The organism is Paramagnetospirillum caucaseum, from assembly GCF_000342045.1.
Lineage (GTDB): Bacteria > Pseudomonadota > Alphaproteobacteria > Rhodospirillales > Magnetospirillaceae > Phaeospirillum > Phaeospirillum caucaseum.
This window is the reverse complement of the sequence record NZ_AONQ01000029.1, coordinates 1-54,195: the sequence shown is the minus strand read 5'-3', so window position 1 is coordinate 54,195 and position 54,195 is coordinate 1. Positions and strand designations below refer to the sequence as shown.

Annotated in this window: 46 protein-coding genes and 1 pseudogene; 38 read left to right on the top strand and 9 right to left on the bottom strand. The window is 67.5% G+C overall.

Going from position 1 to position 54,195, the window contains the following annotated elements; translation table 11 throughout:
* Nucleotides 1-444: 444 nt before the first annotated feature.
* Both H261_RS12170 and bcrB read right to left on the bottom strand, forming a co-directional pair.
* On the bottom strand, nt 445-843 hold the full coding sequence (locus tag H261_RS12170) for a RidA family protein (protein ID WP_008617887.1): 399 nt from the start codon (nt 841-843) through the stop codon (nt 445-447).
* Between the two features lie 11 nt (nt 844-854).
* A complete protein-coding gene (gene bcrB / locus H261_RS12165) occupies nt 855-2,156 on the bottom strand; it encodes a benzoyl-CoA reductase subunit B (RefSeq protein ID WP_008617886.1) in 1,302 nt (433 codons plus the stop codon).
* 220 nt (nt 2,157-2,376) lie between these two features.
* On the opposite strand from bcrB, the gene H261_RS12160 reads away from it, so the two are divergent.
* A complete protein-coding gene (locus H261_RS12160; RefSeq protein WP_008617885.1) occupies nt 2,377-2,889 on the top strand; it encodes a MarR family winged helix-turn-helix transcriptional regulator in 513 nt (170 codons plus the stop codon).
* Here the strand turns inward: H261_RS12160 and H261_RS12155 are convergent, their stop codons facing one another.
* Complete coding sequence (locus H261_RS12155) at nt 2,890-4,524, bottom strand: AMP-binding protein (RefSeq protein ID WP_008617871.1); 1,635 nt, start codon at nt 4,522-4,524, stop codon at nt 2,890-2,892.
* 193 nt (nt 4,525-4,717) lie between these two features.
* Here H261_RS12155 and H261_RS12150 point away from each other — a divergent pair, with 193 nt between their 5' ends.
* Both H261_RS12150 and H261_RS12145 read left to right on the top strand, forming a co-directional pair.
* On the top strand, nt 4,718-5,911 hold the full coding sequence (locus tag H261_RS12150) for an NnrS family protein (protein WP_008617865.1): 1,194 nt from the start codon (nt 4,718-4,720) through the stop codon (nt 5,909-5,911).
* A complete protein-coding gene (locus tag H261_RS12145) occupies nt 5,908-6,879 on the top strand; it encodes a molybdopterin-binding protein (RefSeq protein WP_008617864.1) in 972 nt (323 codons plus the stop codon). The genes H261_RS12150 and H261_RS12145 overlap by 4 nt, the downstream gene beginning before the upstream one ends.
* A 160-nt stretch (nt 6,880-7,039) precedes the next feature.
* Here H261_RS12145 and H261_RS12140 read toward each other — a convergent pair whose 3' ends face one another.
* Together H261_RS12140 and H261_RS12135 are read right to left on the bottom strand one after the other, a co-directional pair.
* The gene (locus H261_RS12140; RefSeq protein WP_008617863.1) at nt 7,040-9,292 is read right to left on the bottom strand and encodes a bifunctional salicylyl-CoA 5-hydroxylase/oxidoreductase; all 2,253 of its coding nucleotides are present in this window, start codon (nt 9,290-9,292) and stop codon (nt 7,040-7,042) included.
* A 106-nt stretch (nt 9,293-9,398) separates the two neighbouring features.
* Nucleotides 9,399-10,040, bottom strand: coding sequence for a TetR family transcriptional regulator (locus H261_RS12135; protein WP_081608921.1), 642 nt, complete (start codon nt 10,038-10,040; stop codon nt 9,399-9,401).
* Between the two features lie 221 nt (nt 10,041-10,261).
* Here H261_RS12135 and H261_RS12130 point away from each other — a divergent pair, with 221 nt between their 5' ends.
* From H261_RS12130 to H261_RS12035, 21 genes and pseudogenes are all read left to right on the top strand, one after another.
* On the top strand, nt 10,262-10,705 hold the full coding sequence (locus tag H261_RS12130) for a MaoC family dehydratase N-terminal domain-containing protein (RefSeq protein ID WP_008617861.1): 444 nt from the start codon (nt 10,262-10,264) through the stop codon (nt 10,703-10,705).
* A gap of 9 nt (nt 10,706-10,714) precedes the next feature.
* Nucleotides 10,715-11,134 carry a MaoC family dehydratase gene (locus tag H261_RS12125; RefSeq protein WP_008617859.1) on the top strand — a complete coding sequence of 140 codons (420 nt, stop codon included), beginning with the start codon at nt 10,715-10,717 and terminating at the stop codon, nt 11,132-11,134.
* Between the two features lie 10 nt (nt 11,135-11,144).
* A pseudogene (locus tag H261_RS26725) lies at nt 11,145-11,879 on the top strand (thiolase family protein); the annotation flags it as partial.
* A 111-nt stretch (nt 11,880-11,990) separates the two neighbouring features.
* Nucleotides 11,991-12,356 carry a beta-ketoacyl-[acyl-carrier-protein] synthase family protein gene (locus tag H261_RS26720; protein WP_407636091.1) on the top strand — a complete coding sequence of 122 codons (366 nt, stop codon included), beginning with the start codon at nt 11,991-11,993 and terminating at the stop codon, nt 12,354-12,356.
* 21 nt (nt 12,357-12,377) lie between these two features.
* On the top strand, nt 12,378-13,904 hold the full coding sequence (locus H261_RS12115; RefSeq protein ID WP_008617855.1) for a class I adenylate-forming enzyme family protein: 1,527 nt from the start codon (nt 12,378-12,380) through the stop codon (nt 13,902-13,904).
* Nucleotides 13,905-13,922: 18 nt separating this feature from the next.
* On the top strand, nt 13,923-16,034 hold the full coding sequence (locus H261_RS12110; protein WP_008617854.1) for a hydantoinase/oxoprolinase family protein: 2,112 nt from the start codon (nt 13,923-13,925) through the stop codon (nt 16,032-16,034).
* Nucleotides 16,035-16,039: 5 nt separating this feature from the next.
* Nucleotides 16,040-17,716 (top strand): hydantoinase B/oxoprolinase family protein, encoded by a 1,677-nt coding sequence (locus H261_RS12105; protein ID WP_008617853.1) that lies wholly within the window; start codon nt 16,040-16,042, stop codon nt 17,714-17,716.
* Nucleotides 17,717-17,721: 5 nt separating this feature from the next.
* Nucleotides 17,722-18,855 carry a benzylmalonyl-CoA dehydrogenase gene (gene iaaF / locus H261_RS12100; RefSeq protein ID WP_008617852.1) on the top strand — a complete coding sequence of 378 codons (1,134 nt, stop codon included), beginning with the start codon at nt 17,722-17,724 and terminating at the stop codon, nt 18,853-18,855.
* A complete protein-coding gene (locus H261_RS12095; protein ID WP_008617851.1) occupies nt 18,852-19,247 on the top strand; it encodes a cobalamin B12-binding domain-containing protein in 396 nt (131 codons plus the stop codon). The genes iaaF and H261_RS12095 overlap by 4 nt, the downstream gene beginning before the upstream one ends.
* Complete coding sequence (locus H261_RS12090; RefSeq protein WP_008617848.1) at nt 19,244-20,851, top strand: acyl-CoA mutase large subunit family protein; 1,608 nt, start codon at nt 19,244-19,246, stop codon at nt 20,849-20,851. The genes H261_RS12095 and H261_RS12090 overlap by 4 nt, the downstream gene beginning before the upstream one ends.
* A gap of 27 nt (nt 20,852-20,878) precedes the next feature.
* On the top strand, nt 20,879-21,733 hold the full coding sequence (locus tag H261_RS12085; protein ID WP_008617847.1) for an FAD binding domain-containing protein: 855 nt from the start codon (nt 20,879-20,881) through the stop codon (nt 21,731-21,733).
* Nucleotides 21,717-22,199, top strand: coding sequence for a (2Fe-2S)-binding protein (locus H261_RS12080; RefSeq protein WP_008617846.1), 483 nt, complete (start codon nt 21,717-21,719; stop codon nt 22,197-22,199). Before H261_RS12085 ends, H261_RS12080 begins: the two co-directional genes overlap by 17 nt.
* Nucleotides 22,200-22,210: 11 nt before the next feature.
* Nucleotides 22,211-24,508, top strand: a complete 2,298-nt coding sequence (locus tag H261_RS12075) for a xanthine dehydrogenase family protein molybdopterin-binding subunit (RefSeq protein ID WP_008617845.1) — start codon at nt 22,211-22,213, stop codon at nt 24,506-24,508.
* Nucleotides 24,505-25,704 carry a CaiB/BaiF CoA transferase family protein gene (locus H261_RS12070; RefSeq protein ID WP_008617844.1) on the top strand — a complete coding sequence of 400 codons (1,200 nt, stop codon included), beginning with the start codon at nt 24,505-24,507 and terminating at the stop codon, nt 25,702-25,704. Before H261_RS12075 ends, H261_RS12070 begins: the two co-directional genes overlap by 4 nt.
* A 26-nt stretch (nt 25,705-25,730) precedes the next feature.
* The gene (locus tag H261_RS12065; protein WP_008617843.1) at nt 25,731-26,561 is read left to right on the top strand and encodes an SDR family NAD(P)-dependent oxidoreductase; all 831 of its coding nucleotides are present in this window, start codon (nt 25,731-25,733) and stop codon (nt 26,559-26,561) included.
* Nucleotides 26,562-26,686: 125 nt separating this feature from the next.
* The gene (locus H261_RS12060; RefSeq protein WP_008617840.1) at nt 26,687-27,796 is read left to right on the top strand and encodes an ABC transporter substrate-binding protein; all 1,110 of its coding nucleotides are present in this window, start codon (nt 26,687-26,689) and stop codon (nt 27,794-27,796) included.
* Nucleotides 27,797-27,934: 138 nt separating this feature from the next.
* Entirely contained in the window at nt 27,935-28,336 is a 402-nt protein-coding gene (locus H261_RS12055; RefSeq protein ID WP_008617830.1) for a RidA family protein, read from the top strand.
* Nucleotides 28,337-28,725: 389 nt separating this feature from the next.
* The gene (locus H261_RS12050; protein WP_008617829.1) at nt 28,726-29,700 is read left to right on the top strand and encodes a class I SAM-dependent methyltransferase; all 975 of its coding nucleotides are present in this window, start codon (nt 28,726-28,728) and stop codon (nt 29,698-29,700) included.
* A gap of 114 nt (nt 29,701-29,814) precedes the next feature.
* Complete coding sequence (locus H261_RS12045; RefSeq protein WP_008617828.1) at nt 29,815-31,023, top strand: hypothetical protein; 1,209 nt, start codon at nt 29,815-29,817, stop codon at nt 31,021-31,023.
* Nucleotides 31,020-31,904, top strand: a complete 885-nt coding sequence (locus tag H261_RS12040) for an ROK family protein (protein ID WP_008617827.1) — start codon at nt 31,020-31,022, stop codon at nt 31,902-31,904. Before H261_RS12045 ends, H261_RS12040 begins: the two co-directional genes overlap by 4 nt.
* Before the next feature lie 176 nt (nt 31,905-32,080).
* Nucleotides 32,081-32,815 carry a cyclic nucleotide-binding domain-containing protein gene (locus H261_RS12035; protein WP_235062916.1) on the top strand — a complete coding sequence of 245 codons (735 nt, stop codon included), beginning with the start codon at nt 32,081-32,083 and terminating at the stop codon, nt 32,813-32,815.
* A 34-nt stretch (nt 32,816-32,849) separates the two neighbouring features.
* Here H261_RS12035 and sodC read toward each other — a convergent pair whose 3' ends face one another.
* On the bottom strand, nt 32,850-33,380 hold the full coding sequence (gene sodC, locus H261_RS12030; protein WP_152426839.1) for a superoxide dismutase family protein: 531 nt from the start codon (nt 33,378-33,380) through the stop codon (nt 32,850-32,852).
* Nucleotides 33,381-33,605: 225 nt separating this feature from the next.
* Here sodC and H261_RS12025 point away from each other — a divergent pair, with 225 nt between their 5' ends.
* Together H261_RS12025 and H261_RS12020 are read left to right on the top strand one after the other, a co-directional pair.
* Nucleotides 33,606-34,052 (top strand): response regulator, encoded by a 447-nt coding sequence (locus H261_RS12025; RefSeq protein WP_008617824.1) that lies wholly within the window; start codon nt 33,606-33,608, stop codon nt 34,050-34,052.
* Between the two features lie 10 nt (nt 34,053-34,062).
* Nucleotides 34,063-36,555 (top strand): EAL domain-containing protein, encoded by a 2,493-nt coding sequence (locus H261_RS12020; protein WP_008617823.1) that lies wholly within the window; start codon nt 34,063-34,065, stop codon nt 36,553-36,555.
* A 32-nt stretch (nt 36,556-36,587) separates the two neighbouring features.
* Here the strand turns inward: H261_RS12020 and H261_RS12015 are convergent, their stop codons facing one another.
* The gene (locus H261_RS12015) at nt 36,588-36,962 is read right to left on the bottom strand and encodes a hypothetical protein (RefSeq protein WP_152426838.1); all 375 of its coding nucleotides are present in this window, start codon (nt 36,960-36,962) and stop codon (nt 36,588-36,590) included.
* Nucleotides 36,963-37,127: 165 nt separating this feature from the next.
* On the opposite strand from H261_RS12015, the gene H261_RS12010 reads away from it, so the two are divergent.
* The 5 genes from H261_RS12010 (at nt 37,128) to H261_RS11990 (ending at nt 41,626) form a co-directional block, all read left to right on the top strand.
* On the top strand, nt 37,128-38,228 hold the full coding sequence (locus H261_RS12010) for a branched-chain amino acid ABC transporter substrate-binding protein (protein WP_008617814.1): 1,101 nt from the start codon (nt 37,128-37,130) through the stop codon (nt 38,226-38,228).
* A 72-nt stretch (nt 38,229-38,300) separates the two neighbouring features.
* Nucleotides 38,301-38,630 carry a four-helix bundle copper-binding protein gene (locus H261_RS12005; protein WP_008617813.1) on the top strand — a complete coding sequence of 110 codons (330 nt, stop codon included), beginning with the start codon at nt 38,301-38,303 and terminating at the stop codon, nt 38,628-38,630.
* Nucleotides 38,631-38,746: 116 nt separating this feature from the next.
* Nucleotides 38,747-39,037 (top strand): hypothetical protein, encoded by a 291-nt coding sequence (locus H261_RS12000; protein WP_008617812.1) that lies wholly within the window; start codon nt 38,747-38,749, stop codon nt 39,035-39,037.
* Complete coding sequence (locus H261_RS11995) at nt 39,038-40,219, top strand: MFS transporter (protein WP_040476336.1); 1,182 nt, start codon at nt 39,038-39,040, stop codon at nt 40,217-40,219.
* Between the two features lie 33 nt (nt 40,220-40,252).
* The gene (locus H261_RS11990) at nt 40,253-41,626 is read left to right on the top strand and encodes an FAD-binding oxidoreductase (RefSeq protein ID WP_008617810.1); all 1,374 of its coding nucleotides are present in this window, start codon (nt 40,253-40,255) and stop codon (nt 41,624-41,626) included.
* A 7-nt stretch (nt 41,627-41,633) separates the two neighbouring features.
* Here the strand turns inward: H261_RS11990 and H261_RS11985 are convergent, their stop codons facing one another.
* Nucleotides 41,634-41,828, bottom strand: coding sequence for a hypothetical protein (locus tag H261_RS11985; protein ID WP_008617809.1), 195 nt, complete (start codon nt 41,826-41,828; stop codon nt 41,634-41,636).
* A gap of 112 nt (nt 41,829-41,940) precedes the next feature.
* A complete protein-coding gene (locus tag H261_RS11980; RefSeq protein WP_008617807.1) occupies nt 41,941-42,717 on the bottom strand; it encodes a DUF2189 domain-containing protein in 777 nt (258 codons plus the stop codon).
* A gap of 172 nt (nt 42,718-42,889) precedes the next feature.
* On the opposite strand from H261_RS11980, the gene H261_RS11975 reads away from it, so the two are divergent.
* From H261_RS11975 to H261_RS11945, 7 genes are all read left to right on the top strand, one after another.
* A complete protein-coding gene (locus H261_RS11975) occupies nt 42,890-43,399 on the top strand; it encodes a MarR family winged helix-turn-helix transcriptional regulator (protein WP_152426837.1) in 510 nt (169 codons plus the stop codon).
* A gap of 187 nt (nt 43,400-43,586) precedes the next feature.
* Nucleotides 43,587-44,792, top strand: coding sequence for a thiolase family protein (locus H261_RS11970; protein ID WP_008617805.1), 1,206 nt, complete (start codon nt 43,587-43,589; stop codon nt 44,790-44,792).
* Nucleotides 44,793-44,845: 53 nt separating this feature from the next.
* Nucleotides 44,846-46,957, top strand: a complete 2,112-nt coding sequence (locus tag H261_RS11965; protein ID WP_008617804.1) for a 3-hydroxyacyl-CoA dehydrogenase NAD-binding domain-containing protein — start codon at nt 44,846-44,848, stop codon at nt 46,955-46,957.
* 192 nt (nt 46,958-47,149) lie between these two features.
* On the top strand, nt 47,150-50,494 hold the full coding sequence (locus H261_RS23375) for a bifunctional diguanylate cyclase/phosphodiesterase (RefSeq protein ID WP_008617802.1): 3,345 nt from the start codon (nt 47,150-47,152) through the stop codon (nt 50,492-50,494).
* A 158-nt stretch (nt 50,495-50,652) separates the two neighbouring features.
* Nucleotides 50,653-51,921: a Glu/Leu/Phe/Val family dehydrogenase gene (locus tag H261_RS11955; RefSeq protein WP_008617801.1), complete on the top strand. Its 1,269-nt coding sequence runs from the start codon at nt 50,653-50,655 to the stop codon at nt 51,919-51,921.
* Between the two features lie 69 nt (nt 51,922-51,990).
* Nucleotides 51,991-53,586 carry a sensor histidine kinase gene (locus tag H261_RS11950; protein WP_008617799.1) on the top strand — a complete coding sequence of 532 codons (1,596 nt, stop codon included), beginning with the start codon at nt 51,991-51,993 and terminating at the stop codon, nt 53,584-53,586.
* A complete protein-coding gene (locus tag H261_RS11945) occupies nt 53,579-54,193 on the top strand; it encodes a response regulator transcription factor (RefSeq protein ID WP_008617796.1) in 615 nt (204 codons plus the stop codon). The genes H261_RS11950 and H261_RS11945 overlap by 8 nt, the downstream gene beginning before the upstream one ends.
* Nucleotides 54,194-54,195: the final 2 nt, after the last annotated feature.

Genomic DNA, 54,195 nt, shown 5'->3' with positions numbered 1-54,195 from the left:
GAACCGGAATGGACGGTGGACAGCGAAGACAGATTGTTGCTCAGGGCGTCCTCATTGCCGCCCTCGCCCTCGCGGGAGATGGGAGACGGGCCGGTCGAACGCCCCGCCGGACGGCGCCGACTGGGCCAGAACCGTCAAGTCGTCAAACAGCGTACGCTCGCCACCCGAGCCGTTATTCTGACCGTCCGTTCCAGCCGACATATCGCTCCGCCTTCCCAATTCCCGGCCACCGCGGCCCCAGCCGCGCGGCGGGAATCCCTAAAGCCATACGACAGTGTAGCATACGTAACTCTACCAATTACTAAATATGAAGGCCGATCCGTATGCGGCGAGACCGATTTTTGAACAGCCGGCGGAGGCATCCCAGAGCGTGACGAGACGGAACGGGGCCGGCCTGAAACAGGCCGGCCCCTTAGGTTCTTGTCCTGCCGCCCCGGGGCGGCGTCACGAATCCGGGATTACCGCCGTGGCCTCGATTTCCACCAGGGCGTCCTGGACCATCAGGGCGACCACCTGGACCGCCGTCATGGCCGGATAGTGCTTGCCCATCACCGAGCGGTAGGCCTCGCCCAGGCCTTCGCGGTCGGCGAGATAGGCCGACTTGCTGGTGACGAACCAGGTCATGCGGATGATGTGCTCGGGCTTGCCGCCCGCCTCGGCCAGGACGGTGCGGATGTTGTCCAGCGCCTGGGCGGCCTGGGACACGAAATCCGGCCCGGCGAGGCGGCGCTCCGGCGTCCACCCCACCTGCCCGGCGATAGCCACCACGGTGCCTCTGGCCGCCATGCCGTCGGAATAGCCGCGCGGCTTCGGCCAATGGCCGGGAGCGAGAATGCGTATCATCGTCCGATCTCCTACTGGGCGGCGGCCAGCGGGACGGAACCGCCGCCGCGCCGCTTCTGCTCGATCATCTGGAAATAGCTTTCCAGACGGTTCTTGACGTTGGCCGCCGAGAAATAGCGGGGATCGACCAGATCGGTCTCGACGAAGGCGCCGGGCTTGCCGGTGCGCTTCTCCACTTCCTTCATGATCATCAACTGGCCGGCGGCGAAGCTGTTGCAGCTCTTGATGGAGTTGATCAGCAGGCCGTCGGCCTCGTAATCCTGCACGTACTTGGACAGCATGTCGATGCGCTCGGGCAGGTTGCGGTTGGTGTAGCAGCCCAGGCAGTAATCGGCCAGACTCTCCAGGGGATGGTCGGGGTCGTGGCGGAAGCCGTCGTAATCATAGACGCCGCCGACCTTGGTGTAGGAACTGGCCACCGCCACCGCGCCCTCGTCATAGAGCATCTTCCAGAACTCGCGGAAATGGGTCCAGTTGGGCGGGCCTTCGGTGACGAGGCGATAACGCTCCGGCCCCATCTCGCCCTCCGGGGTGACCGGCCCCTTGCCCAGGCGGATGCGTTCCTCGATCTCGGCCCGCAGGATCTGGTAGAACTCCACCGCGTCCTGGGTGCCGCGGAAGGCGGTGAAGATCGGGCCGACGTAGTAGACGGCGCCGAAATAGGCGTCGATGGGCGACGGCTTGTTCTTGGCGCTTTGCAGCACCCAGACCAGATCCTCCTCGGCCTTGGCCGACAGCTTCAGGCATTCGCGCAGGCGGTCGATGTCGAACTTGACCCCCGACACCTGCTCCATGGTGGGGATGACCACCTCTTTCAGCTGCTTGACGATGTAGTCGCGCATATTCTTGGTCGAATGCCCGTCCCCCTCGTAGGGGACATGCAGCATGGCGGTCGGGCACCTGTACTCCTCGCGCAGCAGTTCGAACCACTTCATGAAGGTGTAGCAGCCGGTATAGCTGAGCAGCAGCATGTCGGGCGCCGGGAACGGCTGGCCGTTGGGCGCCAGGTTGCCGCGCCCCATCATGCCGATATCGGCCTTCACATAGGTGCAGACGTCCTCGGAATGCCCGTTCTTTTCGGCATCCATGATGTAGGCGCCCGACTGCTTGCGCAGGCCGCCCTGGATGGCGTTGATCTCCGGCAGGTTGTTGAGCATGCCGAACGACATGATCAGCTCGTTGAGATTGCCGGGAACGAAGGTCGAGACCACCTTGCGGCCGTGGTCCCGCGTGCTGGTCAGCAGGTCGTAGTTTCGGGCGATCATCGCCTTCTGCTTGACCATGGACATTTCCTTGATGACTTCGGCGCTCATGGCTTCGGCTCCACACCGTGAAGGGATTCGGATAGGGCGTCGGCGCCCCGCGAGATAGTTTATACATAAAATATAATGCCGGATCAACCCGTCACGCCGCCCCCGGCGCCGGTCGGGGAGCATGGGCGGAACGGTGGTATTGCCAGGAGTATGAAAATTGACCTTGATCAGGCGGGCACGGAGCTTTATGTCTCAATCACCCTCAGAGCGAGTGAGCGCCATGCATGATCCCGCCACCATCGAGGCCGGCATCCCGGACGACCAGCTTCTGCCCTTGCGGGTGTGGCTGGCCCTGTTCAGCTCGGTCAAGCAGATCGAGGCGGTGGTGCGCACCAACCTGCGCGAATCCTTCGCCTCGACCCTGCCGCGCTTCGACCTGCTGTCGCAGCTCTACCGCTCGCCGGGGGGGCTGACCATGGGGGAGATCTCCGCCCGGCTGATGGTGACCAACGGCAACGTCACCGGCCTGATCACCCGGCTGGTGGACGAGGGGCTGGTGGACCGGCTGCAGGACGAGGACGACCGCCGCGTCCAGTGGGTCCGCCTCACCCCCAAGGGCAACAAGATGTTTTCCAGCATGGCCCCGGCCAACCAGACCTGGGTCACCCAAGCCATGGCCGGGCTGAGCGACGCCGAGCTGCGGCAATTGCAGACGCTGCTCGGCAAGCTGAAATCCTCGGTGGCCGCGGCGCCGAAGCATCCCCGCGGCGACGAAGACCCTTCCGCCGGGTGATCACAGATCCCGAAGCGCGAAGCGCTGCAGCTTGCCGGTGGGCGTGCGCGGCAGGACGTGGACGAACTTCACCCGGCGCGGATACTTGTAAGGCGCGATCCGCCCCTTGACGAAGGCTTGCAGTTCCTGGACCAGGGCGTCGCCCCCGTCGGCGGGGTCCTTCAGCACCACGAAGGCGGAGACCACCTGGCCGCGTTCCTCGTCGGCGAGGCCGACCACGGCGCATTCGGCCACCTTGGGATGCTCCATCAGCACGCCCTCCACCTCGGGGCCCGAGATGTTGTAGCCGGCCGAGACGATCATGTCGTCGGAGCGGGCCTGGTACCAGAAATAGCCGTCCTCATCCATGGTGTAGACGTCGCCGGTGATGTTCCAGCCGTCGGCCACGTATTTGCGCTGGCGTTCGGGATCGCCGAGATAGCGGCAGCCGGTCGGCCCGCGCACCGCCAGACGGCCCGGCGTGCCCGGCGGCACCGGGTTGCCCTCGGCGTCGATGATCCGCGCCTCGTAGCCGAAGATCGCCTTGCCGGTCGAACCGGGCCGGATGTCGTCGCCCGCCGCCGAGATGAAGATGTGCAGCAACTCGGTGCTGCCGATGCCGTCGATGATCCGCAGGCCGGTGGCCTGATGCCAGCCGTTGGAGGTGGCGAGCGGCAGGTGCTCGCCCGCCGACACGCACATCCGGAGCGACGAGAGATCCCAGTCGATGGACAGCCCGGTCATGGCGCGATAGGCGGTGGGCGCGGTGTACAGCCCGGTGACCCGGTAGTCCTGGATGGTCTTCAGCATGGTTTCCGGCGTGAAGCTTTCCACCAGCACCACCGAGGCCCCGGCCCGCAGCGGGAACAGGGCCAGCGCCCCCAGCCCGAAGGTGAAGGCCAGGGGCGGCGAGCCGCAGAAACGGTCGTCCTCCCTCACCCCCGCCACATGGCGCGGGAAACAGTCGCAGACCGCCAGCAGGTCGCGGTGCACATGCATGGTGGCCTTGGCCGGACCGGTGGTCCCCGAGGTGAAGGCGATCAGCGCCACGTCCAGCGCCGAGGTCGGCACGTCGGCATGGGTCACCGCCTCCGCCGCCATGGCCTTGTCCAGGCTTTCCGCCCCGTCGCCCAGGGCGCTGAAATGGGCGAGATGGACCATGCCGGGCGATTCGGACCGGGCGATGTCCAGTTCCCCGGCGAAGCGGATGTCGCACAGCGCGTGGCTGACCTTGGCCTTGGCGGCGATATAGGCCAGCTCGCGGCCACGCAGCAGCGGCATGGTGGCGACGCAGATTCCCCCCGCCTTGACCACGCCGAACCACGCGGCCAGCAGCATGGGGGTGTTGGGCCCGCGCAGCAGCACGCGGTTGCCGGGAACCAGCCCCATGCCGCGGGTCAGGACGTTGGCGATCCGGTTGGCCTGGTCGCGCAGGTCGGCGTAGGTCCACACCCGGTCGCCGTAGAACACCGCCGGACGGTCCCCCCGCCCCGCTGCCACCGCGTCGTCCAGCAGCGCCGTGCCGATGTTGAGGCTGGCGGGATAGTCGCAGAGCGGTGGCCGGGCCGGGTCCATGACCGGCCACAGATCGCCGGGCGGCAGGCTGTCACGGGCAAAACTGTCCAGATAGGCCGAACGGCCAAGGGATTCCGTCATCTCCGCGACCTCCTCTCCACACGGCATCCCCCACGCCGCTTTAGGCCTAAACCACGGAAGGCGGCCGCCGTCCGCTCCCGGTCATTTCGAGGTGGGGTCCCGTTTCCCGGATTTCCATGATCGCCGTTGAATTCGAGATAATTCAAGCATAAAGTTTCTTGTCAGCCGTCAAGGCGGAATGGAGCGTCAGCCAATGTCCGTGCGGCCCGATCCGGGCGCATCCCGATCCCCCCCGCCGCTGTGGAGCAGCGGCTTCCGGCCGTTCTATCTGGCCGGCTGCCTCTACGGCCTGCTGGCGCTGGGCCTGTGGGCCGCCGGGCAGTTCGGCGGCCGGCTCGCCCTGCCCTACGACCGGGCGCTGTGGCACGCCCACGAGATGATCTTCGGCTTCGTCGCCGCCCTGTGCGGCGGCTTCATCCTGACCGCCCTGCCCAGTTGGGCCGGAACGGCGGCGGTCCAGGGCCGCCTGCTGATGCTGCTGGTCGGCGCCTGGGGATTGGGGCGGGCCGGCATCCTGGCGGCGGCGCAGTTGCCGCCCCTGGCGACCGCCCTGCTCGACATGGTTTTCGTGCCGCTGCTGCTGGCGGTGGCCGGGCGGCAGGTGTGGACGGTCGCCAACCGGCTCTACCGCCTGCTGATTCCCATCCTGGCCATGCTGGCGCTGGGCAATCTGGCCTTCCACCTGGGTGTGCTGCGGGCGGCCCCGGACCTGGCCCATATCGGCATCCGCACCGCCTATTACGCCCTGATGGTGCTGTTCAGCTTCGTCGGCGGCCTGCTGACCCCCATCTTCACCGAATCCCACCTGCGCGGGCAGGCTCCCGGCCCCGGCGTCGTCATCGGCTTTCGCCGCCCCCTGGAGGCGCTGGCCCCGGCAGCGCTGCTGGTCACCGCCGCCACCGAACTGGCCGGCCTGGGGAATGCGGCCACCGGCGGCGCGGCCCTGGCCACCGCCCTGATCCACGCGCTGCGCATGGCCTCGTGGCGAAGCGGCGCCGTCCTCGCCTCGCCCATGCTGGCCGCCATGCATGCCGGCTACGCCGGCCTGATCCTCTCGCTGGGGCTGCAGGCGGCGGCGGCGCTGGGCGCCGCCATCGCGCCCTCGGCGGCGGTGCACGCCTTCACCATCGGCGCCATGGGCCTGACCAAGCTCAGCCTGATGACCCGGGTGGCGCTCAAGCATACCGGCCGCGACCTGCGTCTTTCCGCCGTCATGGTCGCCGGCTTCGCCGGCATGGGGCTGGCCGCCCTGCTGCGGGTGATGGCCGGCAGCGGCGCCGTCCTGGCCGCCTCGGCCATGCTGTGGGCGGCGGCCATCGCCGTCTATCTCGCCCTCTACGGCCGCTTCCTGCTGGCCCCCAGCCTGCCCCGGGGGACCGGACCATGATTTTCGGCGAGGTTCCGCTCGAACGGGCCGAGGGCCTGATCCTGGCCCACACCATGGTCCTGGAGACCGGCAAGCTGATCAAGGGCCGCCGGCTCGGCCCCGCCGAGGTGGAGGCCTTGCGGGCCGCCGGCCTGTCCGGGGTGACCGGCTGCACCGTCGAGCCGGGGGACCTGGACGAGAACCAGGCGGCGCGGGCGGTGGCCCAGGCCCTGGCCGGCGACGGCATCGGGCTCGGCCCCGCCTCCACCGGGCGCTGCAACCTGTTCGCCCGCCATCATGGCGTGTTGGAGATCGATTCCAGCCGTGTCGGCCGCCTGAACCGGGTGGACGAGGCGGTGACGGCGGCCACCGTCGCCCCCTGGTCGGTGGTCAAGCCGGGTCAGCGCGTCGCCACCGTCAAGATCATCCCCTTCGCGGTGGCGGCCGGAACCGTCCACGCCTGCGCCGCCGCCGCCGGCAAGGCCAGGCCCCCCGTCGCGGTCAGACCGTTCCGCGCCCGGCGGGTCGGCATGATTCTCACCACCCTGCCCGGCATCAGCCCCGCCAGCCTGGACACCGCCGTGGCCGTCACCCACCGGCGGGTCGAGGACCTGGGCGGCGGGCTGGACCAGGAGATCCGCTGCCCCCACCGGCCCGAGGCGCTGGACCGGGCCATCGCCCAGGCACTGGACGGCGGGTGCGAGATTCTACTGATTTCCGGCGCCCTGGTGACCACCGACCGCCGCGACACGGTGCCGGCCGCCATCACGCGGGCCGGCGGCGTCATCGTGCATTTCGGCATGCCGGCGGAGCCGGGCAACATGCTGCTGCTCGCCCGCATCGGGCCGGTGCCGGTGCTGGTCCTGCCCAGTTGCGCCCGCTCCGGGGCGCTGAACGGCCTGGACCTGATCCTGCGCCGGATCATGGCCGACATTCCGGTCGAAGGCCGCGACATCATGGACATGGGCGTGGGGGGGCTGCTGGATTAGCCCGCCCACTCGCTCCCCTTTGCCATAAGGCGCGCGGCCCTTTGCTCTTAGAACGCTGAGCCTTGTATGTCGGTAGCAGCGTCGGCGGTAAGCTGCGCGAGGCTGGCGGAGGGCAAAACAAATAAAGCTAAAGCGTGATGCGCATTTAAGGCATCACGCTTTAGCCCGACCGGGGCACGAAGCCGTCGATGGAGGCGTACTGCCGGGGCCAGGGCATGGCGTAGCCCTGCTCGGCGGCTGCGTGGCGGGTCCAGTAGGGATCGTACAGATGGGTGCGGGCCAGCACGCACAGATCGGCGCGGCCCGCGCCTAAGATGGTGTTGACGTCGGCATGGGACTGGACGTTGCCCACCGTCATGGTGGGGATGCCCGCCTCCAGCCGGATACGGTCGGCGAAGGGGGTCTGGAACAGGCGGCCGTAGACCGGCTTCTGCTCGGCCACCACCTGACCGGCCGAGACGTCGATGATGTCGCAGCCCAGCTCCTTCAGGCGGCGTGCCACCTCCACCCCGTCTTCCGGCGTGAAGCCGCCCTCGGCCCAGTCGGTGGCGGAAATGCGCACCGAGATGGGCTTGTCCGCCGGCCAGACCGCCCGCACCGCCCGGAACACCTCCAGCGGGAAGCGCATGCGGTTCTCCAGGCTGCCGCCGTATTCGTCGGTCCGCCGGTTGGTCAGCGGCGACAGGAAGGTGGACAGCAGGTAGCCGTGGGCGAAATGGACCTCGACCATGTCGAAGCCGGCCTCCTCCGCCAGACGGGTGGCGTGGACGAAATCGGCCACCACCTTGTCCATGTCGGCGCGGTCCATGGCCTTGGGGACCTGATTGACCGGGCGGTAGGCAATGGGCGACGGTCCCATCACCGGCCAGTTGCCGTGCTCCAGGGGCTGGTCCATACCGTCCCAGATCAGTTTGGTCGAACCCTTGCGCCCGGCATGGCCCAGCTGCACGGCGATCTTAGCCTGGCTGTTGGCGTGGACGAAGTTGCAGACCCGCTTCCAGGCCGCCGCGTGCTCGGGCTTGTAGAGACCGGCGCAGCCGGGCGTGATGCGGCCTTCCGGACTGACGTCGGTCATCTCGGCGATCACCAGACCGGCCCCGCCCATGGCGCGGCTGCCCAGATGGACCAGATGGAAGTCGCCGATGGCGCCGTCCTCGGCCGAGTACATGCACATGGGCGACACCACCACCCGGTTGGCGAGCGTCATGCCGCGCAGCTGGAACGGCGTGAACATGGGCGGCGTCGGCCGGTCGGGGGCGGCGGCGCCCACCTGGGCCGCCGCCTGGACGGCGAACCAGCGCTCGATGCCGTCCACGTATTGGGGATCGCGCAGCCGCAGGTTGTCATAGGTGATGCGCAGCGAGCGGGTCAGCATGGAGAAGTTGAACTGGATCGGCTCCAGGCGGCCGTGATAGCGCTCGGTCTGCTCGAACCATTCCATGCTGACCTGGGAGGCGCGCTGCAGGCTTTCCACCACCGGGCGGCGCTCGCGCTCGAAGGCGTCCAGGGCCGTCTCCAGGGTGGGATTGGCGGCCAGGGCGGCGGCGAGCGCGATGCCGTCCTCCATGGCCAGCTTGGTGCCCGAGCCGATGGTGAAGTGGGCGGTATGCAGCGCGTCGCCCATCAGCACCACGTTGCCATGGTGCCAGCGGCGGTTCCTGACCCGGGGGAAACTGCGCCAGATGGAGTTGTTGGAGATCAGCCGGTGCCCCTCCAGCTCGGCGGCGTAGAGGCGTTCGCAATAGGCGACGCTGCCCGCCTCGTCGGCGCGGTCCAGCCCGGCCCGGCGCCAGGTGTCCTCGGTGCATTCGATGATGAAGGTCGAGCGCCCGTCCTCGAACTGGTAGCAGTGGGAACGGAACAGGCCGTGCTCGTTCTCGCGGAAGAAGAAGGTGAAGGCCCCGAACGGCCGCGAGGTGCCCAGCCAGATGAACTTGTTGGGGCGCAGGTCGATATCGACGCCGAAATGCTCCTTGTGCTGGTCGCGCACCACGCTGTTGATGCCGTCACCGGCCACCACCAGGTCCCAGGAGCGGTATTCCTCGATGCCGGTGACGTTGGAATCGTGGATCACCTCCACTCCCAGCGCCAAAGCCCGCGCCTCGAGGATCTGAAGAAGCTTCAGCCGTGAAAGACCGGCGAAGCCGTGGCCGCGCGACACCAGGGCATGGCCCATGTAATGGGTCTCGATATCGTCCCAGTGGGCGAAGGCATCGGTGATCTCGCGGTACGAATCCGGGTCGGCGTCGGCGAAATTGGCCATGGTGGCGTCCGAGAACACCACGCCGAAGCCCCAGGTGACGTTGGCCGGATTGCGCTCGATCACCCGGATGGTGGCGTCGGGGCGCTGCTTCTTCATCAGGATGGCGAAGTACAAGGACGCGGGGCCGCCGCCGATGCAGGCTATCTTCATCACACCCTCCCTGGCCACCGTCGCGGCGGCAAGATAGTTTATGATTAAAATAATATGGCGCAGCGCAGTTTGTAGTCAATCCAAAAATATGGACCGGAGCGGAATGTCAGTCCTTGGGGGCGGCCTTGCGCGCCCGGGCCGGCTTCTTCGGGGCGGCGGGCCTGGACGCCGCGGCGGCGGGATCGACGATGCCGTGCGCCACCATGGTGAAGAAGATCTCCAGGATCTTGTCGATGGGAATGGACTTGCCGGGGTCGTACCAGCGCGACATCCAGTTGCACATGCCGAGGATTCCGTTGGCCACCATGCGGGCGTCCAGGCCGGGCTTGAAGATGCCGTGCTCCTGGCCTTCCTCGATCAGGCGGGTCCACAGATGGGTGTACTCGTTCCACACCCCGCGCAGCTCGGCGGCCTTGCTCTCGTCCTCGAGGAAATGGTCCTCGCGCAGCGCCACGGTCATTTCCAGATAGTTCGGATTGAAGCGGTCCAGGTGGTTGCGGATGGCCGCTTCCAGCTTCTGCTCGGCGGGAAGGTTGGAATTGATGATCGCCCCCAGCCCCATGACCAGCGAGGTGCTCTGGGGCAGGATGATCTTCAGCAGGATGTCGGCGCGGCTCTTGAAGTAATAGTAGATGGCCTCGCGCTTGATGCCGACCGCGTTGGCGATGTCCTCGATGGACGTGCGGTTGACCCCCTGGCGTTCGAACACCTCGGTGGCCCGCCTCAATATCTGAATCCGTCGGCTCATCCCTACCCATTCCTGACATCTTGCCCTAAGCCAGACCCTACCTGGAACCACCGCAACGCACAAAGGAATTTTTTACAGGGCCGTAAAAATCCTATTTACGGGACCGTAAAATTCTTTTAGCGTTCAAACAATGGCAGCACATCGATCGGGCCCAGTCCGGCGGTGATGAAATCGGAGGAAACATCCGGGGCGGCCGCCATGAATCAGAGGGAGGAACCGCCGTGAAAGCCGAAGAGCTTGTAGGCAAAGTCTACGCCCCGTTCACCGTGGATGTCGAGAAGGGCCGCCTGCGGCTTTTCGCCAAGGCCATCGGTGAATCCAACCCCGTCTACCTGGACGACGACGCGGCGAAAAAGGCTGGATACGCCTCGCTTCCCGCCCCGCCGACCTTCGCCTTCTCCATCGCCATGGACGCCGAGCAGCCGTTCAAGATCCTCGAGGATCTGGGGGTGGACAAGACCCGCTCCATGCACGGCGAGCAGATCTTCGACTACATCGAACCCATCTGCGCCGGCGACACCATCACCGGCGTGCAGAGGGTGGTCGAGACCTTCGAGAAGAAGGGCGGCGCCATGCGCTTCATCGTCACGGAAACGCTGCTGAAAAACCAGCACACGCGGCCGGTGGCGAATTTACGGACCGTAATAATCGTCCGCCAGGGGTAGGAGGGGCACATGACCATCCGTTTTGCCGACGTCCAGGTGGGGGACAGCATTCCCGACCTCGCCAAGCCGCCCATCGACCGTACCCAGCTGGCCCTGTTCGCCGGTGCCTCGGGCGATCACAACCCCATCCACCTGGATGACGAGCAGGCCCGCTCGGGCGGGCTGCCCGGGGTGATCGCCCACGGCATGCTGTCCATGGCCTTCCTGGGCCAGGTGCTGACCGGCTGGGTGCCGCAATCGGCCATCCGCTCGTTCTCGGCCCGCTTCACCGCCATGGCCTTCCCCGGCGACACCATCACCTGCAAGGGGGTGGTCACCGCCAAGACCCAGGAGAACGGCGAGAACGTGGTCGATCTCGACCTCGCCGCCGTCAACCAGGACGGCAAGCAGACCCTGGCCGGGTCGGCCCGCATCGCCCTGCCCGCCTAGGAGCGCCCCCATGGCCTATCTCGCCGAGATTCCCTACGGCTGCTACTGGTCCACCCCCTTCGCCAAGTGGATGGGCAGCCTGGCGCGGCTCCATTCCATCGAATTCGCCGCCCATGTGGCCAAGGCCGAACTGGCGCGGCGCGACATTCCCGCCGGAATGTTCGATTTCGGGGTGCTGGGCACCTCGGTGCCGCAGAAGCACTGCTTCTACGGCGCCCCCTGGCTGATGGGCATGATCGGCGCGCCCCAGGCGGGCGGGCCGGCGGTGTCGCAGGCCTGCGCCACCGGCGTGCGCTGCCTGCTGACGGCGGCGACGGAGATCCAGGCGGGGCTGGCCACCCTGGCGCTGTCGGCCACCTGCGACCGCACCTCCAACGGGCCGCACCTGTATTACCCCGATCCCGGCGGGGCCGGCGGCACCGGCACCGCAGAGGACTGGGTGATGCAGAACTTCTCCTACGACCCGTTCACCGCCAAGTCCATGCTGGCCACCGCCGAGAACGTCGCCGCCCGCTACAAGGTCGACACCAGGCGCCAGCACGAGGTGGTGCTGCGGCGCGAGGAGCAGTACGCCGCCGCCCTGGCCGACGACTGCGCCTTCCTCAAGCGCTTCATGACCCTGCCCTTCGAGGTTCCCACCCCCAATTTCCGCAAGACCGCCGCGGTCATGGCCGCCGACGAGGGCGTCACCCGCTCGACGCCCGAGGGGCTGGCGGCGCTGAAGCCGGTGATGGAGGGCGGCACCGTGACCTTCGGCGGCCAGACCCATCCGGCCGACGGCAACGCCTGTCTGATCGTCGCCACCCCGGGCAAGGCCCGCGAACTGTCCCGCGACCCCAAGATCAGGGTGCGGCTGATGGGCTTCGGCCTCGAACGGGTCGAACCCGCCTTCATGCCCCGCGCCACCGTCCCGGCGGCCAAGCGCGCCCTGGAGCAGGCCGGCATCGGCATCGACAAGGTCAAGGCGGTCAAGCTGCACAATCCCTTCACGGTCAACGACATCGTCTTCGCCGAGGAAACCGGCACCAAGATCGCCAATCTCAACAATTTCGGCTCGTCCCTGGTCTGGGGGCACCCCCAGGCGCCCATGGGCACAAGGAGCGTGATCGAGCTGATCGAGGAACTGGTGATCCGGGGCGGCGGCTACGGCCTGTTCAGCGGCTGCGCCGCCGGCGACACCGCCATGGCCGTGGTGATCCTGGTCGATGAACGTCCGGCCTGAGCCCAACAGGGAAACACGACCATGAACCTGTCCGATTGGATCGAACGCTGGGCCGGATTTTCCGCCGACAAGCCGGCGCTGCGCTACGAGGGCGCCGAGCTGAGCTATGGCGGCCTCGCCCGCCACATCGCCCGCATCAGCGGTGCCCTGTCCGGCACCCTGGGCATCCGGCGCGGCGAGCGGGTGGCGTGGCTGGGCCTCAACAACGCCGAAAGCATCGCCCTGCTGTTCGCCTGCGCCCGCGTCGGCGCCATCTTCACCCCGCTCAACTGGCGCCTCACCCCGGTGGAGCATCTGGCGCTGATGGCCGATTCCCAGCCCTCGCTGCTGGTGGTCGAGCCCGAATTCGCCGACGCCATCGCCGCCAAGAAGGTGGTGGTCACCGGCCCCCGGCTGGCCTGCACCGGCGGGCCGCGCGCCGGCTGGCTGGACTGGGATGCCATGGTCGAGGCCGCGCCCCTGCTGGGCGGCGGCGAAGGCCGCTACGACGACCCGGTGCTGCTGTGCTACACCTCGGGCACCACCGGCCAGCCCAAGGGCGCCGTCCACACCCAGGACGGTATGCTGTGGAACGCCGTCAACAGCACCCAGATGCACGACCTGACCAGCCAGGACCGGGTGCTGACCACCCTGCCCATCTTCCATGTGGGCGGGCTGAACATCCAGACCATGCCGGCGCTGCATGCCGGCGCCACCGTCACCCTGCACCGCCGCTTCGACGCCGCCACCACCCTCAGGACCCTGGTGGACGAACGCATCACCCTGGCGGTGCTGGTTCCCACCCAGCTGGACCTGCTGCTGGCCGAACCGGGCTGGAACGCCGCCGATTTGTCGGCCCTGCGCTGCATCACCACCGGCTCGACCATCATTCCCGCCGGGCTGGTGCGCACCATCCAGGCGCGCGGCATTCCGGTGATCCAGATCTTCGGCTCGACCGAGACCGGCCCGGTGGCGGTGTTCCAGCGCGTCGCCGACAGCGGCAAGGTCGGCGTCGCCGGCCATTGCGCCGTCCATTGCGAGATGCGCCTCGTGGACGGCGACGGCAACGACGTGGCCCCCGGCCAGTCGGGCGAGGTGCTGATCAAGGGCCGCAACATCATGATCGGCTACTGGCGCGACGAGGCGGCCACCAGGGCGGCCCTGAAGGACGGCTGGTTCGCCACCGGCGACATCGGCCACCTGGACGGCGACGGCTTCCTGATCATCGACGACCGCAAGAAGGAGATGATCATCTCGGGCGGCGAGAACATCTTCCCCGCCGCCCTGGAAGCCATCCTGACCGAATGCCCCGACATCGAGGAGGCCGCCGTGGTCGGCCGCCCCGACGAGCGCTGGGGCGAGATTCCGGTGGCGGTGGTGGTGCCCCGTCCGGGCGCACGCCTGACCGAGGAGGGGGTCCTGGCCCTCTTCCAGGACAAGGTGGCCCGCTACAAGCACCCGCGCGCCGTGATCTTCACCGACCACCTGCCCCGCACCAGTATCGGCAAGCTGGTCAAGGCCGACATCCGCAAGCTGGCGCGCCAGACGCCGCCGGCCTCCTCCCCTTAAGCCCGGAGACCCGTTCCCATGAGCACAAAGATCGGTATCGACGTCGGCGGCACCTTCACCGACTTCTTCGTCGCCGAAGCCGGGGGCGAGCCCAGGATCCACAAGGTCCTGTCCACCCCCCACGACCCGTCCATCGCCGTGCTGACCGGCCTGGAGGAAATCGCCGCCAGCCGCAAGCCCGCCATGGCGCTGGCCGACTACGTGCGGACCATCGACACCATCGTCCACGGCACCACGGTGACCACCAACGCCACCCTGACCCATACCGGGGCCAAGTGCGGGCTGATCACCACCGCCGGCGTGCGCGACGCCCTGGAGATGCGCCGAGGCATCCGCGAGGAGCAGTACAACAACCGCTACACCAACGTGCCGCCGCTGGTGGAACGCTATCTGCGCGTCGGAATCGGCGGGCGCATGGACCGGGCCGGGCGCGAGCTGACCCCCCTGTCCCCGGCCGACATCGAGGCGGCCATCGCGCTGTTCAAGAAGGAAGGCGTCGAGGCGGTGGCCATCTGCTTCATGAACGCCTTCGCCAATCCGGCCCACGAGCGCCAGGCGGCCGAACTGGTGCGCAAGCACCTGCCCCAGGCCTATCTCACCGTGTCGACCGACCTGCTGCCGTCCATCCGCTTCTACGACCGCATCAGCACCACGGCGCTCAACTCCTATGTGGGGCCCAAGCTCAGCCACTATCTCGACCAGCTGACCGGACGGCTGAAGGGAATCGGCTTCGACGGCCTGCTGCTGATCACCCAGTCCAACGGCGGCGTCATGGCGCCCGAGGTGGCGCGCGAGAAATCGGCGCTGACCCTGCTGTCGGGACCGGCGGGCGGCCCCGGTGCCGGCCTGGCCTACGCCAACGTCCACGGCCAGAACCGCTGCATCACCACCGACATGGGCGGCACCAGCTTCGAGGCCTCCATGGCCGTCGACGCCCCCGTCATGGTCAATGACGGCGAGATCGCGCGCCACCGCATCGCGCTGCCCATGCTGGGCATCCACACCATCGGCGCCGGCGGCGGCTCCATCGGCTGGATCGACGAGGGCGGCATGCTGCGCATGGGACCGCAATCGGCGGGCGCCGATCCCGGCCCGGCCTGCTACGGCAAGGGCGGGACAAGGCCGACCTCCACCGATGCCAATCTGGTGCTGGGCTACCTCAACCCCGGCTTCTTCGCCGGCGGCCGCATGAATCTCGACCTGGCCGCCGCCGAGCGCGCCATCGCCGAGCATGTCGCCAAGCCGCTGGGCCTGTCGGTGGTCGAGGCGGCGGCGGGCATGTACCGCATCATCTGCAACAACATGGCCCAGGGCGTGCGCGAGGTGACCATCAAGCGCGGCTTCGATCCGCGCGAATTCCCGATGATCGTAGCCGGCGGCGCCGGCCCCATCCATTCCTGCCTGATCTCCGAGGAACTGGAGATGCCCTTCCAGATCATTCCCCGCGAATCCTCGGTGCTGTGCGCCTACGGCATGCTGATGGGCGACATCCGGCACGATTTCGTGCGCACCTTCGTCTCGCGCCTCGACGGCCTGGACTGGCCCCGGCTGAAGGCGGTGATCGCCGAGATGGCCCGGGAGGGCGACCAGTTGCTGGACTCCGAGCGCATCAACGCCGAGCGGCGCCGCATCGCCGTCAAGCTGGATTGCCGCTACCTCAAGCAATACCACGAGGTGTCGTTCGAGGTGCCCATGGCGCTGATCGAGGCGGGCGACACCGCCGCAATCACCCGTCTGTTCCACGCCGAGCACAACCGGCTCTACGGCTACTCGCTGGAGGAGCAGAAGGTCCCGGCCGAGATCATCAATGTCCGGGTGCAGGCGGTCGGCATCACCGACAAGCCCGCCGGCCGAGCCGAACCCTATGCCGGCCCCGACGGCTCGGCGGCCATCAAGGGCGAGCGCATGGTCTACGTCCCCGAGGACAAGGCCTTCCGCAACGTGCCCGTCTATGACGGCCACAAGCTCAAGCACGGCAACCGGGTCGCCGGTCCGGCCATGATCGAGGAAATCACCACCGCCATCTTCGTCTCGGCCTCGTTCGACGGGGTCTGCGACCGCACCGGCTCGTTCGCGCTGTACCGCAAGGGGCGCGAGGACCTGGTGGCCAACATCCTGAAGGGGGCCTGAACATCATGACCGCCGTCGATCCCATCCTGCTGTCGGTTTACGCCCGCACCTTCAAGTCGATCACCGACGAGATGAGCATCTCGGTCCAGAAGACCACCCGCTCGCCCATCCTGTGCGAGGCCAAGGACTTCGTCACCGGCCTCTACGACGCCGAGGGCAACATGCTGGAGCAGACCGAGAACCTGCCGATCCTGGCGTTCTCGCTGGCGCCCGTCTGCAAGTACATCCTGAAGTACTTCGAGGGCGACATTCACCCCGGCGACGTCATCTTCCACAACGACGTCTTCTCCATGGGCAACCAGAACAACGACGTCGCCGTCTACAAGCCCATCTTCCAGGGCGACACCCTGGTGGGCTGGACCGCCGTCAAGGGCCACCAGGCCGATATCGGCGGGAACGTGCCGGGCGGCTACAACCCCAACGCCAAGGAAGTGTGGCAGGAGGCGCTGCGCATCCCGCCGGTCAAGATCTATGACAGGGGAGTGTTCCGCAAGGACGTCTGGGACCTGATCTTCGCCAACATCCGCCTCGACATCGTCCAGCACGACATGCGCGCCCAGATGGGGGCCTGCACGGTGGGCGAGCGCCGCTTCCTCGAACTGCTGGGCAAGTACGGCCTGGGCAGCTTCAAGACCCACAAGGTCGCCCTGTTCGACGCCACGCGGCGCATGATGGAAGCCGAGATCGCCAAGATCCCCAACGGCCGCTATTCCGGCGAGGGCAAGGTCTATTACGACGGCCATCACGTGGGCAGCGAGTTCACCATCCGGGTCGACATCACCGTCGAGGACCGCAAGGTGCGCTTCGACTACACCCGCACTGATCCGCAGACCGACGGCTTCGTCAACGGCACCTTCACCTCGTCGGCCTCGGCCACGGTGCTGACCCTGCTGCAGATGGTCAACCCGGACATTCCCCACAACGAGGGCATGATCCAGCCCATCGAGATCATCATCCCCGAGGGCACCATCCTCAACGCCAGCTATCCCAAGGCCACCACTTTCGGCAACCACCTGTGCCCGCCCAACGCCGACGCCATTATCCGCGCCCTGGCCCCGGTGATCCCCGACCGGGTCACCGCCGGCTGGAACAACCTGCTGTGTTCGCTGACCACCGGCATCGATCCGGAAAAGGGCGAGAAGTACGTGGATATCGGCTTCATGGGCCTGAAGGGCGGCTCGGGGGCCATGAACGGCACCGACGGCTACGACCATATCGGCATGATCGACGCCTCGGGCGGCTTGCTCGACCAGGATTACGAGATGTTCGAGCAGACCACGCCGCATGTGCTGGTCAAGCACGAATACCTGGTGGACTCGGCCGGTCCCGGCCAGTGGCGCGGCGGATTGGGGGTGGAGACCATCTTCACCATCGGTTCCGACGATACCCAGCTGGTGACCTTCGGCGACGGCGATTTCGAACCGGCCTTCGGCCTGTTCGGCGGCGGCGACAGCACGCTCAACCTGATCGAGCTGACCTATCCCGACGGCACCCGCGTGGTGCCGCGCAACAAGGACCTGATCACCGGCGTGCCCAAGGGCACCGTCTACCGCCAGTTGGCGGGCGGCGGCGGCGGCTATGGCCCGGCGGTCAAGCGCGACCGGGCGCTGCTGGGCCGCGAGGTCAGGGACGGCGTCATCTCCGCGCAGGCGGCGCGTGCCGCCTACGGCTGGGAAGGCTGACTGGCATGGATTTCGACCTCTCCGAGGACCAGCGCGCCATCCAGGAGACCTTCGCCCGCTTCGTCGACCGCGAAGTGGCTCCGGCGGCGGCCGCGCTGGACGAGGCCCACCAGTTCCCCCGCGAGCTGTTCGCCAAGCTGGGCGAGCTGGGCTTCTTCGCCATGCGCTACCCCGAGGAAGTGGGCGGCGCCGGCGTCGACCTTTCCACCTTCTGCCTGGCCCTGGCCGAGATCGCCCGCGGCTCCCTGTCCCTGGCCGGCGCGGCGGCCATGCAGGCGCTGATGGGCACCAATTTCCTGTGGCTGCTGGGCAACGACGACATCCACAAGCGCCTGCTGATCCCCGCTTTGCTGGGCGAGAAGATCGGCGCCATCTGCATGACCGAGCCCAATGCCGGCTCGGACCTGGGCGGCATCGCCACCACCGCCGTCAAGGTGGACGGCGGCTGGAGGATCAGCGGCCAGAAAACCTGGATCACCTCGGCGCCCATGGCCGATTTCTTCACGGTGTTCGCCCGCGCCGGCGCCGAGCGCAAGCTGACCATCTTCCTGGTGGAAAAGGGCTCGGCGGGACTGACGGTGGGCCGCTCCATCGAGAAGATGGGGGTGTGGGCGCTGCCCACCTCCGAGGTGGCGTTCGACGAGTGCTTCGTCCCCGACAGCCACATGCTGAGCAAGGAGGTGGGCGACGGCGAAGGGCATCTGCGCAAGATCCTCTCGGAAATCCGCATCATCACCGGGGCCATGGCCAACGGCGTCGCCCGCGCCGCCCTGGCCGAGGCGGTCCGCTATGCCGGAGAGCGCAAGCAGTTCGGCAAGCCCATCGCCGCCTTCCAGGCGGTGTCGTTCAAGCTGGCCGAGATGGCCACCGACCTGGAAGCCGCCGAACAGCTGGTCCGCTATGCGGCATGGCTGAAGGATGCCGGGCGGCCCCACGCCCAGCAGGCGGCCATGGCCAAGCTGTTCGCCACCGAGGCGGCGGCGCGGACCTGCGACCAGGCGGCCCGCGTGCTGGCCTCCTACGGTTTCGCCATGGAATACCCGGTACAGCGTTACTTGCGCGACATCCGCTTCACCCTGATCGGGGGAGGCACCAGCGAAATCCTCAAGCTCATCATCGGTAAGGAGCTGACGTCATGAGTGACCGCCGTATCCGTGTCCTGGTGGCCAAGCCCGGCCTGGACGGCCACGACCAGGGAGCCAAGATCGTGGTCCGCGGCCTGATCGACGCCGGGTTCGAGGTGATCTACACCGGCCTGCGCCAGACCCCCATCGCCGTGGCCAACGCCGCCCTGGAGGAGGGCGTCGACGTCATCGGCCTGTCCAGCATGGCCGGCTCGCACCTGCCGTTCTGCCGCAAGCTGCGGCCGCTGCTCGACGAACGCGGCTTAGGCGACAAGGTCTGCCTGATCGGCGGCAACATCCCGGCGGCCGATTTCGACGAACTGCGCGCCCTGGGCTTCACCGGGATCTTCCCCACCAGTTCGAAAATCGCCGCCATCGCGGACTTCATCAAGGAGCGGGTGCAATGAGCGAGCGACAGAACAAGCCGCGCCGCGTGGTCAACGAATCCGGCATCGAGATCAAGACCGCCTACACCGCCGCCGACGTCGAGGCCAGCGGCGGGTTCAACCATGTCGGCGAGCCGGGCAGGTTCCCCTTCACGCGGGGCATCCATGGCGAGATGTACCGCAAGCGGCCGTGGACCATGCGGCAATACGCCGGCTTCGGCAACGCCGCCGACACCAACCAGCGCTTCAAGTTCCTGATCGCCAACGGCCAGACCGGCCTCAACGTCGCCTTCGACCTGCCCACCCAGATCGGCTTCGACTCCGATTCCCCCATGGCCGAGGGCGAGGTCGGACGCGTCGGCATGGCGGTGGACACGCTGAGGGATTTCGAGGTGGCCTTCGACGGCATCGACCTCGAACAGATCACCGTGTCGCTGACCGTCAACGGCTCGGCCGCCATCCTGATCGCCATGTATCTGGTGATGGCGGAAAAGCGCGGCTACGACGTGGCTAAGCTGCGCGGCACCGCCCAGAACGACATCCTGAAGGAGTTCATCGGGCGCGGCACCTGGATCTTCCCCGTCGAGCCGTCCATGAAGCTGGTGGGCGACACCATCGAGTACTGCGCCCAGCACGCCCCCAAATACAGCCCGGTCAGCGTCTGCGGCTATCATATCCGCGAATCGGGGGCCAATCCGGCCCAGGAGATGGCCTACGCCTTCTGCATCGCCAAGGCCTATGCCGACGAGACCTTGAAGCGCGGCCTGCACATCGACGAGTTCGCCGGCCGCCTGTCGTTCAACTTCAACATCTTCGGCAACCTCTTCGAGCAGGTGGCCAAGTTCCGCGCCGCCCGCGGCCTGTGGGCCAAGATCATGAAGGAGGAATACGGCGCCCAGGACCCCGGCTCCATGTGGATGCGCATGATCGCCGCCGGCGGCGGCGGCGGCCTGACCAAGGAGCAGCCGGAACTCAACATCGTGCGCGGCGCCTATTACGCCCTGATCAGCGCGCTGTCGGGCACCCAGACCATGGCGCTGTGCTCCTACGACGAGGCCTACACCATCCCCACCGAGCATTCGGCCCGCATATCGTTGCGCACCATGCAGCTGCTGATCGAGGAAATGGGGCTGACCGAGACGGTCGATCCCCTGGGCGGCTCCTGGTACGTCGAGACGCTGACCAACCAGATGCGCGACAAGATGGTCGAGACCATGGCCGACATCGACCGGCGCGGCGGCATCGTCTCGCTGGTGGCGCAAGGCCTGGCCCAGGCCGCCGTCTCCGCCCAGGCCTACCAGATGCAAAAGCGCATCGAATCGGGCGACTTCCCCAAGGTCGGCGTCAATTGCTACCGCATGGAGGAGGAAGAGGCCAAGGTCGAGTTCCACCCCTATGACGAAGACGACGCCAAGGCCCAGGTCGCCGCGCTCGACACCATCCGGGCCGAACGCGACGGCCGCAAGGTGCAGACGGCGCTCGACCGGGTCGAGGCCGACGCGCGGGCCGGGGTCAACGTCATGCCCGCCCTGATCGAGGCGGTCCGCGCCTATGCCAGCGTCGGCGAGATCACCGACCGGCTGGTGACGGTCTACGGCCGCTACCGCGAACCCGTCGTTTTCTGAACCCCGAGGAAAAGGAAGACCAGGCGCATGACCGCCATCGAACGCTACCTCGCCCCCGCCGGCCTCGACGACGCCCTTGCCGCGTTGGCCGGCGGCAACGCCACCATCCTGGCCGGTGGAACCGACCTGATGCCGCAAATCAATGCCGGCAAGGTCGCCTTCCGCCCCATCCTGCTCAACATCCGCCGCATCCCCGAATTGCGGGCGGTGGAGGTGGGCCAGGGCCGCATCTCCATCGGCGCACTGGTCACCATCAACGAGCTGAAGGACAATCCCGTCATCGCCAAGGCGGTGCCGCTGCTGGCCGAGGCCGCCGACCACTTCGCCTCGGATCAGGTGCGCAACATGGGCACCATCGGCGGCAACGTCGCCAACGCCTCGCCGGCCGGCGACACCCTGGTGCCGCTGCTGGTGCTGGACGCCGAGGTGGAGCTGGCCTCGGCCACCGGACGCCGCTCGGTGCCCATGGCCGAGTTCTTCACCGGGCCGGGCCGCAGCGTGCGCCGTCCCGACGAGCTGATCACCGCCCTGTCGCTGCCCCTGCCCCGGCTGCGCACCGTGTCGCGCTTCGTCAAGTTCGGCACCCGGCCGGCGCTCGACATCTCGGCGGTGTCCATCGGCTTTTCCGCCACCCTGGACGGCGGACGGCTGTCCGACGTGCGGGTGGCGTTCGGCGCGGTGGGGCCGGTGCCCATGCGCGGCCGCGCCACCGAGGCGGTGCTGGAGGGCGCCGCCCTCGACGCCGCGATCATCGCCAAGGCGGCAGCCACCGCCCAGGGCGAAGTCAAGCCCATCGACGACCTGCGGGCCAGCGCCTGGTACCGCCGCGAGCTGATCCACAACCTCCTGGGAAAGGTGCTGAGCGATGTCGTCTCTCGTTGAGATTTCCTGTGTCGTCAACGGCACCCCCACCCGGCTGGCCGTGCCGCCGGAAACCAGCGCGCTGGCCCTGCTGCGCGACCATCTGGGCCTTTCCGGCACCAAGTACGGCTGCGGCGAGGGCGAGTGCGGCGCCTGCACCATCCTGGTGGACGGCGTCTCGGTCAATTCCTGCCTGATGTTCGCCGTGGATTTCGACGGCCGGACCGTCACCACCATCGAGGGGCTGGCGGTGGACCGCGCCTCCGACCCGCTGCGCCAGGCCTTCGTCGAGAAGGGCGGCGTCCAGTGCGGCTTCTGCACCCCGGGCATGGTGGTGCAGTCCCGCCACGTGCTCGACAAGCATCCCAACGCCGGCCCGGACGAGGTCAAGCGCGGCCTCGAGGGCAACCTGTGCCGCTGCACCGGCTACAAGAAGATCGTCGAGGCGGTGATCACCGCCGCCGCCGCCCAGTCAGCCGCCGAGTAAGGACCGACGAGATGAACGCTCCCCAGCACGCCAGCCTGATCGGCCAGCGCATCCCCAAGATGGACGCGCCGGAAAAGGTCGCGGGCAAGACCCGCTACATCCAGGACCTCAACCTGCCGGGCCAGCTCTACGGCCTGATCCTGCGCACCGAGCGGGTCCATGCCCGCATCGTCTCCATCGACACCAGCGCGGCCAAGGCGCTGCCCGGCGTGCGCGCCGTGCTGACCGCCGCCGACGTTCCCATCCACCCCATCGGCGTCAACAAGGACAATCCGCCCTTGAAGGGCGACAAGGTGCGCTGCGAGCGCGACGAGGTCGCCGCCGTGGCCGCCGACTCGCTCGAGATCGCCCAGGCGGCCATCAAGCTGATCAAGGTGGAATACGAGGATCTGCCTCCGATCTTCGATCCCCGCGATTCCATCAAGGACGGTGCGCCGGTCATCCACGCCGCCAAGCCCGACAACGTGGCCATGGCCTTCGACTACGCCCACGGCGACGTGGAACGGGGCGAGGCGGAGTCCGACGTGGTGGTGGAGGACGAGTTCACCCTGCACCGCGTCACCCATTGCTGCATGGGCGTATCGGGCGTCATCGCCGATTTCGAGCCGGTCTCGGGCAACCTGACCCTCTATTCCAACACCCAGGTGCCGTTCCTGCACAAGCGCGAATTCGCCGAGGTGCTGGGCATGGACCCGTCGCGCATCCGCATCATCCAGCCGCCCATCGGCGGCGGTTTCGGTTCCAAGCTCGACATCTACCCCTTCGAGCCCATCGCCGTCTATCTGGCCAAGGCGACGCGCCGCCCGGTGAAGCTGATCTTCACCCGGGAGGAGGAGTTCATCGCGTCCCCCACCCGCCAGCCGGCCATCATCCGCCTGCGCTCGGGGGCGAAGAAGGACGGCACGCTGACCTTCCGCACCGTGGACGTCCTGCTGGACAACGGCGGCTACACCTCGTGGGGGGCGACCATCCCCTTCGTGATGATGCAGACCTTCAGCTCGCTCTACCGGGTCCCCCATTGCCGCTATCACACCAAGGCGGTCTACACCAACAACCCCTTCGCCGGGTCGTTCCGGGGCTACGGCAACCTGCAGGCCACCTTCGCCATCGAGCAGCAGATGGACAAGATGGCCGACGCGCTCGGCATCGAACCCTATGAATTCCGCCTGAAGAACGCCCAGAACGCCGGCGAGGTCACCGGCCAGGGCATGCACTTCAAGACCTGCGGCTTCCAGGATTGCCTGGAGACCGCCGCCGGCCGCTCGGGTTTCGTCGAGAAGCGCAAGGCGCTGGGCGCCGCCAAGGGACTTTCCGGCGTCCGCCGGGGCGTCGGCATGGCCTCCATGCTGCACGTGGGCGGCGGCGCCAAGATCTATCCGTCCGACGGCTGCGGCACCATCCTCAAGCTCGACGATTTCGGCCACGTCACCATCATGACCGGGGCGTCGGAGATCGGCCAGGGCTCGGAGACCGTGCTGGCCCAGCTGGTGTGCGAGGAACTGGGCGTGCCCATGAGCGCGGTGACGGTGGTCAACAACGACACCGACATCACGCCGTGGGACGTGGGCGTGCACGCCAGCCGCACCACCTTCATCGCCGGCAACTCGGCCATCGGGGCGGCGCGCAAGGCCAAGGACAAGATCCTGGCCGCCGCCGCCACCGTGTCGAACATGAAGGCCGAGGAGATGGACCTCAAGGGCGGCAACATCGTGCGGGCCAGCGACGGCGAGAAGGTCATGCCGCTGGCCAAGATGCTGCGGCAGCTGCACTTCTCGGACAAGGCCGAGCTGGTGATGACCACCAATTACTACGAGCCGCCCTCGGTCCACCAGGACAAGGGCTTCAAGGGCGACGTCTCCGCCGCCTACGCCTGGGCCACCCAGGTGGTGGAGGTGGAGGTGGACACCGACACCGGCATCGTCAAGCTGCTCAAGGTGTGGGCCGCCCACGACGTGGGCCGCGTCCTCAACGAGATGGGCATCGAGGGCCAGATCGAGGGCGGCATCATCATGGGCCAGGGCTATGCCCTGTGCGAGGACATGCCGGTGGTCGAGGGCCATCTGGTCAACCCGGCCTTCCGCGACTACAAGCTGATCACCGCGCCGGAAATCCCCGAGATGGACATCAGCTTCATCGAGACCATGGACGGCGAGGGCCCCCAAGGCGCCAAGGGCGTCGGCGAGGCGCCGTCCATCTGCATGGCCGCCGCGGTGGCCAACGCCATCGAGAACGCCACCGGCGTGCGCATCGCCAGCCTGCCCTTCACCCCCGAGCGGGTCTATTCCGCCCTGAAGGGCCGGCCGCTATGAAGCCGCGCGTCGTCCTGTCCATGGAACAGGCGCTGTCGCTGCCCTATGCGACGCTGCGCTTCGTCCACCTGGGCTGGCGGGTGATCCGCATCGAATCCTTCGGTGCGGGCCCCGACCTGCCGGGCGATCCCAACCGCTATATCGGCTCGGTGGTGGCCGACGACGACCGCCGTTCCTACTTCGTCGCCCCCAATGTCGGCAAGGAGGCGGTGGCCATCAACCTCAAGGAGCCCAAGGGACACGAGGTGCTGCGCCAGCTGGTCCGCTCGCTCGACGCCGACGTCTTCTGCTCCAACACCCTGCCGTCGCGCTATGCCCAGCTGGGCATCGACTACGAGAGCCTGTCGGCGGTGAAGCCCGACCTGATCTGGGCCGGCATCTCGGCCATGGGGCCGGACTATCCCGACGTGCCGGGCTACGACCCGGCGCTGCAGGCCATGGCCGGCTACATGGAACTGACCGGCGAGACCAACGGCCCACCCACCCTGGCCGGCGTGCCGATCATCGACCTCAAGGCCGGCGACGAGGTCTATGCCGGCGTGTGCCTGGCGCTCGCCGAGCGGGCCGAGACCGGCCGGGGCTCGCGCATCGACGTCTCCATGCTGCAGGCCGCCGCCTCGTGGCTGATCACCACCCTGCCGCTGGTGGATTTCGGCTGCGATCCCATCGAGATCACCCGTTGCGGCAACGAGCACCGCAAGTTCATCCCCACCAACGCCTATCCCACCGCCGACGGCTACATCTTCGTGGCCATCGGCTCGGACGTGCAGTGGCGGCGCCTCACCGAATTGCCGCGCTTCGCCTCGGTGGGCAAGGCGGGCCGCGAGACCAACCAGGGCCGCCACGCCGACCGCGAGGCCATCCAGGCCGACATGCGGGCGGTGACGTCGCGCTTTTCCACCGGGGAACTGGCCGCCGATTTCCGCAAGGCCACCATTCCCAACGCCCCCATCAACGACATCAACCAGGTGCGCGCCATGCCCGCCTTGGCCGCCAAGCTGACCGCCACCCGCCTGCCCGACGGGCGCCAGGTGCGCATGCAGCCCATGGCGGTGGATCTGCCGGGAAAGGGCGGCGATTTCGCCTTTCCGCCCCATTACGGCGAACATACCCGCACGGTGCTGGCCCAGGCCGGCATCCGCGACGGCGATTACGACGACCTCGCCCGGTCGGGCATCGTGCCTGCCTCGGCCTAATCAACAAAAATCCGGGAGGAAACATCATGAGCAAGCTGGACGGCAAGGTGGCGCTGGTCACCGGATCGGGACGCGGCATCGGCCAGGCCATCGCGCTGAAGCTGGCCCGCGAAGGCGCCAAGGTGGTGATCAACGACCTGGACGAAGGCCCGGCGGCCGAGACCGTGGCGGCCATCAAGGCCCTGGGCTCGGACGCCCTGGCAGTGGTCGGCGACGTCACCGCCAAGGATTTCGGCGACCGCATCGTCAAGGCCGCCCTGGAAGGCTTCGGCCGCCTGGACATCATCGTCAACAACGCCGGCTATCCCTGGGACGGGGTGATCCAGAAGGTCACCGACGAGCAGTGGTACGCCATGCTCGACGTCCACGCCACCGCCCCCTTCCGGGTGCTGCGCGCCGCCTCGGACTACATCCGCTCGGCCACCAAGGCCGAGAAGGAGCGTGGCGAGGTGGTGTCGCGCAAGGTGGTCAACATCTCGTCCATGGGCGGCCTGTGCGGCAATCCCGGCCAGATCGCCTACGGCGCCGGCAAGTCGGCCCTGGTCGGCATCACCAAGACCATGGCCAAGGAATGGGGGCGCTACGGCGTCAACGTCAATTGCGTCGCCTTCGGCTGGATCAAGACCCGCATGACCAAGCCGGCTGGCTCGGGCCAGGAGGAAAGCCACAAGACCCACGGCATCGAGATCAAGATGGGGGTCAACGCCGACCTGCTCGACACCATGAGCAAGATGATTCCGCTCGGCCGCGGCGGCACCCCCGAGGAAGCCGCCGGCGCCGTCTATCTGCTGTGTTTGCCTGAAGCCGACTACATCACCGGAGAAGTGGTGATGTGCACCGGCGGCTTCACCATGTGACGGCCCAAGACCCAAAAATGGGCAGGGCCGAGGTAAGGGATGCTGAAATGAATTAACCGTCATGGGAGGGAGAAATGTCGTTTACGCCTAGGAAGCGGATAACAATAGGAACCACCGTCGTCGCCATGGCCCTTTGGGCCGGCGCGGCCATGGCCGTGGAGCCGATCCGCATCGGCGCCGTGCTGAGCGTCACCGGCCCGGCGTCGCTGCTGGGAGATCCCGAGGCCAAGGTCCTCAAGATGTACTCGGACCAGCTGAACAAGGAAGGCGGCGTGCTGGGCCGCAAGATCGACCTGATCGTCTACGACGACGAGGGCAAGGCCGACAAGACCACCACCCTGATCAAGCGGCTGATCGAGTCCGACAACGTCAATCTGATCATCGGCCCGACGCTCACCGGCAACACCATGGCGGCCATTCCGCTGGCCGAACGCGCCGAGGTTCCGATGATCTCCATCGCCGGCGGCGGCGTCATCGTCGATCCGGTCAAGAAGTGGATCTTCAAGACCCCGCACACCGATAAGATGGCCACCGAAAAGGTGTTCCTCGACATGAAGAAGCGGGGCATCACCAGCATCGCCCTGATCTACGGCAATGACGGCTACGGCAAGTCGGCCAGCACCGCCACCAAGGAACTGGCTCCGCTCCACGGCATGACCATCGTCGCCGACGAAACCTATTTCGCCTCCGACGCCGACATGACGCCCCAGCTGACCAAGATCAAGAACACCCCCGGCGTCCAGGCCATCTTCAACCTGGGCTTCGGACAATCCGCCGCCGTGGTCACCAAGAACGCCAAGCAGCTCAACATGGGGCTGCCCTACTACGAATCCCACGGCGTCAATTCCAAGAACTTCATCCAGCTGGCCGGAATCGACGCCACCGAGGGCGTCCGCCTGCCGGCCTCCGCCGTGCTGGTGGCCGAGGCGCTGCCGTCCGACGATCCGCAGAAGGCGGTGACCATGAAGTTCAAGAGCGAGACCGAGGCGGCGTTCAAGACCGAGGTCTCCACCTATGGCGGCCACGCCTACGACGCGCTGCAGATCGCCCTGACCGCCATCCTGCGGGCCGGTTCGGTCGACCGGCACAAGATCCGCGACGAAATCGAGAAGACCTCGGGCTACGTGGGAACCAGCGGCATCGTCAACATGTCGGCCAAGGACCATCTCGGCCTCAACCTCAACTCCCTCAAGCTGCTCGAGATCAGGAACGGGCAGTGGACCCTGGTCCAGTAGGGATTCCGGCCGGAAAACGCAGGCCGTTGGGAGGTTCGCTTCCCAACGGCTTGCCCTTCAATTATTTTATGCATAAACTATATTCATGAACATACCGTCACCCTGATGGGAAACCCCGGGGCGTTATCAGGAGGAACCATGCACAAGAACATCCTTCCGGAAGGCTGGGCGCCGGCCATCGGCTACGCCAACGGCATTCTGGCCGAACCGGGCCAAACCCTGTACCTGGCGGGGCAGGTGGGCTGGAACGCCCAGCAGGTCTTCGAGAGCGAAAGGCTGATCCCCCAGTTCGAGCAGGCGCTGAAGAACATCCTGGCCATCCTGGAAAAGGCCGGCGGCCGCCCCGAGCACATCGTCCGCATCACCGCCTTCTGCATCGTCCGCGATGAATATCTGTCGTCCCGCCGCGACCTGGGCCGCATCTGGCGCGAGCTGATCGGCAACCACTATCCGGCCATGAGCATGATCTTCGTGGCCGACCTTCTGGACCACCCGGCCAAGATCGAGCTGGAAGCCACCGCGGTTCTGCCCCGGTCCTGATCCCGCCCTTTCCCGCCCGAGCCCCGGAAGCGGTGTCTTCCGGGGCTTTTGCTTTGCCCATTCCGCCAACTGGACTAGGCTGCGGCGGTTCAACAACCGGAGGATCGTCCGGGTGGAAAGCTCCCCCCTCGCCCAGGCCGCCGGGCTGATCGCCGCCGGGCGGTTCGACGCGGCGCTGAAGCTGCTGGCGCCGCTGCCCGAGGGCGCGCCCGGCCTCGACGCCCTCGCTGGGGGCCGCGCGCCTGGGCCGCAAGGAAGCCAAGGCGGCCGTCCTCCATCTCGGGCGCGCCGCGGCGGCGGCGCCGGACGACGGCGAACTGGCGCTGCTGCTGGGTCGCGCCCATCTGCTGGCCAACGATCCCGGCGCCGCCATCGCCCTGTTCGAGGCCATGGCCCCCGCCGCCCGGCGGGACGAGGTCCTGGCCGGCGCCTATCGCCGCGACGCCCGCTTCCACGATTGCGTCCGGCTGGTCGAATCCCTGGCCGCTCCTTCCGACCAGATGCTGTACGAGCGGGCCATGAGCCTGAATGGGCTGGGCGAGGCCGGGCGCGCCCTGGCCGCCTGGGACCAGTTGATCGCCCGCGCCCCCGATCTGGCCGCCGCCTGGTACGGCAGCCACGGTCCGGCCCTCGACCTCCTCGGCTGGGCCGAGGCCGAGCGGCGGCTGGAGCGGGCCGCCGCCTGCCCCAAGGCCAACGGCCGCTACCGCGCCCTGGCCGCCGCTTATGACGCGCTGGCCGGACGCCAGCCCCGCCCCTTCGGCGCCCGGCACGTTCACGTGGCGGAATCCGCCGCCGCCCTGACGCCCCATCTGGGCGAGGGCTGGCGGCTGTTCGGCATGACCGCGACGCTGCTGGCCTGGGCCTTGGCCGAGGCGCGGGAACCCGGCCTGGTGCTGGAGTTCGGCGTGCGGCGCGGCGCCTCGCTGGCGGTGATCGCCGCCGCCGCCGGACAGGAGGTGCACGGCTTCGATTCCTTCGAGGGATTGCCCGAAGGCTGGGGCGCCACTCAGGCCGGCGTGCTGACCACCGGCGGCATCCTGCCCCAGGTGGGCGGCAACGCGCGGCTGCATCCCGGCTGGTTCGAGGACACCCTGCCCGCCTTCCTGGACAGCCATCCCGGCCCGGTGCGCCTCGCCAATATCGACAGCGACATCTATTCCTCGGCCCGCACGGTGCTGAACGGACTGGCCGGACGCATCGGGTCGGGATGCGTGCTGGTCTTCGACGAATTCATCGGCAACCGCAGCTGGCGCGACGACGAATACCGGGCCTTCGCCGAATTCGCCGCCACCCACCGCGTCGCCTTTCAGGTGATCGCCGTCAACCCCGCCTGCAAGCAGGTGGCCATCCGGATCGCCTGATCCTTCGGATTTCCGAATAGGGGCCCGCAAGGCATCGATTTTGCCGCGCCGTAAGGCTATGGTCTTGACGACACGGGGATCAACCCCGGCAAGACTGACAGGGCAGGTGGCGCAATGACGGTGTTCGGCATTCCCCTCGAATTCGTGCTGTTCGCGGCGACGCTGCTCGGCGTGGCGCTGCTGCACAACCATACCCTTTACGTCGGACTGAGCGGATTTGCCGTCATCTCGGCCTACAAAATCGCCGCCACCGGCTTCAAGACCGGGCCGGGGCTGGCGGGTTTCGCCGGCCATCTCGGCCATGAATGGGTGACCATCGCCAACCTGTTCTGCCTGCTGATGGGCTTCGCCCTGCTGTCGCGCCATTTCGAGAAGAGCCACGTCCCCGTCCTGCTGCCCAAATACCTGCCCGACGACTGGAAGGGCGGCTTCGTCATGCTGGTCATGGTGTTCGTGCTGTCGAGCTTCCTCGACAACATCGCCGCCGCCCTGATCGGCGGCGCCATGGCCCACCAGTTGTTCCGCGCCAAAGTCCATATCGGCTTCCTGGCGGCCATCGTCGCCGCCTCCAACGCCGGCGGCGCGGGCTCGGTGGTGGGCGACACCACCACCACCATGCTGTGGATCGCCGGGGTTTCACCGCTGCAGGTGCTGGACGCCTATGTGGCGGCCGGAATCGCCCTGCTGATCGTCGGAGTGGTCGGCGCCAAGCAGCAGCACGCCTATTCCCCCATCCTCAAGACCAGCCACGCCCACACCCATGCCGACTGGACGCGGGTGGGCATCGTGGCGCTGATCCTGGTCTCGGCCATGGGAACCAACGTGGTGGTCAACACCCGCTTCAACCATCTGGCCGATTCCTTCCCCTTCCTCGGCGTGGCGGTGTGGGTGGCGTTGTTGGCCACCGTCAAGGTCCGCCGCCCCGACTGGGAGATTATGCCGGAGACCGCCAAGGGCTCGGTGTTCCTGCTGTCGCTGGTGCTGTGCGCCTCCATGATGCCGGTGGAGCAGTTGCCCCCCGCCTCCATGGTCACGGCGCTGCAGTTGGGCTTCGTCTCGGCGGTGTTCGACAATATCCCGCTCACCGCCCTGGCCATCAAGCAGGGCGGCTACGACTGGGGCTATCTCGCCTATGCCGTGGGCTTCGGCGGTTCGATGATCTGGTTCGGCTCGTCGGCCGGGGTGGCGCTGTCCAACATGTACCCGGAAGCCAAGTCGGTGGGGAAATGGCTGCGGCACGGCTGGCATGTGGCCGTCGCCTACGTGGTGGGCTTCGCCGTCATGGCCCTGCTGGTCGCCTGGCGTCCCGACGCGCCGCTGTGACCCTGCGCATCGGGATCGACCTGGGCGGCACCAAGACCGAGGCCATCGCCCTGGACCTTGCCGGGCGGGAACTGGCGCGCGAAAGGGTGGCGACGCCCAAGGGCAGCTACGACGGCACCATCGCCACCATCCGGCATCTGGTGGAAGGGCTGGAATCCCGCCTGGGCGCCACCGCCACGGTGGGCATCGGCATCCCCGGCACGGTCAGCCCGCGCACCGGCCTGATCAAGAACGCCAATTCCACCTGGCTGATCGGCAAGCCCCTGGACCGCGACCTGGAGGCGGCGCTGGGCCGCCCGGTGCGGCTGGCCAACGACGCCGACTGCTTCGCCCTGTCCGAAGCCACCGACGGAGCGGGCGCCGGCCTCGCCACGGTGTTCGGGGTGATCCTCGGCACCGGAGTGGGCGGCGGCATCGTCGCCCATGGCCGCCTGCTGGCCGGCCCCAACGCCATCGCCGGGGAATGGGGCCACAATCCCCTGCCCTGGCCCGAGGACGGCGAACGTCCCGGCCCGGCCTGCTATTGCGGCCGCTCGGGCTGCATCGAGACCTTCCTGTCGGGACCGGGCCTTGCCCGCGACCATGGCGGGGGGCTGACCGCCGAACAGGTGGCCCGGTCGGACTCCCCCTCCGCCGAGGCCGCCCTGGCCCGCTACGAGCAGCGCCTGGCCCGCGCCCTGGCCGCCGTGATCAATGTCATCGATCCTCACGTCATCGTGCTGGGCGGCGGCCTGTCCAAGCTGGAGCGCCTCTACCGGAACGTTCCCTCCTTGTGGAGACGTTTCGTCTTCTCGGATCACGTCGACACCATCTTGCGGCCGCCACGGCATGGCGATTCCTCTGGGGTCCGCGGCGCCGCCTGGCTATGGCCCCCTCAGTAGACAGCCGAACTCTTTGCAGTGCAGCATGCGAGTTTGTCCAAGTCAAAGAAGACCCGTCCAGATGACGGATTATAGAAAAATACGCCGTTTTGTAGATGAGTTGACCAACGTCAAGTGTTCCCGATCTATTATTTCGCATCCTGTCGAGCTATTAGTGGGAACTTGCCGGAATGGACATGAACGCACAACAGCGGGCGAATAGCGGCACCGACGGACACAACCTGCGGCCAGAGGATCTGGCGGCGGTCGCCCGCCTGCCGCTGTTCTGCGACCTCAGCCCGGCCCTCCTGGCCGAGATCACCGTCGAGGCCTCGGTCACCAAGTATGCCCGCAACGACATCATCTTCCGTCAGGGCGACATCCCGAACGCGCTGCGCGTGGTGCTGGACGGCCAAGTGGGCCTGACCGGCACCATCGCCGATGGCGGCGAGACCATGGTGGAGATTCTCAAGGCGGGGGAAATGTTCATCCCGGCCGCCGTGCTGACCGAAAAGCCGTTCCTGATGAGCGCCGTGGCGCTGCAGCCGTCGCGCATCCTGTCCTTGCCGGGCGAGCGCTTCCGCCGCGACGTGCGGGAAAAGTCCGACCTGGCCTATGTCATGCTGACCTCGCTGTCGCGGCATTTCCGCTCCCTGGTGCGCGAGGTCAAGGACCTGAAGCTGAAATCGGCGGCCCAGCGCCTGGCGCTGTACCTGATCGGCCTGACCACCAAGCGCGAGGGCTCGACCATCGTGCGCCTGCCCCACAGCAAGAGCGTCATCGCCGCCCGGGTCGGCGTGCGGCCGGAAACCCTGTCCCGTGCCTTCTCCCACCTCAAGGGCCAGGGCGTGGTGGTGGACGGCAACGCCGTCTCCATCGCCGACATACCCGCCCTGCGCGCCTATTGCCACGAGGGCGAGGAAATCATCTGACCGCCCGGGACCGTTTCACTTCGCCGGGACCATTTCACTTCGAAGGCACGATGCCGCAGGCCACCCGCCCGCCACCGCCGCCCAGCGGCTTGGGCTGGTCGGAATAATTGTCCGCCCCCGCATGGATGATGACGGCACGGCCCTTGAGGTCGGCCACCTTGAGCGTGGGCGCCACCGCCGGATCGCTGGCCGTCCCGTCGCCATTGACCGCCAGGGCCGGCAGGTCGCCCAGATGCCCGTGGCCCCACGGCCCCTCGTGCTTGCCGGCCTTGCCCGGGTCGTAATGACCGCCGGCCGCCAGGCCGGGAACCATCTTGCCGTCCTGCTCCTTGGCCATGCAGCTGGGATTTTCGTGAATATGGAAGCCGTGCGGACCGGGGGTCAGCCCCGACAGCCTGGGCATCACCATCATGCCGCCTTTGGTATCCCTGACCTTGACGGTGCCGATTCCGGCCCCGATGCCGTTGGCATCGATGGCGTTGACCGGAATGACCAATTCGGCGGCCAGGGCCTGACCGGAGGCCAGAACCAGCCCCAAGGCGGCGAAGAGCATTGTCCGTCCCATGTTACCTCCCGCTGTGCAAAAGCGGTTCCGCCACGGCGCGGCGGCCCCTGTTTCCTTGAGCTTAGGTGATGAGCCGCCCGGGGATTATCAACCGGGCGTCCGTCATACGCCCCCAGAAATAATCGGGGTAAATGTTACATTTTGCGCGCAAGCCGGTTTTCATACGGCTAAACACGTAATATAGTTTTCGCCTCACCCCGGTCGGCGGGAGAAGGGGAGTCGGTCTTGACCCTGCGCAGCGCACCCGAAGCTTTTGAAATCCTGTTGGTCGAGGACAACCCGGGTGATGCCCGCCTGGCCCAGGAGGCCTTGAAGGAAGGCCGCATGACCAGCCGTCTCAAGGTGGTCGTCGATGGGGTCGAGGCCATGTCGTTCCTGCGCCGCGAGGGTCAGTACGCGGGGTCTCCCAGGCCCAACCTGATCCTGCTGGACCTCAACCTGCCCCGCAAGGACGGGCGCCAGGTTCTGGCCGAGCTGAAGGCGGACGAGGATCTGCGCCGTATTCCCGTGGTGGTGCTGACCACCTCGCAGGCGGAGCAGGACATCCTGCGCAGCTACGACCTGCACGCCAATTGCTACATCACCAAGCCGGTCGATCTGGACCGCTTCATCTCGGTGGTCAGGTCCATAGAGGAATACTGGTGCTCGGTGGTCACGCTGCCGCCCCGTTGAGCACAGCGCCATGAGCGGCTCCCACCCCACGCCCTCCTCGCTCACCGTTCTCGTCATCGAGGATAATCCCGGCGATGCCCGGCTGGTCGAACTGTACCTGCTCGAGGACCCGGCTCGCCCATTCAAGGTGGTCAAGGCCGTCCGCCTGTCGGAGGGCCTGGCCGCCCTGCAGGCCCAACCCATCGACGTGGTCCTCCTCGATCTGTCGCTGCCCGATTCCTTCGGCATGGAAAGCCTGGCCCGGCTGCGCGCCGCCAGCCCCAGCGTGCCGGTGGTGGTACTGACCGGTACCTCGGACGAGGGACTGGCGCTGGAAGCGCTGCGCCAGGGTGCCCAGGATTATCTGGTCAAGGGCCAGGGCGACGGCGAACTGGTGCGTCGCGCCATCCGCTACGCCATCGGCCGCTCCGCCGCCGACGCCGCGCTGCGCACCAGCGAATCCCGCTTCCGCGCCCTGTTCGACAATGCCGGCACCGGCGTCATCCTCTCCGACGCCGGCGGCAGCTACATCCATTGCAACCCCGCCTTCTGCACCATGGTCGGCTATTCCGACGCCGAACTGCAGACCATGACCTACCGCGACATCACCCATCCCGACGACGTCGATGCCCACCGGCAGATGCGCGACGAGATGATGGCGGGGCGCATCGACAGCTACGAACTGACCAAGCGCTACCTTCGCCCCGATGGCGCCGTCGTCTGGGCAAGGCTGACCGTCACCGCCATGCGCGAGGGGGCGGACAGCGATCTGCGCTTCACCGTGGCGGTGGTCGAGGACGTCACCGAAAGGAAGCGCCTGGAAGACCACATGCGTCTGGCCGCCACGGTGTTCGAAAGCACCGGCGAGGGGCTGTTCGTCACCGACGAGAAGCGCCGCATCATCCACGTCAATCCGGCCTTCACCGAACTGACCGGCTACCCCGCCGACGAGGTGATCGGCCGCACCCCGAAATTCCTGGCTTCGGGCCGCCATACGCCGGAATTCTACGACGTCATCTTCAAGGCGTTGGGCGAGACCGGCAAGTGGCAGGGCGAGATCTGGAACCGCCGCAAGACCGGCGAGATGTTCGCCGAATGGCTGAACATCTCCATCGTGCGCAACGAGCGGGGCGAACTGACCAATTACGTGGCGGTGTTCTCGGACATCACGTCGCGCAAGCAGGACGAGGAACGTCTGTCCTATCAGGCCAACCACGACCCGCTGACCCGGCTGCCCAACCGCACCCTGTTCCAGGAACGCCTGTCCCGCGCCCTGACCCGCGCCCACCGCAACCAGTCCATCGTCGCCCTGCTGTTCATCGACCTCGACTTCTTCAAGCAGGTCAACGATACCCTGGGCCATCTGGCCGGCGACATCTTGCTGCAGCAGGTGGCCGAGCGCCTGAGTTCCTGCGTGCGCCAGGGCGACACCGTGGCGCGGCTGGCCGGCGACGAGTTCACCGTGATCCTGGAAGACATCACCGAGCCGCGCGACGGCGCCGTGGTCGCCCACAAGATCCTGTCCCTGATGGCCGAGCCCTTCGACCTCCAGGGACACGAGGCGCGCATCTCGTCCTCCATCGGCGTGGCGCTGTACCCGTCCGACGGCGGCGACGCCCAGACCCTGATCAAGCTGGCCGATGCCGCCATGTACCGGGCCAAGCACCAGGGCCGCAACGCCTGCCGCTTCCATTCCGAGACCGTCAACGCCCAGGCCTTCGAGCGCCTGGCCCTGGAAGGCGCGCTGCGACATGCCGTCGAGCGCCGGGAATTCCTGCTGCACTACCAGCCCATCTTCGATTCCCGCTCCGGCAAGGTGGTGGCGGTCGAGGCCTTGCTGCGCTGGCGCCATCCGGAATTCGGCATGATCATGCCCAACCACTTCCTGCCGCTGGCCGAGGAAACCGGACTGATCGTGCCGGTGGGCCGCTTCGTGCTGGAAGAGGCCTGCCGCCAGGCCAAATCCTGGCTGGATGCCGGCCATGCCGGCCTCAGGGTGGGAATCAACCTGAGCAACCGGCAGTTGCGCGCCCCCGAGCTGATCGAGGACATCGCCGCCGCCCTGGAAAGCAGCGCGCTGCCCCCCGGCGCCCTGGAGCTGGACGTGCCGGAAAGCGCCATCCTCGACAAGGGCCAGGACGTGGACGCCATCTTCACCCAGTTCAAGACCCTGGGCGTGCGCATGGCCATCGACGCCTTCGGCTCGGGCTATTCGTCCTTCGCCTTCCTGCGCAAGCTGCCCAGCAACACCCTGAAGATCGACCAGAGCTTCGTGCGCGACGCCGCCTCGGGCGCCGAGGAATCCGAGATCGTCACCGCCATCGTGGCGGTGGCCCGCGGCCTCCATCTGTCGGTGGTGGCGCCGGGCATCGAGACCCAGGAGCAGTTGGACCACCTGGTCAAGTACGATTGCGACATGGTCCAGGGCTTCCTGTTCGCCCATCCCATGCCCGCCGAGGAATTGACCGAATTCCTGCACGGCGGCAAGCGTCCGGCATCGCTGCCGGTGCGGCAACCGGCCTGACGGGTCAGGCCGGCAATCCGCCGGTCATCCAATCACCCTTTGCTCAGGGCCTGGGCCACGACCATGCGCACCCAGGCGGCCCGCGACAGGCCCAGGGCCTCGGCCCGCGCGTCGATCTGCGGCAGATGGGCGTCCTCGAAGCGGATGATCACCGCCTCCTTCTTGCGCTTTTCCTTCTTCTTCTTCTTTTCCTTCTTCTCCTTCCTGGGCTTGCCGTCCTTCTTCGCGGCCTTGGGCGCGCCAGACTCTGCCGCCGGAGCGGCGAGAGGAGCCGCCGGTTCGGGAGCTGCGGGCTCGGAGGCTATGGGCTCGGGGGCGGGCGCCTTGGACGCCGCCTTCCTGGAAGCCGCAGGCTTGGGCTTGGGCTTGGGCTTGGGCTTGGGCTTGACCTTCTTCTCGTCCGACATGAAATCCACTCCGCATTCCGTCAGCCCCACCATGGGGCGCCTTTATTTTATATATCGAAGCGATATCGCTTTTCAAACATTTTAACACCCCGCATTCCGATGTGGCGCGTCCCGCATCCGCTGGTAGACTGATGGCCTCAATCGATATCCAGGGAGGAGCCGAACATGGGCAGGATCGGGATTACGGGAATCACCTTCGCGGCCGTATTGCTGGCTGCCGGCGCGGTGCGGGCCGACATCACCATCGGCGTGGCCGGGCCGCTGTCGGGCAGCGAGGCGGCCTTCGGCGAGCAGTTCAAGCGCGGCGCCATGAAGGCGGTCGAGGACATCAACGCCAAGGGCGGCGTTCTCGGCCAGAAGCTGGCGCTCAGCATGGGCGACGACGCCTGCGACCCCAAGCAGGCGGTGGCGGTGGCCAACGAGATGGCCTCCAGGAAGATTCCCTTCGTCGCCGGCCATTTCTGCTCGGGTTCGTCGATCCCCGCGTCGGAGGTCTATGCCGAGACCGGCATCCTGCAGATCTCGCCGGCCTCGACCAACCCCAAGTTCACCGAGCGCGGCCTGCCCAACGTCTTCCGCACCTGCGGCCGCGACGACCAGCAGGGCGTCATCGCCGCCGAGTACATCGCCAAGCACATGAAGGGCAAGGTGGTGGCCATCGTCCACGACAAGTCGGCCTACGGCAAGGGACTGGCCGACCAGACCCGCGACGCCCTGGGCAAGGCCGGAATCAAGGACACGGTGTACGAGGCCATCTCGGCCGGCGAGAAGGACTATTCCGCCCTGGTCACCAAGCTGAAGGCGGCCAAGGTCGACCTGCTGTATTTCGGCGGCTACAAGACCGAGGCCGGCCTGATCGTCCGCCAACTGCGCGACCAGGGAATGCAGACCAGGCTGATGGGCGGCGACGCCCTGGTCACCGAGGAATACTGGGCCATTACCGGCGCCGCCGGCGAAGGCACCCTGATGACCTTCAGCCCCGATCCGCGCAAGAATCCGGCCAACGCCGAACTGGTCAAGTACTACCGCGCCCAGAAGTACGAGCCCGAGGCCTATACGCTGTACACCTACGGCACCATCCAGGCCTGGGCCCAGGCGGTCGAGAAGGCCAAGTCCACCGACTGGAAGAAGGTGGCCGCCGTGCTCAAGGCCGAGAAGTTCGACACCGCCATCGGCAGGATCGGCTTCGACGCCAAGGGCGACGTCGCCGCTCCCGGCTATGTCATGTATGTTTGGAAGGGCGGCAAGTACGATTACGCGGATTGACGCCCCAACCCGCCGGGTCTACCAAGGAAACGGGCCGGACTCGTCCGGCCCGTTCAGGGGGAGAAGACGAACATGCCTTTGTCCGACACCATCGACGCCTGTGAACAGGCGCACCGGGCCTGTACCGAATCCGTCATCCATGGCATGCAGCAGGGCGGCCCCTCGGCCGAATGGGAACTGATCCAGCTGCTGCTCGACTGCGCCGACATCAACGAGACCGCCGCCGACTTCATGCTGCGCTCGTCGCGCCTGCACCACCTGACCTGCCAGGTGGCCGCCGAGGTCAGCGACAAATGCGCCAGCGCCTGCGAGAAGCTGGCCAGCGAGGACGTGCGGCTCAAGGAATGCGCCCAGGCCTGCCGCCGGGCCGCCACGGCCTGCCGCAAGACGATCAAGAACTAAGGCGGAGCGCGGACACCCTGCCCGCAGAATTTATCGGAGCGCGGGCGTCCCGCCCGCAGAATTTGTCGGAGCGCGGGCGTCCCGCCCGCAGGCCGCCCCCAAGGGCACTGGAGAACATGGTGAAGGACGAAACCCGCATTGTTGGCGACCTGCCCAACCTTCGCATGGAGATCGTCCATCGCCACGATGCCGGCGGCGCGGCCGAGCACATGATTATTCACCTCTCGGCCACGCCGTCGTTCCAGGCCGCCGAGACCCTGCTGCTGGGCGGCCTGCCGCCCGCCGCGTGGAGCAATCCCTTCGCGTTGTGGAGTACCATGGCCCAGGCGTGGCTCGCCCCCTGGACCCAGGCGTTCGGCGGCGGCAATCCCTGGCTCGGCGCCCCGTCCCGCCGCGATTCCGAGTAGATGGGTCCCGAACGCACCTCATGGCCTGCCGTCCTCGGGGCGGTGGGAGCGGGAGTGGTCGCCGCCTTCCAGGTGGGCAAGGCGCCCATCGCCCTGCCGTTCCTGCGCGACGAGATGGGCCTCGACCTGTCCCAGGCCGCCTGGGTGCTGTCGCTGTTCGCCGTCATGGGGGCGGCGGTGGGGGCCGGCATGGGGACCCTGGTCACCCGGGTCGGTTCCCGCCGCCTGCTGCCCATCGGCCTGCTGGTCATGGCCCTGGGCAGCCTGACCGGCGGCCTCGCCCCGGAATTCGCCACCCTGCTGGCCAGCCGGGTGGTCGAGGGGATCGGCTACATGCTGGTGGTGATCTCGGCCCCGGCGCTGATCACCCTGATGACCACGCCGGCCCAGCGCCAGATGGCTTTCGGCCTGTGGGGCGCCTTCATGCCGTTCGGCATGGCGGTGTCCATGACCGCCGCCCCGGCCCTGCCGCTGCTGGGCTGGCGCGGCCTGTGGCTGGGCATGGCGGCGCTGCTGCTGCTCTACGCGGCGCTGGTCCACCTGCGCATGCCCCGCCCCCAGCGGCCGCCCGGCGTGGGCGAGGTCCGCCTGCTGCGCGACGTGGGCGACACCCTCAGGGCGCGGGGACCGCTGCTGCTGGCCGCCACCTTCGTTCCTTATTCCGCCGCCTATGCCGCGCTGACCGGCTTCCTGCCCACCCTGTTGATCGAGCGCATGGGCGTGCCGCCCGGCACCGCCGGGGTGATGACCGCCCTGGTGACCGCCTGCAACATCATCGGCAACGTCGCCTCGGGGCCCGCCCTGCGCCTCGGCCTGCCCCGGCGCAAGATCATGGCCGCCGCCTTCGCGGTGATGGCGGTGGGCTGCTCCGGCATCTTCCTGCCGGGAACACCGCCCGGCCTGGCCTACGGCCTGTGCCTGATCGTCACCACCTGCGCCGGCCTGCTGCCCGGCTGCATCCTGGGGTCGGCTTCGGTCTACGCCCCCCGCCCCATCCTGGTGCCGGTCACCCTGGGGCTGTTCATGCAGGGCAGCAACTGGGGGTTGCTGCTGGGGCCGGTAGTGGTGGGCGCCGCCGTCTCGGCCTGGGGCTGGACGTCGGCCTCGGTGGTGCTGGGCGCCGCCACCCTGGGCGGCGGCGCCATGGCGCTGGCCTTGCGCCGGGCGGGCAAGGAACCGTAGTCTAGCTGGTCCGACCACAAAGGCCCCGCCTCCATGCCGATTCCCGCCGATCTCCACGCCCAGCTCGCCGCCCGGTTCGGCGAACGCTTTTCCACCGCTTGGTCCGTGTGCGAGCAGCACGGCAAGGACGAATCCCACTTCGCGGCCTGCCCGCCCGAGGCGGTGGTCTTCGCCCTGTCCACCGAGGAGGTGGCGGAAACCGTCAAGGCCTGCGCCGCCCATGGGGTTCCGGTCATCGCCTTCGGTACCGGCACCTCACTGGAAGGCCACGTCGCGGCGCTTTCGGGCGGCATCAGCATCGACGTCGCCGGCATGAACCGGGTGCTGGAGGTCAGGCCCGAGGACCTGGACGTCACCGTCCAGCCCGGCGTCACCAGGAAGCAGTTGAACGAGTACCTGCGCGACACCGGCCTGTTCTTCCCCATCGATCCCGGCGCCGACGCCTCGCTGGGCGGCATGGCGGCCACAAGGGCGTCGGGCACCAACGCGGTGCGCTACGGCACCATGCGCGAAAACGTGCTGTCGCTGCAGGTGGTGCTGCCCGACGGAAGGGTGATCCGCACCGCCACGCGAGCCCGCAAATCCTCGGCCGGCTACGACCTGACGCGGCTGTTCGTCGGTTCGGAAGGTACGCTGGGCGTCATCACCGAGCTGACGCTGCGCCTGCAGGGCATCCCCGAGGCGATCTCGGCGGCGGTGTGCCCCTTCCCGTCCATCGAGGCGGCGGTCAACACGGTGATCCTCACCATCCAGTCGGGCGTGCCGGTGGCGCGTATCGAGTTCCTGGACAAGGTGATGATCGACGCGGTCAACCGTTACGCCAAGACCGACCACAAGGTCGCTCCCACCCTGTTCTTCGAATTCCACGGCAGCCCGGCCAGCGTGCGCGAGCAGGCCGAGAAGGTCGAAGCCATCGCCGCCGAATTCGGGGCCGAGGGCTTCCAGTGGGCCACCGGCGCCGAGGAGCGCACCCGGCTGTGGGCGGCGCGCCACAACGCCTATTACGCCGGTGTCGCGCTTCGCCCCGGCTGCCGCGCCTGGACCACCGACGCCTGCGTACCCATCTCGCGTCTGGCCGAATGCCTGCTGGAGACCGAGGAGGACCTGAAGTCGACGCCGCTGACCTCGGCCATCGTCGGCCATGTGGGCGACGGTAATTTCCACGTCATGCTGCTGGTCGATCCCACCAAGCCAGAGGAAATCGCCGAGGCCGAGCGCATCAACCACCGCATCGTGCGGCGCGCCCTGGCCATGGACGGCACCTGCACCGGCGAGCACGGCATCGGCCACGGCAAGATGGCCTTCCTGGAAGAGGAATACGGCGAGGCGCTGGACGTGATGCGCGCCATCAAGCGCGCCATCGACCCGGCCGGCATCATGAATCCCGGCAAGATCGTCATTCCCTGAGCCAGCCTCAGGCGGCGGCGCCCAGGTCGGCGATGAAGGGATAGAGCTGGTCGACGATCAGTTGGACGGTGCCGCCGTCCAGGGACGGAATCATGGCGGCCAGCAGGGTCACGGCGGCGGCGCGTTGCGCGACCGCGTCCAGCCCTCCCTTGCGGGCCTCCGTCACCGCGTGGGCGATGATTTCTCTGAGCGATGGATCCATGGCCGGCCTACGAATGAAAAAGGTTGCAGCATCTCTACTGCAACCTTGCTCCGTCCATATACGTGGGTCCACCAGCGAACGGAAAGGAGTTGTGAGGGTCTGTGACGTGGAATCAACACTCCCCCATCACATCGCGATAGGCATGCCAGCTGGCGTGGCCGATTACCGGCAACGCCACCACCATGCCGACGAAGGCAGTGGCCATGCCGAAGAAGGTCAGCACAGCAATGGTCGCCGCCCAGCCGATCATGGTGCGCCAGTTGACCCTGACGGCGTGCACGCTGAACTCCATGGCCTCGATGACGCCCACGTCGCGGTCGAGCAGCATGGGCATGGCGAAGACGCTGATGGAAAAGGCGATCACCGCCAGCACTCCGCCCACCAGGGTTCCCGCCGCCAGGAAGCGGAAGGACCCCGGGCGCAGCACCACGTCCTCGAGGAAGTTGCCGAGCGGCAGCGGCATGCCCGGCGGATAGAACAGGGCGAAGACCACCAACCCGGCCAGCAGCCAGGCCATCAGCAGGATGGACAGCACCAGGCCCATGTTGCCGATCTGGTCCAGACGGGAACTGACCCCGCCGATCACCTGGCCAAGGCCGACCGGCTCGCCGGTTTCATGGCGGCGGCTGATCTCGTAGAAGAACACCGCCGCCAGCGGCCCCACCAGCATGAAGCCGGCGGCCAGGGGAAACAGCAGCGAGCCCATCTCCAGGGCGTTGAGGACCAGGAACAGCCCCATGCCGATTCCGGCGTACAGGGCGCCGAACCCCAGGCTGAGAACGGGATTGCGCCAGACGTCGCGCCAGCCGGCATTCAGCCATTCCGAGGCCTGGGCCGGCGTCACCAGCCGGGCATCGGGGTGATGGGAGTGGATGGCCATGGAAATCATTTGGTCCCCCTTCGTGAAGGAGTGTCCCGCTCCCGCGCCGCGGCGCGGGGCACTGCCATCCTCTATGTGGAAATCCCGCCGGGATTAGACAAGGGCGAAGCGCCTATTGCTGTTGTCTGGCGGCGGCAAAACCAATACACATTTGGGCTGATCATTGTCAAAAGAGGCTGATTTGGCGACCAAGCGAACCAGAAGCACCCCCGGCAGCGCAGCGGCAAAGGCCTTTCCCTCGCCGCCCTCGGCGCTTTCCGGCATGGAACTGGATATCCTGGACGACATCGTCGGCTATCGCCTGCGCCGCGCCCAGGTGGTGGTCTACCAGGATTACGTCCGCGCCGTGGGCTCGCTGGACATCCGGCCGTCGCAATTCGCCGCCATGACCATCATCGGCGCCAATCCCGGCCTGTCCCAGACCACCCTGGCCGCCACCATGGGCATCGACCGCTCGGGCGCGGTGATCCTGATCGACGCGCTGGAGGGCAAGGGGCTGGCCAGCCGCGTCCCCTCGCCCGTCGACCGCCGCACCTACGCCATCATGCTGACCGATGCCGGACAGAAGACCCTGGCGGAGCTGAAGCGGCGGGTCGCCGAACATGAGATGCGCATTACCTCCCACTTCACCGAGGAAGAGCGCGTCCTCCTGCGCGACCTGCTGTACCGCCTCTACAATCCGCCGGCCTGACCGCCGGACCCCGTATGAATCCTGAGGAGGGGTGTCGTTCGCCAATATTGTTTACCTGGTCAACTGTTGTTGTTCGCAAATATTTACCTTTACCGCATTTCCGAACGCCGCTAGAGTGGTGCCAATCCGGGTCCCACCCGTGGCACCCCGCGCCGAGGCGCGGCAAGGAAACATCTGGGAGTGCGTCATGTCCTACAATGTCGAGATCCCCTACGGCTGCTATTGGTCCACGCCGTTCGCCCGCTGGCAGGGCGCCTACGCCAACCTCCATTCCATGGAATTCGCCGCCCACGTGGCCAAGGCCGAGCTGGCCAAGCGCCAGATTCCCGCCTCGGTGTTCGATGCGGCGGTAATGGGCATCTCGGTGCCGCAGAAGCACTCGTTCTTCGGCACGCCGTGGCTGACCGCCATGCTGGGCGCCGGCCATGTGGGCGGCCCGACCCTGTCCCAGGCCTGCGCCACCGGCGTGCGCTGCCTGCAGGCGGCGAGCCAGGAAGTCAACGACGGCATCGCCGGCGTGTCCCTGGTAATGACCTGCGACCGCACCTCCAACGGCCCGCACGTGTTCTATCCCAAGCCCGCCGCCCCCGGCGGCACCGGCGATGCCGAGAACTGGGTGATGGACAATTTTGGCTACGACCCGGTGACCACCAAGTCCATGCTGGTCACCGCCGAGAACGTCGCCAGGGAATACGGCCTGAACACCGCCGAGCAGCACGATCTGGTGCTCTATCGCCAGGAGCAGTACGCCGCCGCCACCGCCAATGACAGCGCCTTCCTCAAGCGTTTCATGACCCTGCCCTTCGACGTGCCGACCCCCAATTTCAAGAAGGTCGCCACCACGCTTTCCGGCGACGAGGGCGTCAGCATCTCGACGCCGGAGGGCCTTGCCAAGCTGAAGCCGGTGATGGAGGGCGGCACCATCACCTTCGGCTGCCAGACCCACCCGGCCGACGGCAACGCCGCCATCATCGTCGCCAACCCCGACAAGGCGCGCGAGCTGTCGAAGAACAAGGCCATCCGGGTGCGCGTCCTGGGCTTCGGCCAGAAGCGGGTCGAGCCCGCCTTCATGCCCAAGGCCCCGGCCCCCGCCGCCCAGATGGCCCTGGCCCAGGCCGGCATCAGCCTGTCCCAGGTAGCCGTCATCAAGCTGCACAACCCCTTCACCGCCAACGATTTCGCCTTCGCCCGCGCGCTGGAGATCGACGTGAAGAGCTTCAACAATTTCGGTTCGTCGCTGCTGTGGGGCCATCCCCAGTCGCCCATGGGCACGCGGGGCATCATCGAGGTGATCGAGGAGCTGGCCCTCAAGGGCGGCGGCTACGGCCTGTTCAGCGGCTGCGCCGCCGGCGATTCCGCCATGGCCGTGGTGCTCCAGGTCACTGACGCCTGACCCGCTGGCGCCTGATTTCGAACCGAACCGTATTCTTCCAAGGAACCGACATCATGAGCGACGTCGTCACTCTTTCCGTTACCGATCGCATCGCCACCGTCACCATCGATTCCCCGCCGGTCAACGCCGCCGATCACCCCGTGCGGGCCGGGCTGCAGAAGGTCTTCACCGATCTGGCCGGCCGCGCCGATTATGACGCGGCAGTGGTGGTCTGTGCCGGGCGCACCTTCATGGCCGGCGCCGATATCGGCGAGTTCGACACCGGCATCAAGCCCCCCCATCACCAGGACCTGTTCAATCTGGTGGAAAGCTGCGCCAAGCCGGTGGTTGCCGCGCTCCATGGCACCGCGCTGGGCGCCGGCACCGAGCTGGCCATGGCCTGCCATTACCGCGTCGCCGACAAGGGCGCCCGCATCGGCCTGCCCGAGCTGTCGCTGGGCATCATCCCCGGCGCCGGCGGCACCCAGCGCGCGCCCCGCCTGATCGGCCTGGACGCCGCCATGGATCTGGTCCTGTCGGGCAAGCCCGTGCCCGCCGCCAAGGCCCTTGAGCTGGGCCTGGTGGACGAGGTCGCCGCCGCCGACGTCAACGCCGCGGCCTTAGCCTACGCCAAGAAGCTGGTGGCCGAGGGCAAGGGCCCGCGCCGCACCTGCGACCTGGCCGTCAAGGATGCCGCCAAGGCCGCCGAGATCATCGCCGCCCGCCAGGCCCAGGTGGCCAAGACCATGAAGAACCGCACCTCGCCGCTGAAGCTGGTGGAGGCCATGGCCGCCGCCGCCTCGCTGCCCTTCGCCGAGGGGCTGAAGCTGGAGGCCGACATCTCCCGGCAGCTGGAGCACGCCGTCGAGGCCCGGGCCATGCGCCACCTGTTCTTCGCCGACCGCGAAGTGCGCAAGATCCCCGGCATCACCAAGGACATCAAGGCGCGCCCCATCCGCAAGGTGGGCATCATCGGCGCCGGCACCATGGGCGGCGGCATCGCCATGTGCTTCGCCAATATCGGCGTGCCGGTGACCATCATCGACGTGTCGGACGAGAACCTGCAGCGCGGCCTGGGAATCATCCGCAAGAACTACGAGCGCTCGGTGTCGCGCGGCTCGCTGACCGCCGAACAGCTTGAAAGCCGCATGGGCCTGCTGTCGGTCAGCACCGACTACGCCGCGCTGAAGGACGCCGATCTCGCCATCGAGGCGGTGTTCGAGAAGATGGAGCTGAAGAAGGACATCTTCGCCAGGCTCGACGCCGTCCTGCCCGCCGGCGCCATCCTGGGCACCAACACCTCGACGCTGGACATCGACGAGATCGCCGCCACCACCAAGCGTCCGGCCGACGTCATCGGCCTGCACTTCTTCAGCCCGGCCAACGTCATGCCGCTGCTGGAGATCGTCCAGGGCGCCAAGACCAGCATGGACGTGCTGCTGACCGCGCTCGACATGGCCAAGCTGATCAAGAAGACCGGCGTGGTCTCCAAGGTCTGCTACGGCTTCATCGGCAACCGCATGATGGACCCCTACGGCCGCGAGGCCGAGCGCATGGTGCTGGAAGGCGCCACCCCCGCCGACATCGACGGCGCGCTGGAGGGCTGGGGCATGGCCATGGGCATCCTGGCCGTCTACGACATGGCCGGAATCGAGGTGGGCGACAACACCCGCATCGCCAACCCCCACATGGTTCCCGACGACCCCAGCTTCTACCGCTGCTCCGCCCTGCTGGTGGCCAACAAGTGGCTGGGCCAGAAGACCGGCCGCGGCTATTACCGCTACGACTCGCCCGACCGCAAGCGGGCCCCGTGCCCCGAGGTCATCGAGATGATGCATGCCGAGGGCAAGCGCCTGAATGTCCCGGCCCGCAAGCCCGGCAAGGACGAGATCCTGGAACGCTGCCTGTATTCCATGATCAACGAGGGCGCCAAGCTGCTGGAGGAAGGCATCGCGCTGCGCGCCTCCGACATCGACGTGGTCTACACCGCCGGCTACGGCTTCCCGCGGTATCGCGGCGGCCCGATGTTCTACGCCGATACCGTCGGCCTGAAGGTGATCTACGACAAGATCGTCGAATTCGGCAAGACCCTCGATCCGCGCTATTGGACCCCCGCCCCCCTGCTGGAAAAGCTGGCCAAATCCGGCTCGACCTTTGCCGAATGGGACGCCTCCAAGGGCAAGTAGATCATCCTCCCGGATGAACACTGGGACCCGCCGGCTCCGGCCGCGGGTCCCTTTTTTATACCTTCGATCCGGCCGATCGCCATACGACGTCCCTTTCCGCAACCTGCGGAATGGACTACCCTGAGCCAAACAAGGATCCGATGCGCATGTAAACATCGGGCAGGGAGCGACGTCGATGGAATGTAAAAGGCCTTGGGCAACACGCAAAGCCTGATCGATCATCTTTCGCTGCGGCTGGGGTCGATCATCGCCGCCGCCCTGCTGACGCTGGGGCTGGTCTGGACCGTGGTGGAATACCGCGATTTCCAGCGGCAGGCGGACATGGTCCGGGTGATTCACCATGACCGGACCCGGATATACCTCAAGCGCATCGTCGACGACGTGCTGGCCGGCATCGCGTTCGAGCGCCGCCAGACCGAGCGGCGGGTCGAGAACGCCATCCGTGAGCGTGTCGAGGAGGCCCACGCCGTCGCGGTCCACCTGCTGAAACAGGCGCCGCCCGGCCAGCCCAGCCAGGTGTCCGAGGATCTGGTCCGCGAAGCCCTGCGGCCGATCCGCTTCAACAAGGGCCGGGGCTATTTTTTTGCCTTCGACCTGAGCGGCGTCGAGCGCCTGTTCGCCGTCCGCCCCGAGTTGGAGGGCCAGAACATGCTGGCCATGACCGGGGCGCGCGGCGAGTTCGTGGTCCGCGACATGATCGATCTGGTGAAGCGGCAGGGCGAAGGCGTCTACCGCTATTACTGGACCCAGCCGGGCAAGCCGGGCAACGACCACCTGAAGATCGCCTATGTCAAGCTGATCGCCCCGCTGGGCTGGGTGGTCGGCACCGGCGAATACGTCGAGGATATGGAGGCCGACATCAAGGCCGAGGTCCTGGCCCGCATGGACCAGATGCGCTTCGACGGCGACGGCTACATCTTCGCCGGCCAGTGGGACGGAATGGGCCTGGCCGGCACGCTCAAGGGCGTCAACCCGCTTGCCGGCGACGACCCCGAGTCCCGGGACGTGGTCGGCCGCCTGATCGAAACGGCGAAGAACGGCGGCGGCTTCCTGTCCTATGTCATGCCCGCCGTCGAGAACCGGCGCCCCGCCCCGAAGACCAGCTACGTGGCGGGCATCGCCGACTGGCAATGGTACCTTGGGGCCGGCCTCTACGACGACAACGCCGAAGCGGAAATCGCCGCCCAGCGCGCCGCCATGACCGAGGGCATGATCCTCAAGCTGGGCATCGCCGGATTGCTGGCCGGGCTGCTGGCCGCCGCCGGCTTTCTCACCATGCGGGCCACCTCGCGGCGGGCGGCCAAGGATGCCCGGGCCCTCGACCTGGCCCTGGCCGAAGCGGCCGAGCACCCCACCTCCATCGATGTGGACACCCTGCGCTTCAGCGAGCACCGGCGGGTCGCCCTCTCGGCCAACCGGATGATCGCCCAGCGCGGAGCCGCCGAGGAGACGCTGCGCCAGCGCGAGGCGGAACTGCGGCTGATCCACGACACCTCCAGCGTCGCCATTTTCCTGACCGACCAGGACGGCCGGATTCTCGATGCCAACACCCGCATGGCCGAGATGTTCCGATGCCCGCACGACAGCCTGATGGGCAGCAGCTATTTCTCGCATATCCACCCCGACGAGCGGCAGGACGGCCAGCGGACCATCGGGAAACTGCTGAGCGGACTGGTCCCCTCGGTGGATATCGAGCGCCATTACCGCCGCGACGACGGCAGCGATTTCTGGGGCCGCCTCACCTGCCGGCAGATGCGGACCAAGGACGGGACCAGCCGGGGGCTGGTCGGCGTCATCGCCGACATCACCGAGCAGCGCAAGGCCCAGACCGCCCTGCAGGAAAGCGAGCAGCGCTTCCGCGACTTCGCCTTCGCCAGTGCCGACTGGATCTGGGAAGTGGACAAGATCGGCACCTTCACCTTCGTCGCCGGCAACGTCGAGGCCGTGCTGGGCTATACCCCGGAAGAGATGATCGGCCGCACCGCCTACGATTTCATGCCGGCGGACGAAGCGGCCATCGTCCATGCCCAGTTGAAGGAGATCGTCGCCCGCCGCGAGGCCTTCTCCGACCTGAAGAATACCAACATCCACCGGGACGGCAGCCTGCGGCACATCCTGACCAGCGGCATTCCGCTATTCGACGCGGCGGGGGAACTGATCGGCTATCGCGGCGTCGACCGCGACGCCACCGACCTGCACGCCAAGGACCAGAAGATCCTCCGCATGGCCTTCCACGACATGCTGACCGGGCTGCCCAACCGGGCCCTGCTGGAGGACCGCGTCGCCCAGGCCCTGCTGGGCATGACCCGCTCCGGCGACGGCTTCGCCCTGCTGTTCCTCGACCTCGACCATTTCAAGACGGTCAACGACAGCCTGGGCCACGACGTGGGCGACCAGTTGCTGGTGACCATGAAGGACCGCATCCTGTCGGCCATCCGCAAGACAGACACGCTGGCCCGCCTGGGCGGCGACGAGTTCGTCATCATGCTGACCGACAGCCCCGGCACCTCGGAAATCCGCGCCATCGCCGACAAGGTCATCGCCGAAGTCTCGCGCCCGGTGACCCTGCACGGCCACGAGTTCCGCCTGGGGGCCAGCATCGGCATCGCCGTCGCCCCCGAGGACGGCACCGCCTTCCACACCCTGCTCAAGAGTTCCGACACGGCCATGTACCACGCCAAGGCCGCCGGCCGGTCCAGCGTCTGCTTCTTCGACAAGAGCATGAACGCCCGGGTGATCCGGCGCCTGGACATGGAAGCCAAGCTGCGCCGCGCCATCGACAATGACGAGTTCGAGATTCACTACCAGCCGAAGATCGCCCTGCCCGACCGCACCCTGTGCGGCGCCGAGGCGCTGGTGCGCTGGCGGCACGACGGCGTCCTGGTGCCGCCGGCCGAGTTCATCCCCATCGCCGAGGAAACCGGCCTGATCGTCCCGCTCGGCCTGATCGTCCTGACCTCGGTCCTGCGGCATATCAGGGCATGGCGCGACGAAGGACTGAGAACGCCGCGCATCGCCGTCAACCTGTCGGCCCGCCAGCTTTTCCGCCCCGATCTGGCCGCCACCATCTTCCGCCTGATCGCCGAATACGACCTCAGCCCGCAGAACATCGAGCTGGAGCTGACCGAGACCCAGATGATGGCCGACCCCGAACGGGCGGAGGCCGCCCTCAGCCAGCTCCATGACGCCGGATTCAGCATCACGGTCGATGATTTCGGCACCGGCTATTCCAGCCTGGGATACCTGAAGCGCCTGCCGATCCAGTGCGTCAAGATCGACAAGTCGTTCATCCAGGATATCGGCGCCGACAGCCGCGACGAGGCCCTGGTCGACGCCATCCTGGCCATCGGCCGCTCCATGAAGCTCGACGTGGTCGCCGAAGGGGTGGAAACCGAGGAGCAGTTGCAGTTCCTCAGCAAGCGCGGCTGCCCGCAGATTCAAGGATATCTGTTCTCCCGCCCCATGCCGGAAGAGCAGTTCCGCCACTGGGAGCTCGATTCCCCGGAAAATTCAGCAGACGGACAGAAGTCAAGCTGAATAATTCAGCAGAATCACGGTCTTCTGCATGTCTCCCCGAACACCGTACATTTACGGCCATCTTTTCGGTGGAACGACAGTGTCCAACGCCCTGGACAAATACCCTTGGGCGGGCGGGACAGGACGGTCACCGGAGCCAAATCACTGGAGACAACCGAATGACCGACATGGCAATGCTTTCCCACGCCCTCACCCGGCTCGACGAGGCGGCCCGCCACATCGAAGTGGACCCCGAGGTGCTTGAGAAGCTCCGTCATCCCAAGGAGACGCTGACCACCCGCCTGACCATCCGCATGGATGACGGGTCGCGGCGGTCGTTCACCGCGTGGCGCTGCCGTTACGACGACACCCGCGGCCCGACCAAGGGCGGCATCCGCTTCCATCCGGCGTCGACGGTGGGCGAGGTCTCGACCCTGGCCTTCTGGATGACCTTCAAGTGCGCGGTGATGAACCTGCCCTATGGCGGCGGCAAGGGCGCGGTCCAGGTGGACCCGCGCGGCCTGTCCCGCGCCGAGCTGGAGCGCCTGTCGCGCGCCTATGTCCAGGCCTTCGCCAGCATGATCGGCCCCGACCGCGACATTCCCGCCCCCGACGTCTACACCAATTCCATGATCATGGGCTGGATGGCCGACGAATACAGCTCCATGGTCCGCCAGCCCAGCCCCGCCGTCATCACCGGCAAGCCGATCCCCCTGGGCGGGTCGCTGGGCCGCGACGACGCCACCGCACGCGGCGGCTTCTATCTGGTCAAGCACCTGGAAGGCGAACTGGGCCTCGACAAGTCGGCCAAGCGCGTCGTGGTGCTGGGCTACGGCAATGCCGGCGTCCATATCGCCCGCCTGCTGCACGCCGACGGCTACAAGATCATCGGCATCTCGGATTCACGCGGCGCCATCGTCTCGGCCGACGGCCTCGACCCCGACGCGGTGCTCGACGCCAAGGACGCGGCCGGCTCGGTCTCGGCCTATGCCAAGAACGGCAAGGCCCGGGTGGTGGCCCCCGACGAGTTGCTGGCGGTGGAATGCGACCTGCTGGTTCCGGCGGCGCTGGAAGACCAGATCCACATCGACAACGCCGACAGCATCCGCACCAGGGTGATCCTGGAACTGGCCAACGGCCCGGTCACCAAGGAGGCCGATTCGCTGCTCGAGGCCAAGGGCATCGTGGTGCTTCCCGACATCCTGGCCAATGCCGGCGGCGTGACCGTGTCCTATTTCGAGTGGGTGCAGAACCGCCAGGGCTATTACTGGTCGTTGGAGGAGGTTCACCAGCGCCTCAAGGCCATCATGGAGGCCGAGGGGCGCCACGTCTGGAACATCCACCTGGAAAAGAGGGCGTGCATGCGCACCGCCGCCTATGTCCACGCTCTTCAGCGCCTGTCCGACGCCATTGCGGCGCACGGCACCCAGGCCTACTTTACCAACTGAGCACAACATTATGGGGCGGCCCGCCACGGGCCGGGCCGCCCCGCCACACCGGAACGGGGGAGACGAGACGTGCGGCGGTTCGCGGTCGGGGGAAGGCTGTTCCCGCTCGTCTTTCTCGCCGTCTATCTGGCGGTGGACTGGGTCACCTTCATCCATGATCCGCCGGCCATCAACATCACCCCCTGGAACCCGCCGGCCGGCCTTTATCTGGCCCTACTGCTGGCCGGGCGGCGCGGCGCGGCGGCGCTGACCTTCGCGGCGCTGATGCTGGGCGATCTGGTGGTCCGCGGCACCCCGGCGCCGGTGCCGGTGCTCGCCGCCAGCAACCTGCTGATCGTCCTCAGCTACGGCACCGGAATCTGGCTGCTTTCCCGCCGCCCGCAGTTCAGCTCCGGCCTGGGACGCCTGTACGACGTGGTTTGGCTGGTGATCATGGTTCCCGCCGCCGCCGTGCCCGCCGCCCTGGGCTTCACCCTGCCCTACATGGCGGCCGGAGCGCTGCCCTGGGCCGGTCTGCCGGCCATCGTGGCGCAATACTGGGTGGGCGACGTCATCGCCATCCTGACCGTGACGCCGTTCCTGCTGCTGCGCTTTCACCGCACACCGGACAACGGCCCCCGGCGCTCGCCGGTCGAGACGGCCCTGCACGGTCTGGCGGTCGCCGCCGCCCTGGCGGTGACCTTCAACCCGCTGGTGCCCGATCCGTCCAAGATTCTCTATATCCTGTTCCTGCCCATCATCTGGGTGGCCATGCGGCGGGGACTGGCCGGCACCACCGCCGCCGTGCCGGCCATCCAGGTGGGCGTCATCATCGGGCTGTCGGTCGTCCCCGGCCACTGGCAGGACCTCACCTACTACCAGACGGTGATGGTGGCCCTGGCCGGGACCGGATTGCTGGTCGGCGCGGTGGTCAGCGAGCGCTGGCGGCTGGAAATCAGCCTGGGCCAGCGCCGGGCGGAGCTGTCGCGGGTGGGACGCCTCAGCCTGATCGGCGAGATGGCGTCGAGCCTGGCGCACGAGTTGAACCAGCCGCTGTTCACCACCATCGGCTATACCCGGTCCTGCCGCCAGTTGCTGGTGCGCGGCGGCGACCGCGACGCCATCCTCGACCTGATGGACCGGGCCGCCGCCGAGGCGGAGCGCGCCGCCGGGGTGCTGCGCTCCATCCGCGGCTTCCTGCGCCAGGACGGGCAACCCGGCGAGGTGGAGCTGAAGGCGGCACTGGACGGCATCCTGGGCTTTGTCCGGCCCGACATCCGCCGCCTGGGCATCACCCTGGCGGCGGACCTGCCCGCCGGCCTGCCGCCGCTGTGGATCGACGCGGTGCAGCTCGACCAGGTGCTGCTCAACCTGCTGCGCAACAGCATCGACGCCCTGGCCAGCCGGGAAAGCCGCGACGGCCCGGGCCGCATCGCCGTCACCGCCGCCCAGTCCGGGCGGATGGTCGAGATATCGGTGTCCGATACCGGTCCCGGCGTTCCCGACGACAAGGTCGGGCCGCTGTTCGACCTGTTCTTCACCACCAAATCCTCCGGGATGGGGCTGGGCCTGCCCATCTGCCGCTCCATCGTCGAGGCGCACGGCGGGCGGCTGTGGCTGGCCGGGAACGGCCCGGAGGGCGCCTGCTTTTCCTTCACACTTCCCATGGCCGGTCATCATGCCTGAACCAACCGTTTTCATCGTCGACGACGACGATGCCGTGCGTCATTGCATTTCGGTGATGTGCGACCTTGCCGGGCTGCCTTGCGAAGGCTTCCCCGACGGCGAGGCCTTCATGCGGGCCTACCGTCCCACCCGCCCCGGCTGCCTGGTGGTCGACCAGCGCATGCCGGGCATGAGCGGCCTGGAACTGCTTCAATGGATGTCGGTCCAGGTCCAGCCGCTGCCGGTCATCGTCATCACCGGCCACGGGGACGTCCCCGTGGCGGTCAACGCCTTTCGCGGCGGGGCGCTGGACTTCCTGGAAAAGCCGTTCGCCGACGACTATTTCCTCGAACGGGTGCGCGAGGCCTTCGCCCGCGACGCCGAGGCGCGCCAGCGGGCCGGCGAGCAGGCCAACGTCTTTACCCGCTACCGCCGCCTGAGCCGGCGCGAGCGGTCGGTGATGGATCTCATGGTGCGGGGGCTGGCCAACAAGCTGATCGCGGCGGAACTGGGCATCGGCATCCGCACGGTGGAAAGCCACCGCGCCAAGGTGCTGAAGAAGATGGGAACCGCCAGCCTGTCGGAACTGACCCGCCTGCATCTGCGCCTGCAGGGCAAGGACGCCTGATC

What these genes read in the sequence shown, in the direction of transcription:
- H261_RS11945 (WP_008617796.1), top strand. Translation starts at nt 53,579, where the DNA reads ATGCCTGAACCAACCGTTTTCATCGTCGACGACGACGATGCCGTGCGT.
- H261_RS12135 (WP_081608921.1), bottom strand. Translation starts at nt 10,040, where the DNA reads ATGAGCCGACGGATTCAGATATTGAGGCGGGCCACCGAGGTGTTCGAA.
- H261_RS12000 (WP_008617812.1), top strand. Translation starts at nt 38,747, where the DNA reads ATGGTGAAGGACGAAACCCGCATTGTTGGCGACCTGCCCAACCTTCGC.
- H261_RS12115 (WP_008617855.1), top strand. Translation starts at nt 12,378, where the DNA reads ATGAACCTGTCCGATTGGATCGAACGCTGGGCCGGATTTTCCGCCGAC.
- H261_RS12105 (WP_008617853.1), top strand. Translation starts at nt 16,040, where the DNA reads ATGACCGCCGTCGATCCCATCCTGCTGTCGGTTTACGCCCGCACCTTC.
- H261_RS12080 (WP_008617846.1), top strand. Translation starts at nt 21,717, where the DNA reads ATGTCGTCTCTCGTTGAGATTTCCTGTGTCGTCAACGGCACCCCCACC.
- H261_RS11955 (WP_008617801.1), top strand. Translation starts at nt 50,653, where the DNA reads ATGACCGACATGGCAATGCTTTCCCACGCCCTCACCCGGCTCGACGAG.
- H261_RS12060 (WP_008617840.1), top strand. Translation starts at nt 26,687, where the DNA reads ATGGCCCTTTGGGCCGGCGCGGCCATGGCCGTGGAGCCGATCCGCATC.
- H261_RS11995 (WP_040476336.1), top strand. Translation starts at nt 39,038, where the DNA reads ATGGGTCCCGAACGCACCTCATGGCCTGCCGTCCTCGGGGCGGTGGGA.
- H261_RS11985 (WP_008617809.1), bottom strand. Translation starts at nt 41,828, where the DNA reads ATGGATCCATCGCTCAGAGAAATCATCGCCCACGCGGTGACGGAGGCC.
- H261_RS12090 (WP_008617848.1), top strand. Translation starts at nt 19,244, where the DNA reads ATGAGCGAGCGACAGAACAAGCCGCGCCGCGTGGTCAACGAATCCGGC.
- sodC (WP_152426839.1), bottom strand. Translation starts at nt 33,380, where the DNA reads ATGGGACGGACAATGCTCTTCGCCGCCTTGGGGCTGGTTCTGGCCTCC.
- H261_RS12050 (WP_008617829.1), top strand. Translation starts at nt 28,726, where the DNA reads ATGGCCCCCGCCGCCCGGCGGGACGAGGTCCTGGCCGGCGCCTATCGC.
- H261_RS12065 (WP_008617843.1), top strand. Translation starts at nt 25,731, where the DNA reads ATGAGCAAGCTGGACGGCAAGGTGGCGCTGGTCACCGGATCGGGACGC.
- iaaF (WP_008617852.1), top strand. Translation starts at nt 17,722, where the DNA reads ATGGATTTCGACCTCTCCGAGGACCAGCGCGCCATCCAGGAGACCTTC.
- H261_RS12035 (WP_235062916.1), top strand. Translation starts at nt 32,081, where the DNA reads ATGAACGCACAACAGCGGGCGAATAGCGGCACCGACGGACACAACCTG.
- H261_RS12145 (WP_008617864.1), top strand. Translation starts at nt 5,908, where the DNA reads ATGATTTTCGGCGAGGTTCCGCTCGAACGGGCCGAGGGCCTGATCCTG.
- H261_RS11970 (WP_008617805.1), top strand. Translation starts at nt 43,587, where the DNA reads ATGTCCTACAATGTCGAGATCCCCTACGGCTGCTATTGGTCCACGCCG.
- H261_RS12005 (WP_008617813.1), top strand. Translation starts at nt 38,301, where the DNA reads ATGCCTTTGTCCGACACCATCGACGCCTGTGAACAGGCGCACCGGGCC.
- H261_RS12150 (WP_008617865.1), top strand. Translation starts at nt 4,718, where the DNA reads ATGTCCGTGCGGCCCGATCCGGGCGCATCCCGATCCCCCCCGCCGCTG.
- H261_RS12110 (WP_008617854.1), top strand. Translation starts at nt 13,923, where the DNA reads ATGAGCACAAAGATCGGTATCGACGTCGGCGGCACCTTCACCGACTTC.
- H261_RS12075 (WP_008617845.1), top strand. Translation starts at nt 22,211, where the DNA reads ATGAACGCTCCCCAGCACGCCAGCCTGATCGGCCAGCGCATCCCCAAG.
- H261_RS12045 (WP_008617828.1), top strand. Translation starts at nt 29,815, where the DNA reads ATGACGGTGTTCGGCATTCCCCTCGAATTCGTGCTGTTCGCGGCGACG.
- H261_RS12155 (WP_008617871.1), bottom strand. Translation starts at nt 4,524, where the DNA reads ATGACGGAATCCCTTGGCCGTTCGGCCTATCTGGACAGTTTTGCCCGT.
- bcrB (WP_008617886.1), bottom strand. Translation starts at nt 2,156, where the DNA reads ATGAGCGCCGAAGTCATCAAGGAAATGTCCATGGTCAAGCAGAAGGCG.
- H261_RS12170 (WP_008617887.1), bottom strand. Translation starts at nt 843, where the DNA reads ATGATACGCATTCTCGCTCCCGGCCATTGGCCGAAGCCGCGCGGCTAT.
- H261_RS12055 (WP_008617830.1), top strand. Translation starts at nt 27,935, where the DNA reads ATGCACAAGAACATCCTTCCGGAAGGCTGGGCGCCGGCCATCGGCTAC.
- H261_RS12085 (WP_008617847.1), top strand. Translation starts at nt 20,879, where the DNA reads ATGACCGCCATCGAACGCTACCTCGCCCCCGCCGGCCTCGACGACGCC.
- H261_RS12095 (WP_008617851.1), top strand. Translation starts at nt 18,852, where the DNA reads ATGAGTGACCGCCGTATCCGTGTCCTGGTGGCCAAGCCCGGCCTGGAC.
- H261_RS11980 (WP_008617807.1), bottom strand. Translation starts at nt 42,717, where the DNA reads ATGATTTCCATGGCCATCCACTCCCATCACCCCGATGCCCGGCTGGTG.
- H261_RS12015 (WP_152426838.1), bottom strand. Translation starts at nt 36,962, where the DNA reads ATGTCGGACGAGAAGAAGGTCAAGCCCAAGCCCAAGCCCAAGCCCAAG.
- H261_RS11990 (WP_008617810.1), top strand. Translation starts at nt 40,253, where the DNA reads ATGCCGATTCCCGCCGATCTCCACGCCCAGCTCGCCGCCCGGTTCGGC.
- H261_RS12160 (WP_008617885.1), top strand. Translation starts at nt 2,377, where the DNA reads ATGCATGATCCCGCCACCATCGAGGCCGGCATCCCGGACGACCAGCTT.
- H261_RS11965 (WP_008617804.1), top strand. Translation starts at nt 44,846, where the DNA reads ATGAGCGACGTCGTCACTCTTTCCGTTACCGATCGCATCGCCACCGTC.
- H261_RS12020 (WP_008617823.1), top strand. Translation starts at nt 34,063, where the DNA reads ATGAGCGGCTCCCACCCCACGCCCTCCTCGCTCACCGTTCTCGTCATC.
- H261_RS12070 (WP_008617844.1), top strand. Translation starts at nt 24,505, where the DNA reads ATGAAGCCGCGCGTCGTCCTGTCCATGGAACAGGCGCTGTCGCTGCCC.
- H261_RS12125 (WP_008617859.1), top strand. Translation starts at nt 10,715, where the DNA reads ATGACCATCCGTTTTGCCGACGTCCAGGTGGGGGACAGCATTCCCGAC.
- H261_RS12010 (WP_008617814.1), top strand. Translation starts at nt 37,128, where the DNA reads ATGGGCAGGATCGGGATTACGGGAATCACCTTCGCGGCCGTATTGCTG.
- H261_RS26720 (WP_407636091.1), top strand. Translation starts at nt 11,991, where the DNA reads ATGGGCTTCGGCCTCGAACGGGTCGAACCCGCCTTCATGCCCCGCGCC.
- H261_RS12140 (WP_008617863.1), bottom strand. Translation starts at nt 9,292, where the DNA reads ATGAAGATAGCCTGCATCGGCGGCGGCCCCGCGTCCTTGTACTTCGCC.